Raw genomic sequence first — 57671 nt, forward strand, 5'->3', positions numbered from 1 at the left:
ATGGTCGTGGATTCCCTGCCCAGCTGGCTGCCCTTATCAGGGCTGATGCTCCACCCGCTGTTCCGGCCTGCCGGCGTCCAGTGGGCGGCCAGGGTCAGGTCCTTGCTGACGGGCCTGCTGAAATCGTAGGCGACTTCGCCCACGAACCATCCGTCGAACAGGAAGCCTTGGCGCGTCGGGTCGGGGGAGGGGCGCTTCACCCTCCCATACGGAGTAGGGAATTGCTGGTCTGCTGGTTCTGGTTTTCCTCCGCCCGTGTCGAAGTGGACCGTGAGCGTGGATCTTGGTGCGGTGTCTCGTGTCAGGGTCTGGTCGACCGTGTAGTTGAGGCTCCTGGTGAAAGTCCGGCCATCCTGCCTGCCGGCGATGAGGATGACGGCTGGCCCCGGCTTATGGGTGGGCATGTCCGCCTGCCATGAATCGTTGTTCCTGCTGAGCGTCAATGCTTGGCCGTCCAGGCTGGCTGATTCCAGGGTGGGCGCTGTAGCGGTCTCGAGTCTGGTTGGCTTGCCGGGCTGGCCCTGCCCGTCCAGGCTCCACCTGAACATGCCGCCCTGCCTGCTGATGGCGGTGATCCTGCTGCCGGTGCTTGCGGCCTGCACGTACTGTTGGTTTCCGTTGTCCGCCCGGGTGGGCTTGCTGCCCGGTTTCCAGGCCCAGACATAGCCGTCCGTGCCGGTGATCATGGCCTGGTTCTTGTTGGCGGTGATCCTGCTGGATCTCATTCTTTCCGGCAGGCTGACCTGGATCATGGCGGTGGTGCTGTCGGCCAGGTACCAGGCCTGCCCGTCCGCGTCCAGCAGGAGGGACCCCTGGAAGAGAGCCTGGGCTTGAATGATGCGCATGCCCGGGTCTTGCTTGATGCTTGTGGGTTTGGCTTTTCCGGTGTTGCTCGTATCCCAGGTCCAGGCTTGCCCGTCCGCGTCCACGATGAGAGTCTGGCTGCCGGAAGCGACGGCGAGGACGGCCTGCGCCTGCCCAGGCAGGCTGGTTGCGGCCTGCTTTGTGAATTTCAGGTTCAGACCCTGACTGTCGGCATCGCTGGCCTGATAGGTGTGGATTCGTCCCTGCTGGTTCACGGCAAGCAGCCGGTCATCGTTCATGCTGATGCTGGTAAATCGGATGTTCCCATCGGCGTTAAGGATGGTGGGTGTGGGCTGTTGGCTGTTCCAAGCGTAGATCTTCTGGTCGGATCCGAGCGCCGCCTGCCATCGGCTGCCGGATGCGGCCTGCAGGTAGTGGAACCCGTCGGGAGCCTGGGCGGGGGTGGGAACCTGCCTGGGTGTGCTGTCCTGCGTCCATGTGTAGATGCGGCCGTCGCCGGTCAAGCCAACAATTTGATTTCCTGAAGTTTGGATGCTGGCGAACTTAGGCTCCCGCCTTTCGGGCGGGCTGATGGTCAGCCGGGCTCCGGTGGCGGGTCCGTGGTTCGGGTTCAGCGTCCAGTCCGCGGTCTTGGTCCATTGGGCTTTCAGGGTCGTGTCTTGGAGAGTAGGGGTCTGGAAGTCGAAAGGCTGACTGTCGAGTGTCCATCCGTCGAACTGGAAACCTTCGCGCACAGGGTTCTTTTCCGGAGGGTATGCGAGAGTGCCGGTTTTCACGGTTGACTGAGTTGGCTTGCTGCCATCGGCGGCGTCAAAGCGCACTATGTGCGAGGCTTGAGTATCTGTTTTTTCGTCTGATTTAGCCGGTGTAGAGTCCGCGCTGCCGTGTGATTTTGTTGTCGATGACGGGGTGCCCGGGCTTGGTGTTGCGGAACTTAATGGTGTGGTGGTTTGTATTGGTGAGGGTGTGGGCAGTGGTGTGCTGGTTGCGTTGCTGGGGAGGGTGCCGGGGGTTCCGTCAGCTACGCGAGGGGTCTGACGACCCCCCCCCCCCGGTGAGTATGGGAGCGTCCGCCTGGGCGGATGCGACGCCCAGGCCTGCCAGCAGGCTGATCAGGACGGTCATCATCGCCATGATGCGACGCAGACGGGAAACCAGATGCATGAAACCAAAACCCCTTCACCAAACACCAAGCGGTATCAACACCGCCTGCCTAATAAAGTTCTACCTGTCGGAAAACCACCCATTGCTCAATGTCAGTCCGTGCAACAGATTGCGTGAATCCTGACGGAAGCCAGCTGTCTTCTCGACATCCCCCGATTCTCACCCTACCACCCAGCCAGAAAACAACACACACGTGCCGGAGCTAGGCGCACGAATGCAAGGAGACCCAGCCTTCTGTTAAGCGTTGCTTCGCCAATCAGTGCTTCAACTTCCAGACTTCTATCTGTCTGGAAGCAAATCGGGCTGAATACTCAGACGAAGGAAAGAGAGGCATGACTGAGGGCACCAATCTGATCTGGCCGCCCTTCTCGGTGGCTTATCCCCTGTTTTGCGAGGATCAGAAGGGACAAGCCGCTAGTCAGAGATAAGGCCAATGCCGTTCTGGCAGAAGTATATGGGTGGCCCCTTTGTGTTGGGGGAGTTGGGGCCACCCGTGTGGTCCGGGAGTGTGTTGGGGATAGTGATAACCCGGACCTGCTTACACGAGGGAAGTCTTTATTGTTGTCGGCTGAGAGTTTCCAGCCTGTGGCGCCTGGCTGCTGCGGCGCATGCAAAGGCGAGCAGCCCGGCGATGAGCAGGGGGAGCAGGCCGCCTCCGCCGGCCCTGGGCAACACGCTGATGGAGTTGTACCGATACGTGTTGCTGGTGTCGGGGGTCTGGGCTGCTCCGTTCAGTCTCCATTCGATGGTGACGGTTGACGTGCCGGGCATGTGTGCCGGCGTGGTCACCGTCCAGGTGCCGTCGGAGTTCCTGGTCAGGTCGGAGGCTTCCACATTGTCGAACTGGACGTGTGTGGGGATGCCAGGCCTGGGGAAGGTGTCCTTGGCCGGGCTGGCGGCCTGAGTATCGGTGGTGTCGCGGCCGAGCTGGCCCTTGGCGTTGTCTCCCCAGCTGTAGAGGTTGCCGTCGGATCCCAGGGCCATGCAGTACGATGCTCCTGCGCTGGCCTGAGTGAAGGTGATCCCTGCCGGCGTATCCACCTTGTTGGGCCTGTCTGACGAGGTTTTGCCGCTGTCTCCCCAGGTGTAGAGGTTGCCGTCGGATCCCAAGGCGATGGAACGCGCGCCTCCTGTGCTGGCCTGGGTGAAGGTGACCCCTGCCGGGGTGGCGGCCTTGCCGGGCTTGTCTGCGGGGGTGCTGCTGGTGTCGCGGCCCAGGCGTCCGTTGGCGGCATTGCCCCAGGTGTAGATGCTGCCGTCGTCGCTTACGGCCACGGAGTGGCTTCCGCCTGCGCTGGCCTGGGTGAAGGTGATGCCTGCTGGGGTGTCGGCTTTGCCGGGCTTGTCTGCAGGGGTGCTAGTGGTGCTGCGACCGAGTTCGCCGTGGGTGTTGTCGCCCCAGGTGTAGACGTCGCCTTGCGTGTCCACAGCCACCGTGTGGCCCCAGCCTGCACTGACACTGGTGAAGATGACATCTGCCGGGGTATCGGCTTTGCCGGGTTTGTCTGCGGGGTTGTTGCTGGTGACGGTACGGCCCAGCTGCCCAGCGCTGTTGTCTCCCCAGGTGTAGATGTTGCCATCCGAGCTTAGGGCTACGACATGGGTTCCGCCTGCGCTTGCCTGGACGAAGGTGATGCCTGCCGGGGCCTCAACCTTGTGGGGCCTGTTGGCTGGGTTGTTGCTGGTGACGGTACGGCCCAGCTGGCCTCGGCTGTTGTCGCCCCAGCTGTAGAGGCTGCCATCCGAGGCCAGGGCCACGGAAAATCCGTAGCCTGCGCTGACATGGACAAAGTTGACGCCTGCAGGGGTATCCGCCTTGCTCGGATGGCTGTCCTGTTTGTCGGTGGTGTCGCGGCCCAGCTGGCCGTGGCTGTTGTCTCCCCAGGTGTAGAGGCTGCCGTCGGAGCCCACGGCTGCGGAATGGAGGTCTCCTCCGTCAGCCTGGCTGATACGGATGCCGCGTGCTGGCGGTGGAGTCAGCTTGACGGTCTGGCCGCCTGACTCGGGCCCGTTGTCCTTGTCGAGCTTCCACCTGTTGCTTTCAGCACTGCTCCAGTGGGCGGTCAGGGTCACCTTGTCGGTGACTGGCCTGCTGAAGTCATAGGCTGTTTCGCCGATGAACCAGCCGTCGAACAGGTGTTTATCCTTGGTTGGATCCTTGGCGGGGGGTTTCAGTCGGTTTCCCTCAGTGACGATTTGGAAACCGAACCCAGTGCCACCGTCGGGGTCGAAAACGATGAGATAATTGCCTAGGTACCTGTAGGACAAGTGTGCGTCTGGACGCTCGCCGTTCATCCTCCAGGTGATGACTGTATCTACTCTGCCATGGTCATGTGGGGGCGTGGTGACGCTCCAGGTGCCGTCCGAGTTGGGGTCGAGGTTGGTTCCGGGTGTACCGCTGAAACTCACGTCAACGGGCTTGGGATCCTCGGGGAATGCGACCCTGCCGGGGCTGCTGTCGTACTTGCCGCTGGTGGGGCGTCCCAGTTCGCCATACTTGTTTTGTCCCCAGCTGTACAGGTTACCGTCGGAGCCGATGGCCAGGGAGTGGGAATAGCCGGCGCTGACCTCGGTGAATTGTGCGACACCTGCTGGTGTAGGCACTTTGCCCGGCTTGACGTCGTATTTGGCTGACCCGGTGTCGCGGCCCAGCTGTTTGCAATCGTTTAGTCCCCAGCTGTAGAGGTTGCCATCCGAACCCAAAGCCAGGGAATGCCTGTGTTCTGCGCTGACCTTGGTGAACTTCGTGACGCCTGCCGGCATGGTCACCTTGCGCGGTGTGCGGTCTTGTCTCGCCGGGGCGGTGTTGCGTCCTAGCTGGCCATATTCGTTCCATCCCCAGCTGTAGAGACTGCCGTCTGAGCTGGTGGCCAGGGATGTCCACTCTCCAGCCTTGATCCAGGTGAATTTCTTGACGCCTGCCGGCATGGTCATCTTGCGCGGTGAACGGTCACGGAAGGGATATCCGCCGGCGTAGCGTCCCAGCTCGTCATAAGTGTTGTCGCCCCAGCTGTAAAGGTCACCGTCCGAGTCCAGAGCCATGGAGTAGAAGGTTCCTGCGCTGATTTGAGTGATTTTTGTGATGCCCTTCGGCAAGTTCACCTTGCCTGGCTTGACGTCGTATATGGCAGAACCCGTGTCACGTCCAAGTTCGCCGTACTTGTTTTCTCCCCAACTGTAGAGGTTGCCGTCCGATCCCAGTGCAAGGGAATGCCATTTTCCTGCACATGCTTGGGTGAAGTGGACGCCGGCCGGTGGAGTGACCAGCTTCGGCTGATTGTCTATCTGGGGGTTGTCTTTTGGTGTTGTGCTGACAGTTTCGCGTCCCAGTTCTCCGTCGGCATTGTTCCCCCAGCTGTAGAGATTGCCGTCTGAACCGATGGCCAGGAAATGGGTGTAGCCTGTGCTGACCTGGGTGAAGTGGACGCCGGTCGGCGGGTTGACCAGGCTTGGCGTGCGCTTTTCGTCTTCAGGAGTCTCCAATTTGTAGTTGTTGTCTCCCCACCTGTAGAGGTTGCCGTCCGAGGCTATGGCCTGGGAGCCTTCTTCTTTTGCTGGGACGATGTGGCTGAAGCGTATGTCTGGTGTGGTGGGCGGGGTCAGGGTGATCCTGGTGTATTCTGTGGCTTTCCCTGAGGTGGGGGAGAGGCTCCAGGCGCTGGTGCCCTTGGTCCAGTGGGCGGTCAGGGTGAGGTCTGTGGTGACGGGCTGGGTGAAGTCGTAAGCGACCTTGGAGTCGCCCTTGGCGTCTTTGGTGAACCAGCCGTCGAACAGGTAGCCGTCCCTGGTCGGGTCTTGCGCGGGTCGATTGGCCTGGGTGCCTTCGGCAATGGTTTGTGAGTCGACACTGCTGCCGTTGTCGCTGTCGAAGACGACCTGGTGCGATGTCGGGCCTGCCTGAGCTCGACCGGCTACTGTGCTGACGGATGCGTCTGTTTGCTGGGCCGGGCTGATAGGTTTCGCTATGGCGTCGGCTGCAGTGAGGCCGCCGATGATCATGCTGGCTGGAAGAATGACGATAACCTTCAAAAGGTCTACAACAATGGCTGACCGGGAAGACGCGTCCGGATGGCACATGATCGCTACAAACCCCTTTCCCAAGGTAAGGCGGTCCGATGATGAAAACCCCAAGTTTTTTCATCGGCTGCATGCCGGGCACGTTCCCGGTTGCTAAAAAGTACGCTAGCATGCAGGTTCGGGTCTGAAGGGGAGCAACACTCGGATAAAACGAGTAAAAAATATTATGTCAAGTTGAGATACGGATATTTTCCTCTAGGCGCAGAGATGAAAATGAAAATGGGTGGCTCCCTGATGTTGGGGGGTGCGGAGCCACCCATTATGGCCGGGCCGTTCTTGGGATGCGGCCCGACCATTTACTCGAGCGAAGTGAATTCGTGCCTGTGGCGTCCGGCTGCCAGAGCACCGGCGGCGGCAAGCAGGCCTGAGGCGAGCAGAAGGAGTACCCCCGTGTTGCCTGTGAGGGGGAGGATGCCTTTGAAGGTGTAGCTGAGGTGGGTCGGGGTCTGGTTGGCGCTGCCCAGGGACCAGTCCACGATCACGTCAGACAGTCCCGGATTGTGGGCTGGCGTGGTCAGGGTGACCGACCCGTCCGCGTTCTGCTGCAGGCTGCCGGCGGGTGTCTGGTCGAACCTGACGCCGGTAATCAGCGGCGGCGGATATAGCGCCACCAGCGTCGGCGTAATGATCTTCGTGCCGTTGTTGCTGCCGGTGCCGAGTTGCCCACGGTAGTTGTATCCCCAGCTGTAGCTCTTGCCGTCCTGACCGATGGCCATGGAACAAGCCGATCCTGCGCTGATCCGCGCGACCGTGAACCCCTTGCCTGCGTTGCCCTGGCCTGCGGGGGGTGACACTTGTGAGGGGACGAGCAGCTCGGAGGTGCCCTGGTTGCTGCCCAGCTGATCAAAGGTGTTTTCTCCCCATCCCCAGGCTGTGCCGCTCTGGTCGATAGCCAGCGAATATGTGGCTCCGGCGATGATTTGGGCGGCCTGGAATCCCTGGCTGGCATCGGCAGGGTTTTTTACCTGCGTGGGTGTGGACCGGTCGGTCAGCGTGCCATCGCCGATCTGGCCATCCGCGTTCATTCCCCATGCCCAGGCTGTGCCGTCCTGACCGATGGCCAGTGCGTGGACTTCACCGCTGCTGATCATCCTGGCCTTAAAGGTCTTGCTGGCGTTCTTGGGATCGGGCACGGGGGCTGGGTCGGCAGCATATGCGGTGCTGTATTTTCCTGTGCTTTGGCCGTTGCCGAGCTGTCCGTGGTTGTTGTATCCCCAGGTGTATACGTTGCCGTCGGCGTCCAGGGCCATGAGGAAGCTGTATCTTGCGCTTACCTGGACCGCCTTCAGCCCATTGTCGGAGCCGCTGGGATCCTTGGCCAGGGCCGGCGTCAGTTTGGGCGCGCTATAGGTGTCCTGGTCCTTGGTTTCGCTGCCCCAGACGTAGACGCGCCCATTCAGGTCGATGGCTGCCGAGTCGGTGAATCCGGCGGTCACCTGGGTGGCCTTGAAGGGTTGTCCGTCTGGGCCCTTGACGGGCTGTGGCTTGGAGTGGTCTTGCCTGCTGCCGTCGCCAAGCTGGCCATATTGATTTTGTCCCCAGCTGTAGACGGTCTGGTCGGAGCCGATGGCCAGCACGTGAGTTCCGCCTGCGGCGACCTGCGTGTAGGTGAACCCGGTAGCTGCGCCGTCAGGCAGGGGGACCTTGGTCGGCGCATACTGTCTGGCCGTCGTACTCGGATCCTGGCCCAGCTGCCCGTAGTCGTTGCCGCCCCAGGCGTAGGCATTCCCATCGCTGGTCACCCCTACAGAAAAACCGGCAAAATTATCGCTGGCGCTTATCTGGTTGAAGCGGATGCCCCGGCCTATTTTGGGCGGGGTGATGGTCACCTGCTGGCCGCCCTGGGCATCGCCATTATTCGGGCTGATTGACCAGCTGCCGATGTCTGCAGGGCTCCAATGGGCGACCAGGGTGATGCTGCTGGTGACGGGCTGGCTGAAGTCGTAAGCCACCTTGGATTCGCCCTTTGAGTCCTTGAGGAACCAGCCGTCGAACAGGCAGCCGTCTTTGGTCGGGTCTGCGATCGGGCGTGTGGCCTGCCTGCCTTCGGTGACGGACTGGGGTCCGGGCATGCCCGAGGGTGCTGTAGGGGAGTCACTGTCGGAAGAGAAAGTGACATGGTAGGCGTTCATGTATTGGTAGGTCAGGTGGGTGTCGGGCTGCTGGCCGTTCATGCTCCAGATGATGGTGACATCGGTCTTGCCTGCTGCATGCTGGGGCGTGGTGACGCTCCAGGTGCCGTTCGACTCGGCGATGAGGTTGGTGCCGGGCGTCCCGCCGAAGCTGACGCTGACGGGTCTGGGATCCTCGGGGAATGTGACTGTGCCGGGGTCGGCGTCAGAATGACCAGTGGTCGTGCGTCCCAACTGGCTTCGGCTGTTGTCTCCCCAGCTGTAGAGGTTGCCGTCCGAGCCTAGGATCAGGGAGGAGGTATTTTCTGCGTTGATCTGGATGCAGCTGATGCCTGCCGGCAGGGATACTTTGCCCGGTGTGGCATTTCTCAAGCTGTTGGCGTCGCGTCCCAGCTGGCCGAATTTGTTGCTTCCCCAGCTGTAGAGGTTGCCGTCCGAGCCTACGGCCAGGGTGTGTTGGTTTCCTGCGCCGAACTGGGTGAATCTCGTGACGCCTGTGGGCAGTGTCACTTTGCCTGGATCGATGTTTTGTGTGGGTGTGTCGGTATCTCGTCCCATCTGGCCGTAGCTGTTGTAACCCCAGCTGTAGAGGTTGCCGTCTGAGCCCATGGCCAGAGAACACCATCCCTGTGCGGCAATCGCGGTGTATTTCGTAACGCCTGTCGGCAGGATCACTTTGTTCGGCAGGGTTCCTGGATTTTCGCTGTTGGTGTTGCGTCCGAGTTCGCCCTGAGTGTTGTCTCCCCAGCTGTAAATGTTGCCGTCCGAGCCAAGAGCCATGGAATAGAAGGTTCCCCCGCTGATCTGGGTGCAGGTGATGCCTGTCGGCATTGACACTCTGCCTGGCGTGGCGTCGTAGGTCGCTGATCCCGTGTCGCGTCCCAACTGGCCTCGGCTGTTGTCTCCCCAGCTGTAGAGGTTGCCGTCCGAGCCGATGGCCAGGGATTGCGAGTATCCGGCGGTGAACTGGGTGAAGTGGACGCCGGTCGGCGGGGTGACCAGGCCCGGTCTGTCAGCTGGCGTGCTGGTGGTGCTGCGTCCCAGCTGCCCGTTGTCGTTTAGTCCCCAGCTGTAGAGGTTGCCGTCCGAGCCCATGGCCAGGGAAAGGCTCATTCCTGCGCTGGTCTGGGTGAAGTGGACGCCGGTCGGCGGGGTGACCAGGCCTGGGGTGCCTTCTGGCGCCTTGCTCGGTGCGGTGGCTGGTATCTTATTGGTGTCGCGTCCCAGACTTGCTTTGTTTTGTCCCCAGCTGTAGAGGTTGCCGTCCGAGCCCGTGGCCAAGGTATGCCATAGACCCGAGCTGATGTGGCTGAATCGTATGCCGGGTTTGGCCGGTGGGACCAAGGTGATCTTGTCGCCTCCGGCGGCTGACCCGGAGGTGGGGGAGAGGCTCCAGGCACTGGTTCCCTTGGTCCAGTGGGCGGTCAGGGTGAGGTCTGCAGTGACGGGTTGGGTGAAGTCGTAGGCAAGATTGCCGGTGAACCAGCCGTCGAACAGGTAGCCGTCCCGGGTTGGGTCCTTGGCGGGCCGGCTGGCCAGTGCGCCGTCATCGACGTTTTGAGGGTCGATGCTGCTGCCGTCGGCGCTGTCGAAGGTGACGGTGTGCCTTGTTGAGCGTGCCTGGGGGCGGCTGTCAGGTGTTTGATCGTGTTCGGGTATGGTGTTCAGTGGCGAGGGTGTTGGTGTCAATGGGGACTGGGGTGTCGTCGGCGTGGCCTGCAGCGTTGGCTGGCTTGTGTCGGTGTTGGTGTTGGTGTCAGTGTCGGCTGTGGCGAGGCTGCCCATGATCAGACTTGCGATCAGGATGATGGCAAGCAGAAGGCTCACGGCAATGCATGGCCGGGCAGAAGCATCCCTATGGTGCATGATGGCTGCGAACCCCTTTCCCCAAACAGGTGGCTCGATGATGAAAATCCCCAAGTCGCTTCACGAGACGTGTGCCGGGGGCAATCCCGACAGCTGTATTGCAGTCTATCACGCGCGGACGGGCAAGAGTGGGAGCAGCACCAGGGTGAATAAGAAGGGTGGCTCCGCTGTGTTGGGGGATTGCGGGCCACCCTGTTTAGCCGGGCCATCTTGGGGTATGGTCCGGCTGCTTACTCGTGTGAAGTCTTCAGGCTTGCAGTCTGCGGGATTCGCGCCTGTGGCGCCCGGCTGCTGTGGCGCCCGCTGCGGCCAGCAGCCCGGCGGCCAGCAGGATCATGGTCCCGCTGCTGCCGGCGTTGGGCAGCATGCCTTCGTAGGTGTAAGTCAGATGTGTCTGGGGCTGGCTGGTCCCGCCCAGGGTCCAATCCACGATCACATCGGCCTGTCCAGGATTGTGGGCCGGTGTGGTCAGGGTGACGGAGCCGTCAGAGTTCTGTTGCAGGGTGTCTACGGCCGTCTGGTCAAATCTGACACCGGTGATCATCAGCACCGGGTTGAATGCCACCAGAGTCGGCGTGCGGCTCTGCGTCATGCTTTGCTCGGATCCAAGCTGGCTGTAGCGGTTGTCGCCCCAGGCGTAGGCCTTGCCGTCCTGGCCGATCGCTACGGAATGGCTCCATCCCGCGCTGATCCGCACGGACGCGAATCCGGTGTCGGCGTTGCTCTGACCTTTCGGAGGTGAGACGGGCCGAGGCGTGGTCCGTTTGCTGGTGGTGCCGTCGCCCAGCTGGCCGTTGGCATTGTTGCCCCATCCCCAGGCTGTGCCATCCTGGCTAATGGCCAAGGAATTCCATGTGCTTGCGCTGACCTGCTGGGCTTTGACATTGGGCACCTGCTTGGGCAACGACTGATAGTCGGTACTGAAGCCGAGCTGGCCGTTGTTGTCCATTCCCCATGCCCAGACCGTGCCGTCCTGGCCTATGGCCAAGGCGTGCCACGCGCCTGCGCTGATCCTGGTGGCGTGCAGTCCTTTGCTGGTGTCCGTGGGATCGAGCACCAGCGTGGGGATGGAGGAGTAAGCGGTCCAAGTGCTGTGGGTTGATGACCCGTTGCCGAACTGCCCCCAGTTGTTGTATCCCCATGCGTATATGTCGCCATCCGCGTTCAAGGCCATGATGAAGCTCCAGTTGGCGCTGACTTGGACTGCATGCAAAACCTGGTCGTTGCTACTCGGGTCGGCGACCACAGTGGGCTTCGGTTTGGCATCGGAGTTTACGGTGTTGACATTGTCGCCCAGGGTCGTAGTTTCGCTTCCCCAGCTGTAGACCTGGCCCTTGGCGTCGATAGCGACCGAGTCGCAGGCACCAGCACTGACCTGGGTGGCCTGGAATGGCTGGCCCGTGCTGGGATTGATGACGGCTACCGGCTTGGCGTGGATGTTTGTGTCCGTGCTGCCGTTGCCTAGCTGGCCGAAATCGTTATGCCCCCAGCTGTAGAGGATGCCGTCGGAGCCGATGGCTAGGGTGTGCGCGCCCCCTGCCGAAATCTGCGTGTAGGTGAAGCTTTCCTTTACGCCGTCTGGTTTGAGGACCTCGGTTGGTTTGTCCTGCTGCTTATTGTCGCCGGTGCCCAGCTGTCCGTACCTGTTGTTGCCCCAGGCGTAGGCGTTGCCGTCGCTGGCCACGCCCACTGAAAAGCCGCGCATCTCCCTGTTTTGGGAGCCGCCGGCGCTGATCTGGTTGAAGCGGATGCCCCGGCTGGTCTTGGGTGGCGTGATGGTTACCTGCTGGCCGCCCATCAAGCTGCCCTTGATCGGGTTGATCGACCATTTGCCGTTGTCGGCGGGGCTCCAGTGGGCGACCAGCGTGATGTCCGCGGTGACCGGCTGGCTGAAGTCATAGGCGACCTTGGAATCGCCATCGGCATCCTTGATGAACCAACCATCAAACAGGCAGCTGTCCGCCTTCGGATCGGGGTACGGGCGCATGGTCTGCTCTCCCTCAGTGACGGACTGGTTTTGGGGCATGTCGGAAGATGCCGGGCAGGAGTTGTCTTCGTTGCTGAAGGAGACGGTGTATTTTGGTCCGTCGTACCGATAGGTCAAATGCACATCCGGCTGTGACGCCCCATTTATGGTCCATTGAACAGTCACGTCCGCCTTCCCCTTTGCATGTGGCGGGGCAGTGGCGCTCCAGGTGTCCTCATTCGTGTTCTTCGACAGATCTGTAATGGTTGTTTCGTCGAACTTCATGCCAGTGAGGTTGGGTGTGCCGAGTGCCGACACCACTCCGCGCTCTTCGTCGTTGACGGCCCCGTGTCCGAGTTCACCGTAATAGTTGAAGCCCCAGGTATACAGGTTGCCGTCTGAGCCGAGCCCCATGGTGTAGCCATTGTTTATGCTGGCCTGCTTCCAGGTGAAGTCATCCTGATTGCTGTCAGGCTTGGACACAATTCCCGGGCCGTTTACTGGTGTAGCTTGCCCAAGCTCGCCGTCACCGTCGGTTCCCCAGCTGTAGAGGTTGCCGTCTGAGCCGACCCCTATGGAGTGGTAGTCAGTCGTCATGCAGTCAATGTAATTGACGTTGGCAGGTTTATAGACAGCTGCCGGACGGTTGGCGACTTTGAGGCTCAGATCGCGTCCCAGCATAATTTCTTGCTCATCCGATCCCCAGGTGTAAATGTTCCCATCTGAGCCAAGGGCCATGGAATTGTAATGGGCTGATCCTGTCTGGAGCCACGTGAAGTCGCTGGGAACACCTGCAGGTTTGTCGATTTTGCCGGGAATGGGATTGTTCGTCGCATCGGTGGTGTCGCGGCCCAGTTGATCGAAGTCGTTGTTTCCCCAGCTGTAGAGGTTGCCGTCTGAACCGATTGCCACTGTATCGTAGAACCCTCCGCTTGCCTCAATCCAAGTGAAATTGGATGAAGCGTTTGCAGGTTTGTCAACTTTGGTTGGTTCTTTGACTTCTTGAGTTCCCCCATCATGACCCAGTTGCCCATACTCGTTCCATCCCCAGCTGTAGAGATTTCCAAGGGAATCAAATGCCATAGCGTGGTTTGCTGCTGCCTTGATGCGGGTGAATTTGATGGTCTCCTGCTTGTCTACAGGCCTCGGCGTCCGATCACCGCCGAAGATATTGAAAACCCCGTCCCGCCCAAGCTGACGGAATTCGTTGGAACCCCAACTATAGAGAATGCCATCCGAACCGAGAGCCAGGGCAAAAGTGTCTCCTGCGCTGACCTGAACCCAAGTGAAGTCGGATGATACGTTTGCGGGTTTGTCAACTTTACCTGGTGTGGGATTTGGATCGTATAGGCTACTGCTGGCTATACGTCCCAGCTGGCCTTCCTGGTTGAATCCCCAGCTGTACAGGTTGCCGTCTGATCCCAAGGCCACGGCAAAATTATCTCCGGCGCTGAATTGACTGAACCGAATATTAGGTATGACGGGTGGGGTAAGAGTGACCTTGGTGTTGCCGCTCGCTGGTCCATGGACGGGATCAAGGCTCCAGGTACTGGAGCCTTTTGTCCAGTGGGCTGTCAGGGTGATGTCGCTGGTGACCGGCTGACTGAAATCGTAGGCCACGGGCGTATCACCTATGAGCCATCCGACGAATATATAGCCGATTCTTGAGGGATTGGCAGGTCGGCTTACGCGATTTCCATCCGTGATTTTTTGTTCTGTGCTGGTTTGCTGTTCAGGGTCGTTGAAGGTGACGGTATGTTGAGCGGATGAGCGTGGTTGTGATCGGCCGTTTACATGTTCATCGGCAACGATTCTTTTATTAGGCTCTGGGATGGTGGGTGACGGCAGCTGCGCTGTGTTGAGCGGGGAGGATGTAGCTAGGGGTGATGGTGTAGATAGGGGTGTGGTTGGAGTTGGAAGCGTTGTCTTGCTAGAGGAAATGCCGGAATTTTGCTTAGCTACGCGAGGGGTCTGACGACCCCCCCCCCCCGGTGCCTCCTGCTGTGGCAGGCGCGCTCGCGCCGGACACAGCAGGCTCGCTGGTCTCAGTGCTGGCATCGGCGCTGGTGCCGGCAAGCAGGCCTAGAGGCAGGATGACAGCCAGCAGTGTGCTGATGGCCATAGCCGGTCCGATAGACGTGTGCTGATGCTGACGCATGATAAGCATGATCCCCTTCCCCAGGAACTGCGGCTACATGCCCGGAACTCCCCAGTCCGGATTCCCCGCCGCATGCCGGGCACATTCCCGGCCTCATCTGCAACAACTTTATCACTCTGGTGGACATGCCTATTCAAAGCTTCATCGAGGTTCTGGCAAGTTCAGGGAGATTGATCTTGTACCGCCGGAGGAGTTTTGTTCTATCTGGTTCTTCTGTCTGGCTTATTGATTCTTCCGTCCGAGCGGAAGCAAAAGAGAAAATGGGTGGCTCCGTTGTGTTGGGGGAGCGCGGGGCCACCCTGTTTGGCCGGGCCACCTTGGGGTATGGTCTGGCTGCTTACTCGTGTGAAGTCTTCAGGCTTGCAGGCTGCGTGCCTCCCGCCGGTGGCGTCCGGCCGCGACGGCGCCGGCCGCGGCGAGCAGTCCGGCGGCAAGCAGGAGGATCATGGTGCCATTGCTACCGGCGTGGGGGAGCATGCCTTCGTAGGTGTAGGCCAGATGCGCCTGGGGCTGGACGATCCCGCCCAGGGTCCAGTCGACGATGACATCAGTCCTTCCTGGATTGTGGGCGGGGGTGGTCAGGGTGACGGATCTGTCAGAGTTCTGTTGCAGGGTGTCCACGCCCGTCTGGTCGAAGCTGACGCCGGTGATCAGCAGGACCGGGTTGAATGCGACCAAGGCTGGGGTGCTGCCCTGTGTTGTGCTCCCATTGCCGAGTTGGCTGTATGTGTTGTCGCCCCAGGCGTAGGCGTTGCCATCCTGACCGATGGCCAGGGAGTGGTTTCGTCCTGCGCTGGCGCGTGCTGCTGAGAGCCCGCTGCCGGCCTTGCCTTGGCCGGCGGGCGGTGATATGCGCGTGGGTGTTAGCTGGTCGTTGGTGGTGTTGGTACCGAGCTGGCCGTCGGTGTTCCATCCCCATGCCCAGGATGCGCCGTTCTGGTCGATGGCCAGAGAGTGATGCACGCCGGCGCTGATCCATGCTGCCTGCAATCCTTGGCTGGAGTTTGTGGGGCTTGGCACCTGCCTGGGGGAGGGCCGGCTGGTTGTCGTCCCGTCGCCCAGCTGCCCGTGGTCGTTGTATCCCCATGCCCAGGTAGCGCCATACTGGTTGATGGCCAGGGCGTGGTTGGCTCCTGCGCTGATCTGCGAGGCTTTGAAAGTCCTGCTGGCGTTCCCAGGGTCAGGCACGGGTGCCGGGTCGGCGGCGTATGTGGTGCTGTATTCTCCTGTGGCCGCGCCGTTTCCGAGCTGCCCGTAGTTGTCGTATCCCCAGGTGTATAGGCTGCCGTCCGTGTCCATGGCCATGATGAAGCTCCAGCCGAGGCTGACCTGGGCCGCGTGCAGTCCTTGGCTTGAGCCGTTGGGGTCCTTGGCTAGTGTCGGCGCCAGTTTAGACGTGCTGTATGCGGTGTAGTTGTTGTTTTCACTGCCCCAGGTGTAGACGCGCCCCTGCTGGTCGATGGCGGCCGAGTCGTAGGCGCCGGCGCTCACCTGGACGGCTTTGAAGGGCTGGCTTTTGTCAGATGGGTCAGGCATGGGCTGCGGCTTGGAATGGCTGGCGGTGGTGCCGTCGCCCAGCTGCCCGTGGTCGTTGGCCCCCCAGCTGTAGACGATGCCGTCGCTGCCGACAGCCAGCACGTGGTAGCCGCCAGCTGCAACCTGCGTGTAGGTAAAGCCGGCGGCCACGCCGTCGGGCAAGGGAACCTTGACCGGCGTTTTCTGCGTGGTGCTGTTGGCGGTGCCTTGGCCAAGCTGGCCGTGCTGATTGCTGCCCCAGGCGTAGGCGTTCCCGTCGCTGGCCACGCCCACGGAGAATCCGTGGAAGTCACCGGCCTGGTAGCCGCCGGCGCTGACCTGGTTGAAGCGGATGCCTCGGCTTATCTTGGGCGGCGTGATGGTTGCCTGCTGGCCGCCCATCGAGCTGCCCTTGACCGGGTTGATCGCCCAGTCGCCGGTATTGGCTGGGCTCCAGTGCGCGACCAGCGTGATGTCTGCGGTTACCGGCTGGCTGAAATCATAAGCCACATTGGAATTACCTTCGGCATCCTTGAGGAACCAGCCATCAAACAGACAACCGTCTACTTTTGGTTCTGGATAGGGACGCTTTACCTGTCCGCCCTCTGTGATGGACTGGTTCGCTGGCATGTCTGAAGGCATCGGACAGGCAGCGTCCGTGGATGTGAATCCGACGTTGTATTTGGGCCCGGTGTAAGTGTAGGACAGATATGCGTCCGGCTGAGGTCCGTTCATGCTCCAAGTGATGGTGACATTCACCCATCCCTTGCTGTGCGGCGGAGTGGTGACGCTCCAGGTGCCGTCCGCGTTGGCAGCTAGCCCTGTGCCTGGTGTCCCGCCGAATTTGACGCTGGTGATTGCGGCATGGTTGGTCAGGGGAATCGTACCTGGCTGATAAGAATCCCGTTTCTTAGTGTCTCGTCCCAGTTGGCCATTGGAGTTGCGTCCCCAGCTGTAGAGGTTGCCGTCGGAGCCGATTGCCACAGCATGATCGCCACCTCCGATAACCTGGGTGTAGTTGACGTTCTTCGCTGGCGGGTCGATTTTAGTTGGTTGGGGATCTGTCGCATTCCAATATGGCCTTGCTAGTTGTGCATGGCTGTTGTTTCCCCACGTATATAGGATCCCTTTGTCGTCCAAGGCGAAGCCATTCCAGTCTCCCGCGCTGATCTGGATTATGTGTGTCTTTGTAGGTACGTTGACCTTGCCTCGTGGGTTGATCCTTGTGCTGCCGGTGTATCGTCCCAGCTGGCTGAAATTGTTGTATCCCCAGCTGTAGAGCACCCCATTCGAATCCAAGGCCAGGCAGTGCATGCCTTTGGCGATTACTTGTGTGTAGCGGACTCCGGCAGCAGGCGTATCCACTTTCCCTGGACTGCCGGTCGGTGTAGTGCTGGCGTCGCGGCCCAGCTGACCATGGCCATTGCCTCCCCAGCTGTATAAGTTTCCATCAGTGTCGAAAGCCATGCAGTAGTCATATCCAGAGGTGATCTGGGTGAAACGGATTCCTGTCGGGGTGTCCACTTTGCCTGGCCTGGTGGTCGGCGTGGTGATGGTCCCGCGTCCCAGTTCGCCGTCGCTGTTGTACCCCCAGCTGTAGATGCTGCCGTCCGAGGCTAATGCTTCTGAGTGGTACTTTCCTGCGCTGACCTGGGTGAAACGAATTCCTGCAGGGGCGTCCACTTTTCCAGGAGTATCGGCTGGTGTGGTGTTGGTGTTACGCCCAAGCTGACCATAACTGCTGCTGCCCCAGCTGTACAGCTTCCCTTCTGAATCAAGGGCTAGGGAGTGATCGTAACCTGCGCTGACCTGAATGAAGCGAAGTCCGGCCGGGGTATCTTCCCTACTTGGTTGCCAGTTGTAGTCGGAGCCATACATTTCTCCCCAGTGGTAGATGCTGCCGTCTGATCCCACTGCCACTGAATATTGGTATCCTGCGCTGAACTGGCTGAAGCGGATGGTTCGAGCCGGAGGTGCAGTCAGGGTGATTAAAGTGTTGCCAGCTGTGGGTCCTTGAGTAGGTGAGAGGTCCCAGACATCACCGTTTTTGGTCCAACGGGCTTCCAGAGTCATGTCGCTGGTGACAGGCTGGCTGAAGTCGTAAGCGGTCAATGTGCCGTTGATGAACCAGCCATCAAACGAATAGTTGGGTCGGGCTGGGTCTGCAGGCCTCAGCGCTTGGGCGCCTTCATTGACGGTTTGATCAGGCGTGGTGGTTCCGCCCTCTGTATCAGTGAACTTGACGGTGTACTGCGCGGCTGAGCGGGCCTGGGGATTTTCGTTGTTCGTGCTTGGTGCGGCGGATGCAGTCGGTTGAATTGGTTCTAGGGGCGATGATGTCTTTAATGGCGATGGGGTAGCTAGTGGTGATTGGGGTGTTTCTGATGTGGCTGTTGGCGTTGCCTTGCTGGGGAAAATGCCGGAATTTTGCTTAGCTACGCGAGGGGTCTGACGACCCCCCCCCCCCCGGTGCCTCCTGTTGTGGCAGGCGCGCTCGCGCCGGACACAGCAGGCTCGCTGGCGGTGGTGCTGGCATCGGCGCTTGTGCCGGCAAGGAGTCCTAGAGGCAGGATGAAAGATAGCAGAAGACTGACGGCCGCGGCCGGTCTGATCGACATGTGCTGATGCTGACACCTATTAAGCATGATCCCCTTCCCCAAAGGCTGACCCACCGGCCCCTACCGGTTGAAATACCCTTGGAGGCTTCTCTGACGTTGTGTATATCCCCATCCCTCTGTGCGAGGGTACAAGCAGGAAGCCTTGCGTCTTTCAACTATACTACGTGCCGATAAGGTTCTCTCAGGTGGAATGTCGGGTAAGCAATTCTGAGTCGGACTTCAACGTTGATCGGTGCATGACTAGGAATGATCCATTGGCCACTGATCAGGCAGGCCAACCGGCAATCAGGGCGTGCAGGCCCTTGCGGTAGCTGGTCTCCATAAGTGCACCTATTCCGTCGTCCGTAGAGGCGAAGAGCGTCTTCAGGTCATCGAATCCTTGGGTATCCTCGGCCAGTCTTTTGGCCAGATCCGTATTGGTCTGGCCGCCCGCACCGCCGACCGGGGGAGAGGCCTGGGCGATGGCGCTGCCAAGGGTCAGTCCTGCCAGACTGTTGAGCAGGTGGATGGTGTCTGAATCGACCTTGAGTCCGTGGGCGGTCAGCTGGTTCAGCCAGGTGTTGACCATGTGGAAGGACTGATCCGTGTTGATGGGGTGCGTGGCCATGAGCGGGAGCGCCCGGGGATGTGAAAGCAGCGTTCGGTGAACCTGTAGCATGACATCTTCAAGGGCTTGCCGCCATCCCATGCCCTTGGGTATGGAGTCCAGGTCGGTGGCTGACTGCCAGATGAGCTCGACGATCCCATCAAGCAGGGCGGCCTTGCTGGGTACATGACGGTAGATGGCTGGTCCTGACACCCCCATTTGCTTGCCCAAAGCGCGGATGTTCAGGGCCTCCAGTCCGTGCTCGTCGACGAAATATAGGGCAGAGCGCAGAATGTAGTCTCGGTTCAGCGTCGTCTTGACGGGTGCCTTGGGTGGGTCAGCCATGCTTCCTCACTCCTTCCGCTGTACTCCTCTCTTGAATAGTACCGTTGTCAGGAGAGCCAGGGCGAGCAGGAAGGCCAGCAGGATACGCAGGTCAGGCCATACATCCGCCATTCCGGCATGGTCGAAATTGATTTTTCCTACGGCATCCATGGCCCAGTAGACGGGGCTGCCCTTGGCCAGCTTCTGCGCCCAGTCCGGGAATCCGGAGACAGGGCTGAGGGCTCCGCCCATGCCAGCCAGGAGCATGCCAAGAATGTTGTTGAAGGACATGGCCATGTTTTGCGAGGACGAGAAGATGTAGAGCAACAGGCCGAAGAGGGTCAGCACAATCGAAATGAGCAGGCAGACCGCGGCCAGGGCCAGGACTGATCCATTGGGCCGATAGTGGTAGAGCGCCGTCCCGATCAGCATGACTAGAGAGACCTGGACCACCTGCACCATGAAGGACACGCTCAGTTTGGCCATGACCAGGTCGAGGAGGGAGACCGCCGACACCCGCATCCTGTCCCAGGTGTGCCATTCATGCTCCTGAAAGAAGAGTTGGAGGACCAGCTGTAGGGAAAACATGGCAAAAAGGATGGCGAACCCAGGAAGCGCCTGCTCGGATCCATTGGCGCCCAGATGCCCCTGGGCCCTCAGCGAGTCCCGGTAGGAGGGCAGCATGAAGGGGATGATGATCAGTGGAATGGCCACGATGACCGCCTGCAGCCAGATGCTTCGCAGCTCGATTTTGAAATTGAGGCGGAATGTCGCTAAATATCCGTTGAAATGCACGGCGTTCACCTGTCTTCCCATGCTCGTGACCCGGCAGGGTCGCTTGAGGATGTGCCCATGACGGTCATGTAAGCCGACTCGATGTCAGGCTGGACGATGGTGATAGATGCCAGACGGGCACTTTTCATGACCGGCTCCTGCAAGAGGCGGGCCAACTCCTGCTCTGGACTGGACACCGGGTGATCGGGCTCCAGGAAGCCGTCTGCCGTCCGCCATCCCGGGACCTGGCCTGGGGCAGGGCCGACGAATGAGATACGCAGGGATGCCCGGGCATATTTATGGAGTACCTCCTGCAGGGAGCCCCGGACCTGGATCCGCCCGTCGATCAGAAAGGCCAGGTCCGCGCCCATTGCTTCCAGCTCCTTCAGGTAGTGGGTGGTGTAGATGATGGTGGTGCCCTGCCGACTCATGGCCTTGACCATGTCCAGTATTCTGGCGCGCGCCTCCACGTCCGCTCCGACCGTCGGCTCGTCCAGGAAGAGCACCGGGGGATTGTGGACCATGGCCATGGCGGTGTGAAGGCGTCGTTTCTGCCCTCCCGATAGATTCTCGGCTGCTGTTCCTGACTGGGATCCCAATCCCATGAGCTCTATCAGCTCGTCGGCCCTTCTGCTGCTCTGCTTGGTATTCAGCCCTTGCAGGCCGGCCATGCCACGTAGGTTGTCTCGGACACTGAGATGGGGATAGATGCCCAGATCCTGGGGAGCAAGTCCGATGACCCGGCCGAAGATGCGCGAGGGGGTTCGATAAGGGTTGCGCCCCTCGACTGTGATGTGGCCTGAGTCCGGCTCGCCCAGCCCGGTCAAGGCCGAGATCAGGGTTGACTTGCCTGCCCCGTTCCTGCCCAGCAGGCCCAGGATGCTGCCGCGCCTGACCTGAAGATCCACACCCTTGAGCACCTGCCTGCTCCCGAATGATTTGCGCACCTGGCGACAGGACAGGGCGTATTCCCCTGAGTTGTTTTTTGCAGGTTGCAAGGTATACCTCCTGACGATTGTTGCTGATTAACAATGTAAACTATAATAACATTGTTAACTACTCAGTCTCACCATGATTCTGTGGGCTGCGCCAGCTCTCGGATATTCTGACGTGGCGAGGCCGGGATATACGCCTTGCATCGTCTTGGAAGTACTATGCTTTCCTTAGCAGTGTTGGGAATCCGATAATTACTCTTCAACGAAGAAGACTCGGGGGATTGTTCAAGTGCGAGCGGGACAGGATGCTGTCTATGCTGCTATGCCACTGCTATGCCTTGGTTGGCCGTAGCCCTGGCTTAGTGATTCCGCAGGCGCCAGCCTTCAGGGTCCCGGTGGGCGTGGCAATGGCTGGTGTATACAGTAGCTGGCCTATGACAGAAGAATGTTGGCCCTGCTTAAGAGGAAGCTCCAGTTGGGGAGCAAAGCAGAAGATTGAAAGAGATTAAAGAAATGGGGTGACCTCGCAATCTTGGGGGTTTGCGGGGCCACCCCGCTTACTCGGGCAAAGAGCTCAGTGGTGGCGGCTGCTGGTTTCCCGCTGGTGGGAGGCTGCTGCTGTGGCGCCTGCAGCGGCGAGCAGTCCTGTGGCGAGCAGGACAAGGAGGCCGGTGCTGCCTGCCATGGGCAGGATGCCTTCATAGGTGTAGCCCAGATGGGCGGTCGTCTGTGCGACTTGGTCGATGGTCCAATCGACGGCCACATCGACGTGTCCTGCGTCGTGGGGTGGGTTGGTGATGCTCCAGGTGCCGTCGTCGTTCCGGTACAGGCTGGTCCCGGGGATGCCGCCGAACTTGACGCCAGTGAGAACCAGAGGCGCCGGATCGAAAGCAACCGCCATGGGGGCCGTGCTTTTGACTTCCGTTTGATTGTTGCCCAGCTGTCCGTACTGGTTGTCGCCCCAGGCCCAGAGGTTGCCATCCTGCCTGATGGCCAGTGAATGGAGTTGACCCGCGCTGCTTCGAACGGCCTTGAATGCTTGGGCCTTGTTGGCGGGGTCCTTGATAAGCGCAGGTTTGTTCTGATTGACGGTGCTGCCAATGCCCAGCTGCCCGTTGCTGTTCCATCCCCATGCCCAGAGGCTGCCGTCCTGGCCGACCGCAAGGGAGTGATTCACGCCCGCACTGATCTGGGCGGCTTTAAGGCTTTGGCTGGCATTAGTGGGGTTCTGCACGGTTTGAGGCTTGTATTTATCACTGGTGCTACCATCGCCCAGCTGGCCGTACCCGTTGTATCCCCAGGTCCAGGTGTTCCCCTCCGTGTCGATGGCCAAGGCGTTCCAGCTTCCTGCGCTGATCTGGGTGGCCTGGAAGGACTGGTTGGGCAGTCGGGCCGGATTGGATGCGTAATTGGTGCTGTTACTGGTGTTGTTGCCGAGCTGGCCATTAGTGTTGTACCCCCAGGTGTACACGTTGCCATCGGCGTCCAGGGCCATGGCGAAGCTCCAGTTGAGGCTGACCTGGACCGCATGCAAGGTCTGTCCGGGATTGCCCGGGTCAGCGGCCGGTGTCGGGTTCTTCCTGGTTGTGCTGTATATAGGTGCCTGCCCCTTGCCTGTGCTTTCGCTGCCCCAGGTGTAGACGCGGCTTTCAGAGTCGATGGCGGCCGAGTCGGCGACGCCGGCGCTGACCTGTACGGCTTTGAATGGCTGGCCGCTGGTGTCTTTGACGGGCTGGGGCTGGTATCGGTCCGTAGTGGTGCCGTCACCCAGCTGCCCGTGATCGTTGCGTCCCCAGCTGTAGAGGATGCCGTTGGATCCGATGGCCAGGACGTGCGAGTCGCCGGCTGCAACCTGGGTATAGGTAAAGCTGGAATCCGCTCCGTCGGGCAGGGGGACTCTGACAGGGGCCTTCTGCATGCTGGCATCGGCCGGTTTCTGAGCCAGCTGTCCGTACTTGTTGCTTCCCCATGCATAGGCGTTTCCGTCGCTGGCGACTCCTATGGAGAAACTGCTGGCGCTCGCGGTCTGGTAGCCTCCGGCGCTGATCTGGTTGAAGCGGATGCCTCGGTTGATTGTGGGCGGGGTGATGGTCACATGTTGTCCGCCGAGCACATTGCCTTTTTCGGGGTTCAGGGCCCAGTGGGTGTCCATCTTGGTCCAGTGGGCGGCCAGGGTGATGTTGCCGGTGACGGTCTGGCTGAAGTCGTAGGCGATCTTGGAGTCGTTGTTGGTGTCTTTGATGAACCATCCGTCGAATAGGCAGCCGTTTGCTTTCGGGTCGGGGGAGGGACGTTTGGCCTGTTTGTTCTCGGCGAGGGTCTGGTTTTGAGGCATCCCGGAGGGTGCAGGGCAGGAGGTGTCCGCACTAGTAAAGGTGACTGTGTAGGAGTCCAGGTACCTGTAGGGGAAGTGAGCGTCCGGCTGTTGGCCGTTCAAAGTCCATGTGACTGCCGTGTCGACTTTTCCTCGCGCATGCGCGGGCGTGTTGACACTCCACGTGCCGTCCGCGTTCTTGGCTATGTTTGTGCCTGCTGACCCGCCGAAGCTGACAGCAGTGATTTTGGTAGTCCCAGGTATGTTTACCCGCACGGGGATATACCGCTCTGTGGTAGTGTTGTCACCCAATTGGCCATCGTCGTTGCTGCCCCATGAGTAGAGGTTCCCATCTGAAGCCAAGCCGAAGGAGGTGTTGTCCCATCCCGAGCTAGCCTGAATCCAGGTCAATCCGGTTGGTGCGTTTTGCGGCGCAGAAACCCGGACAGGAGTGTTTCGTTGCTCAGTGGTGCCGTCGCCTAGCTGGCCGTTTTCATTGCCACCCCAAGAGTACAGGTTCCCGTCATTTCCTATGCCTAGTGATGTTTGGGATCGGTTACTTACCTGTTTCCAAGAGAATTGTGGAGATACCCCGTAGGGTTTGGTTGTCCGAGTTGGACCGTATGAATCTTTAGCAAGCCCATCGCCAAGACATCCGTTGGGGCCAGCTCCCCATCCATATGCGTTGCCATCAGATCCGATGGCTATAGAAGAGTAGTCCCCCATTTGGAATTGTCTCCAGGTGAAATTGGAGGGAACCCCTTGCGGTGTGGCAATTCGGACAGCGGTGAGTATGTCGCTAGATATTGATCCGGTACCCACTTCACCGCGGGTATTTGTGCCCCAGCTGTAGAGCAAGTTATCCGATCCCAATGCCAGAGAATGCCATCCCCAGCCGTTCATTTGCTGCCATGTGAATCCGGAAGGCACTCCTTTTGGTAACTTCACTTGGACGGGGGTATGCCGTTCGGTGGTGGTGCCGTCTCCCAGGAATCCATGTATATTGCTACCCCAGCTGTAGAGATTGCCGTCAGATCCTAGGCCAAGAGTATGCAGGCTACCTGCTGCTGCCTGCTTCCATGTGAACCCAGATGGGACATTCGGGGGCGTGTTAACAGGTTCGGGGGTGTGATGCTCGGTTGTAGTGTTGTTCCCCAACTGGCCATAGGTGTTGTCGCCCCAACAGTAAATTTGACCATTTGATCCTAGGGCCACGGAGAACATGTATCCGGCTGAGGCTTGGACCCAGCTGAAATCCTGAGATACGCCCTGTGGTTTTTTCACTTTAGTCGGCTCGTGACGTTCAGTGGTGGTCCCGTCGCCTAGCTGGCCATGCTCATTGCGTCCCCAGCTGTAGATGTTGCCGTCTGAGGCGACTGCAACGTTGTGTCCTCTGCCGGCGCTAATCTGGCTGAAGCGTACTCCCGGTCCGGGAGGGGTTAGGGTGACTTTCGTGCCACCGGCTACCGGCCCCTGCACAGGGCTCATGCTCCAATTATTGGTCCAATGGGCGGTGAGTTTCAGATCTCCGGTGACGGGCTGGCTGAAATCGTAGGCGACGGGTGTTGAGCCGATGAACCAGCCGTTGAAGAAGTAACCGTCTCGGGTTGGATCCGCTGGGCGCTTCGCACGCTCTCCGTCCATTACTGTTTGTGTCGTGTCGGTGCCTTGGGGACTGCTGAAGGTGACGGTGTGCGGTGTGGAGGCGCGTGCCTGTAGCTTGGCGTTGTCTTTGTCTAGCGAGGGAGCGATGGAGGGGGTCGGCTGTGTGGGATTCAGCGGGGAAGATGTAGCGAGGGGGAATGGCGAAGTAGGAGTTGTTGCTGTATCTGTTGGCTGGGTGGCTGTTGGCTGGGTGGTGATATCGGGAGAGTTACTGGATTGTTGTTGAGCTTCACGATCCGCCTCCTCCCCGCTATTTGCTTGTGTGGTCGGTGCTACCGTGTGGGTTGCGCTGGACTCGTTTGCGGTGTTGTCTGCCGTGGCATAGGTGCAGACTAGGAGACTTGCGGGCAAGATGATGGCCAGCAGGATGCTGATCAACAAGGCCGGTCGAGCCGCTATATTCGAGTGCTGACGAGGCATAAATGGATCCCCTTCCCCAGGAATCGCAGCCGCGTTGTCATGAATCCCCAACATTCGGCGAGTCACGCGCCGAAGACAACCTTGGCTACTTATACAAATTTACCATATATGTGAAAGCAAAGTGAAAATGAAACATGGAAAAATTTCGCCAGTCATATGGTGTATGACTGTATTTTTGCCTCTTATGTGTAAATGAATACGTGATTTCAAGTTGTTAGCGATTATGGATCCATCCTATTGGTCGGACCACTTACTTGATGTAGCCGCGGGCTGTTGCAACAGTCACGGAGAGAAGCCCCAAAAGGAGCTGAAGAAGGATTCCGATGCTGTCCGTATGGCCCGTTGCCCTCCTAGGCATAAGGCTAATTGGGCTGGAGCATGATTGCAAAGCGCTTGAAGCCTACACAACCGTTCCGATGTTAAATGGACCTACATCAGCCCTGCCGCTGATTTCCAAGCCGATGGAAAACGACCGGTTCATACGGGTGCAGGCGAAGAATTGACGACAAATGCCAAGGGGGAGAGTTTCATCAGCTATGCCGATTATGCAATTGCTGTGGTGGATGAGGCCGAGTCAGGCAAACATGTGGGTGAACGCATTTCCGTTTATGCCAAGTAGCTGCATCGAGTTGAAGCCCTTCACTTGAGAAACCGGTATTAATCTGCTTCTTTTCCGACAGCGCCGATTCCGTCGTGAGAAGTTGAAGGAGATGCCTATACCAAGATGTCTCCCAGATGTATCCCATTAGTGCGGTCGTCTGTAAGGCTCGGTCTAAGGTTCAGTCGATGGTCATGTCGACAGATCCTGCGTCGCGAGGCGGGTCGGTGATGCTCCGGGTACCGTCGGTGTTTCGGTAAAGGCCGGTACCAGATATGCCGCCGAACTTGATACTAGTGAGAACCTCAGGTGTCATTTCGAATATCGCTTGGGTGGACATAAGGCTGTTCGCTGCATTCCCGATTCCAAATTGCCTGTACTAGTTGTCAACACAGGCCCAGATTGTAAGCCTCCTACGCTGATAATGGCTGCTGGGAACTAGTTGACTGGCGGAGGGGGGGGGGTACTCCTCTTCAGACACTGATGTATCCCTCATCCTTTTGATGCCTAGTTGGTTACGATAGACAACTTCTCACACGCTGTTTTTGCTGATGCATCCTCTCGAAAAGTTCTGGGGTGTTGTTTGCTTGGTACCCTCGGTGCTGTCCTGGTTGAAGTGGATAAAGGATAGATTGCGCGCGTGGTGGCGTTCAATGTGTGTCCGCGTTTTAGCTGTGTCCATGCCTGCCGATCTGCCGAGTCCGGTGGACTTTGAATCACCATTTTGCGCAAGATCTGACTCTTGAGAACAACATCTGTCCGTTAATATGTTTTGTCTATTTCCAAATAATTGATCAACGTATCGTAAGCGTATGGATAGAAAGATAGTACGAAGCAGAAAAGCTCGAAGAAGGGCTGCACGAAAATGGGGAGCACGCAGGACGATCGTACCGAGCGTACAAGGACGAGTGCTTGATCGATTCAGGGATAGCGTGAAGTTGAAAGGGAAGAGTCGTTCGAAGAAAGCAGAGGCGATAAGCTTTATCAACGATATTGTGATCGCCGTTCTGGCAGGTATTTTGATCGTATTGATGTTTATCTTGCAAGCTAGCTTGGTCTCGCATCTGAGTTACCGTCTCATGATCGCAATAACCTATATTTTACCGCTAGTTCTTCTAGTTTGTCTTTTTCTAACCCTCATAACGCCTATGGACGTGACTGTCGATTTGTCTTTTGCTGCCCACAGCCTCTATGCTTTTTGCCTTACAATTTCTGAAATTGATTTTGTTAATCTATTTGCTGACAAGCTAGTAAAATTGAATCATCAAAAAGGAATCTGCAGCTTTGCTGAATCTACTGGCGCCTTGTATGTGTTTTACGTTTATGGAGTCGGTCGAAATAGTTGCCTTATTTTGCTATTTATATGATGTCGTTCATGGTCGAGTTGGGCGGTCTTGGGCCAGATGGTGGATTCGTACTGCTGCTTAACCCCTTCTGGGTATAGTACTCTTAGTTGTCTTCTGGACAGTGGTGAAGGATATTGGCGAAGCCAGCATTTATAGTTCGAATATCTGCTCTGCATGCATTCCTTCACTTGTTGTCGGCTATCTACTACAGATCATCAACCAACGCCTTGCTTTTAAAGAGGATGCATTCAAGCAGAAACAGATCCACCTGCTCTCTATTCGTTAACCATTGAGATAACGCGGGCTCATTCTTGACTTAAGGTTGGTCAGAATGTTGCTTCACAGACTGATTGTTTGTCTGGAATTCAAGAGTAGAGAATGACTAGAAGCCTTGACGCTCTTTGACGATGGATATTCTTTTCCTACGAGGGTTTCGGGACTCAGCTCAAGGACTATGGTCTTTTCCTGATGGCAGCGAATGATATCGGTAGGTCAGTACGTTACCGGGGTGCATTTCATCGCTGAGGACTTGAATCACAAGGCATCTTCAATAATGCTGGAACCAATACCTACGAGGGTGAAACCAGGGGTTACCAGCATCTTGGCTGAATAGTAATAGCCAACGGTATGAGCAATTTCAGCATAAGATATCACTTTCCCAAAGGAACTCTCAATAATGTCCCGGGTTAAATGGTGTTCTACAGCATGGATCCAGATCTGGATGATGCAAACATCTAGTTCGAAGTGCACAGAGATTCCCGCCCAACAGTCACTACCGAGACGTTGCCCAAGGAGCTTCAACGCGTGCAAAAGGTGACTAATCAGGTCACTTCTGGCATCAATGCCACCGCCGGGGACGAGTGGGTGACCGACCTGCGGATCTCCGTCGCGGCCAAAGTTGGGGCAGTGGTGAAGACTTACAGGCGCGGTTGCCGTTCTTGTGATTCATGGTGGTGGGGAGGCTGGCGGCTGCCTAGCTGGGCGGGCGCGGGTGTAATCCAGGCTGGTCCTTGTCGTCCTGGTCGGACCCCCAGTCGTTGTCGATCTCGGCCATGACGAGCAGATCCTGATCGTCGTCCGTGCCGGTATCCTGCCGCGGATCAACGTCCGACTGAGAATCTTGCTCCTGCATCCAGTCAAGGTCGTCGTTTTCGAGGAACTGCTCCCAGGGAGCTTCGTCTTTCTTTCAGATCAGCTCCGGATCCTTTCCAGTTCTATGATCTTTGCCTCGTCCTAAATCAGCGCTGTTAGATGGCTGCTCGGCAGACCCCTGCTTTCTTTGACCTGGATGAGCCCAAACTTGTTTCAACGGGTCCTGGTGAGGTCCCGATCGTTGCGTTACGAGGATTGTAGAGGGGATAACTGCTCTCTTCTGTCTGCGTTGCGGCCAACCGACAGAGGCAGAACCAGAGCAAAATAAGTTTTTGACACTGTATAAAACAACTAATATAATAAGTGCTGGAGGCGATAAAAATGAAAGAAACAGCTATCAAATCAGTGGAAGAGTCGAGGGGAAACCTTGATGAGGCTATGAAGCGGGCCTATGAAGAGCAGGCGACCATCAAGACTATTTCCGATGCTGCTGGTCTGTCAAAAGCTGAGGTGGAACGAGTGGTCAAAGATATGGACCTGTCCTGGAAAAACGTATCGCTGGTCGTGAAAGCGCTAGCTTGTCAAAAGCCTCTTCGGCTGACTACATACTATGTAGTCGCCAAGGCGCTGGGCAGAAAGGGGCAAGGGGCGATTGCCGTCGGGCGAGCCCTGGCTACCAAAGGTAAGGTGACTCCTCTAGAAGGGGCTATTGTGCTTACTTCCAACTGGAGGAATCCTGACTACGGCGGATACATAGTCCCATTCGAGGAGCCAGGCTGGGACATTGTCCGTGGTTCTAGTTGTTCACGCTACAAGGTGCTTACTGACCACGGCGTCGACGTGCGCGAAGGGCCGGACTCCGACCACTACCTGATCCCTGATGATCTGGTTATCACCATACCTAACGAGTTGCGCAAGATCGCTAAATTGGATTAAAACCGGTAGATTTTGGCGCATTCCTGCCGATCATATGATGGATGCGGGATGGCTGATCTGTCCGTCGTAGTCTATTTCTTACGTGCGTGATGAACAGACTGATCAGCCATCCCGCATTTATATGATCGGCAAAAATCATGATTTACCGATTCTGAAACGGGGCAGGGGTTGATGGCAAGAAGGAGTGTTTATGGCGTATCAGGGAGAGGATGGCGGAGAACCTTCGGGTGGGGGGCATCATCCGAAGTGGATGGTTCCGCTGATTGTCACTGTCGTGGTAGCCGTTGTGGTTGTGGCTGGTCTTGTGGGCTGGCGCGTGTTTGAGTCCCGTCGGCATGATGCGGCGCTGGACTCCTGCAGTGGGGCTGTCAAAGCCCTGCAGGGAAAGACCGGCCCGGCCCGGATGGCCGTTTACCTCGAAGCATCCGGAGTGAGAGAGAATCAGGTCAAGGAAGCTCAGGCCGTCAGGGCCTTGGCCAGCAGCGTGAAGGCAGCCGGTGGGCTCAGGCCGCAGACTGTGCAATGCAAGGCTTCCATGTCCACGGATGCTTTGAACGCTGTCGCCGGCAAGGCGCGCCAGGAGAGCGGCGCATATGCTGCTGTGGGCAGGGATGCCAGGGCGGTTTTGGCTTCCCGGAATGCGAAGGTCCTGGATGCTGCGAAGGCGACCTTGAATGCGAAGAAAGGCGAGGCGGCCAAGCTGCTGGATGATTCGGAGGGGAAGGTCGCTGACAATGCGACTCGTGACGGCTTGCAGAAGGCTATAGACCGGGCCGGCCAGGTCAAGGGGGCTGAGGCGAAGACCTACCAGGATGCTGTGAACGACTTGCAGGTGGCCATCGACCAGGTGAACGCCTCCGTGCAAGCCAAGAGCCAGGCTGACCAGCTGGAAGCCCAGCAGGCGGCATCCTCCAATAACAGCAGTCGAAGCGGCTACACGCCCTCCTACCGGCCGTCGTCCTACGGGCGGGGCGGCAGTTGGTCAGCCCCAGCACCGGCCCAGCAACCAGCACCCTCAACACCGAACGGAGGGGGGTATAATCCTGGGGTCGAAGACTGGATGAATAGTGTTGGGCATTCTGTCTGCCAACAAGGCCAAGCCTGTGGCATTGGGTGATTGATTAAGAATGTGTCAGCTGGACTGGTTGCTTAGGTAGGTCTCCTATCCCGCTGGAGCTATTTGGGTTGGCCAAATTGATCGGTCATCCCCTTTATAGTGCCTGGAGGGAAACATCAATAGTGACACTAGGAAAGATCGGATGTTGGGCCGGACGGCTCCCGCGCCTGGGAACCGGATAGGTCGGCGGGGCGGTGGCTTTTGATGCCGCCGGGGTCAAGCAGATGCTAAGGTGCTAGTGTATTCTTTCGCAGTAGGATTTCAGCCATTGTTTGCTGTACTTGTCCGAGAATGCAATCTGGTTCGAATTAGGTCTGGATGTTGTAGGTGTGTATCCTTTCGCTTGACTGGACCTACAGATCCTATCTTGTTTTTACCTCAAGCCGTAATCCAGGAAGGCCTAGTCAAGGCAAACTGATCGGCCTATGAATCAGTAAAGACCGAATGGTTAGACGATTCATGAATATAGAGGCACTTACTGATAGGACTTGAGCGATTAAAGCCGGAATCGACGTGTCGTAACAGCGCGGAAAAGTAATAACCGGAATTATGCGGCTTGCTTTGGTAGGTTTCGAACGTGAGGATCAAGCAATGCAATCATTTCGACACCATCTGGCTGGTTGCATGAGAGCTTGTGCGAGTTGCCCTTTTTAATGTCGATTTGTGCAAATGGGAAGAAATTCTGCCCGTCGCCTGCAGGATAATTCAAGTTTGAAGAAGATCGCTGCATGGATTGCTCATTTACCTTGCATTGCTCGGGTTTTGCCTGCTTAAGGTCGGCCCGCCGTGCAAGTACATACAGGGTTCCTGATTTGTTTGCAGAGATGGTTTTGACGCTGCCATCACCAGAAACGTCGTACTTTGTCAAAGATGAAAAATAATCGGAGACCTGTTCCACTGACGGCTCTGACTGATTCGCCCCCTGGCAGCCGGAAAACAGTGCCACGCTCATCAATACTGCTATCAGGGCAATTATTTGTTTTTCCAAATAGCCGCAGCCGTCCTTGCTTCGCTATGGAATCGGGCTGGCAATGCCACCAACTGTCCCACGCGTCCATGGGAATCCCCCTGAGATGCCTCTGCCGGATCAAAGTCCGTCTGTCCAAAAGCCTTTGTCTTCTTCATCAGTTCTCCTTAGGCAGGTGAGGAGGGTTCACGACACTGTTAATTAGATTTAAGTTTCATAACCTAGAAGAGCGATTATTAGCTGAAACAGATTTAACTCTCTATTTAAAGTATACAAATATTTGCCGACTTGTATCATCAGTGGTCGAATGCTGGCTATGTTTGCGTGGTATTAGCATGACGCGTTCAATCTCCACCGTCTGCAGACCCGAAGTCACAGCGCCTGCTCAAGGGTCTGGCCGTCGGGTTGGTTCTGGCTGGCACAGGTCATCGCAGGCCTGGCGCTGACCAAGCATTTCAATCTGAATGCCATCATCAATGCCGTCATCACCTTCGCCTTCTTCACGCCGACCATGCCCGACCTGATTCTGGGTGGGAGCGGATCCTCCGGCTACTCCCTCTGGTTGATGCTTATCTACCATGCCTTCATGGATCTGTCCAACCAGCAGGTCTATCTCTTCCCCATCATGGCTGTGGCCTTGGTGGCCCTTGCACTGGCACTGAGTTTTCAGCCGTCGCCTAGAGAGGCAGATGGCGGCATGAGTCAGAAATTCAATATGAGCAGCTCTATCAATATCAGCCGGTCCCTTCGCAGATCATGCATGCATAATGACAGGTTGTGCCTGGACATTGATGGCTGTATGCGCGTCCGATAGTGTTGGCTGTTACAGACATAACTTTCGAAGTCTCCTGGCTATCTGTGTTGATGGCTTTGGGGCTGTGACATTGCCTTGGTCCGGCCGCATGGGAGCTTCATTTCAACGAGGAGGTTAAGCATGCTCCAGATAGCATGGTCTGACGTGGTGGGAGTCATAGATGCCATCAAATGGTATCTGGTGGTCTTCGCGCTCATCGTCATTGCCGCCATTATTGTTGCGGCGCTCGCACATCTTTGGTCCGTTCCGGTCCGCAAACTGGTCCGGTCCAATGCCATAGCCGTGCCCTTGGTGGCTCTGGTTGCTGTGGTCAGCATGATACTGACAGGGCCCATGTCCACGCTGTTGAATCTGTCCATGAACTCGGATGCTGCAGGGAAGGCGAAGATTTCGGATGCGACTACCGCCCAGGCTGGCAAGGTGGCTAGATCCATCGCGGGAGAAGGATTCGTGCTCCTGAAGAACGATGATGGCCTTCTGCCGCTCACCGACACCAAGAAGCTCAACCTCTTTGGCTGGGCCTCGGAGAATCCCGTTTACGGAGGCACAGGGTCGGGCGCCATCAACGCCAGCTATGACATCCAATCCCTCAAGGAGGGTCTGCATAAGGCCGGTTTTCAGACCAATGATGAGTTGAGCTCGCTTTATTCCAAACTGGGCAAACGGGATTCATCCAACAGCACCTTCAACAAAGGCTGGTCCCTTCCAGAGGTCACTGCCGACCGCTACACCGATGATGTCATGGCCAAGGCCAAGGCCTTCTCGGATACTGCAGTGATCACGCTGGCCAGGGTCGGCGGCGAGGGCTACAACGACATGCCCCAGGACATGAGTCAGCTGCCTGCCGACAAATACCGCAACAATTCCGACAAGTATGCAGACTTCCAACCAGGGGAATCGTATCTGCAGGCGTCGCGCACAGAGCGGGACATGATCGATCTGGTCTGCAAAAACTTCGACAAGGTCATCTTCCTCTACAACGGATCAAACCCCATGCAGTTGGGATTCCTCAGAGATCATCCTCAGATTCGTGCCGCCCTATGGGTTCCTGCGCCCGGCAATGTCGGATTCGATTCCTTGGGGGAAATCCTGTCCGGTCGCATCAATCCGTCTGGACGTACGACCGACACCTTCCTTTATGACATGCGCAAGGCGCCGTGGTGGAACAATGCCGCAGCCACGGACTATGAGAATCTCAAAAGCAAGGCCGTCAGCCTGCCGGTGGCTAAGGGCGTCACCTTCAAGCTCAAGCCGTCATACATCAACTACGTGGAGGGCATCTACGTCGGGTACAAGTATTACGAGACGGCCGCCTCCGAAGGTGCCATCGACTACGACTCCACGGTTCAGTTCCCATTCGGCTACGGCCTGAGCTACACCAGTTTCAGCCAGAAAATGTCCGATATCAAGGACGTGGGCGATTCGCTCGGGTTCGCCGTCACCGTCACCAATACCGGATCCGCTTCGGGCAAGGATACGGTCGAGGTGTACTCCAATCCGCCTTACACCAACGGTGGCCTGGAGAAAGCCACAGCCAACCTGATCGCATTGAAAAAGACCCGTCTGCTGGATCCCAAGCAGTCCCAGACCATCAAGGTGTCCATTCCCAAGGAACGGCTGGCCTCCTATGACTATCAGGGTCACAAGGCCTATGTGCTTGAACGCGGTGCTTACGAGATCTCCATCAAGTCCGACTCCCACCACGTGATCGACCACAAGGACTATACGGTCGATAAGGACGTGGTCTATGGAAAAGGCAATCCCAGGCCCAGCGACAAGACAGTGGCGACCAATCATATCGACGAAGTTGCCGGCGATGTCAACTATCTATCCCGCAAGGATCATTTCGCCAACTATGAGCAGGCGACTACTGCCCCTGCGCTGAAGGAACTGCCCAAGAAGTATGTCGACCAGTACCATACGAACGCTGACTTCGACAGGGCTACATACACCCGCAAGCAGGATGCCATGCCCACCACGGGTGCCAAGAACCATCTGAAGCTGGCTCAATTGCGCGGCGCGTCGGCTGATGACCCCCGCTGGGACAAGCTGCTTGATCAGATGTCAGTCAAGGACATGTCCGATCTCACCTCGATGGCTGGTTTCCAGACGGCGGCTGTCGACTCCATCGGCAAGGTGGCGACGACGGATGCGGATGGTCCTGCGGCCATCAACAACAACTTCACCAAGAAGGGTTCGCTCGGATTCCCGGTAGCAGTGGTTCTGGCCAATACTTGGAGTGCGGACCTGGCGCGGCAGTACGGCGAGATCATGGGGAAGATGGCACGTGAGATGGGCATCGTTGGCTGGTATGCGCCGGCGATGAACACTCATAGGACATCCATTGGCGGCCGAAACTTTGAGTACTTCTCAGAGGATGGCGAACTTGCCGGAGTCATTGGTGCCAATGCAGTGGCAGGGGCCAAATCCAAGGGTGTATACGCCTATATCAAGCATTTCGCCCTCTATGATTCGAATGCGATGATGGTCAGCATCTGGTCCAATGAGCAGGCAGCCAGAGAGGTCTATCTGCGGCCCTTCGAGATGTCCGTCAAACAAGGCAAGGCCGACGCGACCATGGTCGGCTGGGACTACGTAGGCACCAAGTGGTCCGGAGAACAGGGGTGGATCAACACGATCATGCGCAACGAATGGGGTTTCAAAGGCATGGCTCTTACGGACTCCTTCGGGGCTGACGGCCGTGGCTTCATGAATGCAGACAACGCTCTGCCCAATGGAGTTGATGCCATGCTTTCGACGTACGGGAATGGCCCCAATGTTGTCGACAATCCCAAGTCCCCGTCCTCGGTGAAGTATCTGCGTCAAGCCAGCAAGCACATCCTCTACACGGTGGTGAACAGCGGTGCCTATGACGACGGTGGAGCCAAGGCGAATGCCATGCCAGCATGGAAGAAGATGGTGATCGGCGTGGATGTCCTCACGGCCATACTCGCGATTGCCGCCGAGGTTCTATTCATTAGACGCTATCTGCGTCGGCGCTCGCAGGCTGACGCGGTCGTCACTGGTCGTGGTGACCTGACGGACCAGAATGGGCAGCAGGAATCCTGACGATTCGGGTCTCCAAGGCGGGGCAGGGGCATGATGGCTCCTGCCCCGCCTTAGTATTGATATCAGAATCGGAGGCTTAACCTTACTTGGCCTGCTTGTTTGGGATCGATGCCCGAGGGGCTCGGCTTTCCCTGGTCTGCACGACATGATTCGGGTATTGGACATTAATTCCACTGCGGTTTCTGAGAGCGGGGTGATGGAGACGACGACCAGCAGGTAGAGGGTGGTCATCCATTGCACGCTGGAGATCCTGATACTGAAATGGCTCATGAGGGCCGGGAAGGTGATGTTCATAGCCGTTTCCACGATCACGCCGCAGAAGGACATGATGCTAGTGGCTACCACTGCACCGATGACCCTGCGGGGGCTTGCCTGGGTTGCGCTCATGAGCGAGACTTCTTTCCGGCCAGGGAGGAATCATCGGAGTTCAGAGTGATGAAATAGGCCAGCATGCGGTCGAAGGCAGCCAGATCACGTTGGTCGAACCGGCGTTCCATGGCTGTTTGCTGCCCGGCTAGGCACCAGTGATCTGACATCTACTTGGGCCAAGGCAATGATGCTGAATCGGGATGGTTTAGGGGAGGGGGTCGCTGACCTTACCCTGATTATTCCTGACGCTGGCTGATGTCGATGACCGAGCCGCGCTGAATCAACTTTGCCGGAATAAGCGTCTTGGTGTTTGTAGGAACGTATTCTCCCTCGCACTGAAGCTTGACCTTGGCGAAGGCCTCGCGCCCGATGGTTTCGAAGTCCATGCGCATGGTGGTCAGGCTCAATCTGGGGACTGTCCCGGTCAGAGAATCGTCGACACCGATCACGCTGACATCCTCAGGTACTCTTTTGCCGGAATCCTTGAGGCCTTCAATGGCCCCATAAGCCATCTGGTCGTTGGCTGCATAGATGGCTGTGCAATCAGCTTCATGCGCCAAGGCTCGCCCTGCCTCATATCCGCTGTCTGCTTCCCAGTCGCCTATATAGGTCGGCGGCACTGGGATGCCATGAGCCTGAAGAACGTCTCTCCAGCCCTTGGCCCGGCTTTCTGCTGCCCGTGAAGTCGAGGGGCCTGAGATGTGGTAAACAGTGCGGTGGCCTTTGTTGAGCAGATATTCGACGGCCGAAGTCGAGCATCCATATTGATCGGCGTCGATAGTGGGGCAATGAGCGGAAGGCTTCTCGGTGATGAGCACGACGGGAAGCTCCTTGCTGGGTCTGAAACGATCAAAATCGCCGACTCTTTGTTCAAGCACCACGATGACGCCGTCCACAGGCAGCTGCTTCATTTGCTCTACGATGTCCGCCAAGGTAATCTCCGATGAGTGGTTCACGACGTGCACGGTCGCCGCATATCCGAATTCTGATGCGGCTTCCACAGCGCCGTCCAGGATGCGCGCATTGCCAAATGTGGTGATGTTGAACAGGACGATGCCAATATTGTTGAACCGGCCGTGTTTCAATGCCCTGGCGGCATAATTCGGTCGATAACCCAAGGCTTCCATGGCGTTCAGCACTTTTTGCCTGGTGTGGGGGCGCACAGCCGTGCTGTCATTGACGACTCGCGACACCGTTTGCGGCGATACCTCGGCAAACCGTGCGACGTCCTGTATCGATACCTGTTTCTTCCGTCCCATGCCTACCTGATCCAGCTCATGGGAGCTTGCCGTCCTTAGCGTCGGTTGCTCCTTGGTGGCAGACAATATGTTTGCGACACCATTTTTTATAAACACCAGTATATCAGAGATTAAGAGAATACTGGATTCTCTGATTCATGCTATTATGGTAACGAAAACATCCGGTGAACGTCCATTGCAGTTCGATATGGTCGGAGCTTGATTGTTTGTGTTGTTGCAGAGCTTCGAGGGAGAAGGTCAGATATGGCTGCTGTCACTAGCGGCGCTGCTACCCAATCGAGTAGTGCGCCCCGGGGCCACATGGGTTCTCGTTGGCGTGGTTGGTTGTTTATGGGGCCGTTTGCGGTGGTGTTTGTGGTGGTGTTTGTGGTGCCGGTGTTGTATGCGGTGTGGATTTCCTTGTTTCAGCATCGGATGGTCGGGGGGACGGTGTTTGTGGGGTTGGCGAATTATCGTCGTCTGCTGGCTGACGGGCAGTTCTGGTCGTCGGTGCGCCGGGTGGTGGTGTTCACGGTGGTGCAGGTGCCGATCATGCTGTGCCTGTCGGCGTTGATGGCCCTGGCTTTGGATTCGCTGCGTCTGCATGGGATGCGGTTCTTCCGTATTTCGACGTTTCTGCCGTATGCGGTGCCTGCGGTGGTGTCGGCTTTGGTGTGGGGGTTCATGTACGGGGCGAAGTACGGGCTGGTGGGCTCGTTGAACGCGTGGCTGGGCACGCATGTGGACGTGTTGCAGCCGTCGGTGCTGCTGGCGGCGATTGGGAACATCAATACGTGGGAGTTCACGGGGTATAACATGCTGATCTTCTATTCGTCGCTGTCGACGGTGCCGCGCTCCTTGTACGAGGCGGCGGCGATCGACGGGGCGAGCGAGTGGCAGGTGGTGCGCCGGGTGAAGCTGCCGGAGCTGCGGGGCTCGCTGGCGATCACGGTGATTTTCAGCATCATCGGCTCTTTCCAGCTGTTCAACGAGCCGAGCGTGATGCAGAACATGGTGCCGGGCAATGCGATCACGACGTATTACACGCCGAACATGTATGCGTATAATCTGAGTTTTTCGGGCAATCAGTCCAATTATGCGGCTGCGCTGGCCATTGTGATGGCGGCGTTGACGATGCTGGTGGCGTATGCGGTGCAGCTGCGGAGCATGAGGGAGCAGATGCGATGAGCGTGCTGGATGCTGGGGGCCGCCGGGTGCGGGCGGCGGAGCGTGCGCGGGCCAGGCGGGTGGCGGCGGACGAGCGGGCTGAGCGGCGTCGTGCGGCGTCGAGCGGGTTCTCGAACCCGTCGAATCCGCGCCGGTCGGTGTGGCTGACGCTGGCGTGCGGCGTGTTCGCCCTGTACTGCCTGTTCCCGTTCGCCTACCTGCTGGTGAACGCGACGAAGACGCAGGCGGATTTCACGAGCACGTTCGGCCTGGGGCCGGGCCGTTCGTTCGCCTTGTGGGACAACATCCGGGAGGTGTTCTCCTACCAGGACGGGATCTTCGCCCGCTGGCTGGCGAACACGCTCATGTACGTGGTGGTGGGCGCGGGCGGCGCCACGCTGCTGGCGGTGATGGGCGGGTACGCGCTGGCCAAGTTCCGGTTCCCGGGCCGCAAGGCGGTGTTCGCGGTGGTGCTGGGCGCGATCAGCGTGCCGGGCATCGCGCTGGCGGTGCCGCAGTTCCTGCTGTTCGCGAAGCTGGGGCTGACCAACACGCCCTGGGCCATGATCATCCCCAGCCTGATCAGCCCCTTCGGCCTGTACCTGATGTGGATCTTCTCGGACCAGGCCGTGCCCGGGGAGCTGCTGGAGGCGGCGCGCGTGGACGGCGCCTCGGAGTGGCGCACCTTCCGCACCATCAGCCTGCCCCTGCTGGCGCCGGGGATCGTGACCTGCGCCCTGTTCACGATCGTGGCGACCTGGAACAACTACTTCCTGCCCCTGATCATGCTCAAGGACGCGGACTGGTACCCGCTGACCATCGGATTGAACCAGTGGAAGGACCAGGCCAGCACCGCGGGCGGGCAGGCCATCCAGAACCTGGTCATCACCGGCAGCCTGATCACCATCATCCCCCTGGTCATCGCCTTCCTCCTCCTGCAGAAATACTGGCAATCCGGCCTCGCCGCAGGAGCCGTCAAAGAATAAACCAAAGAAACCAAAACCGTGCTATAGGCCTTGAGCCATAGGACAGTGAAAGATATCAGTAGTCATGCGTTGTTGCCAAGGACAACAGAAAAGGAGATAGGGACAATGAGGTTCGAAAAGATGACGAAGGTCATAGCCCTGACAGGTGCTGTGGCCATGGCGTTCGGACTCGCCGGCTGCGGCGGATCGGGCAGCGGTTCCTCTGCGTCGGGCAAGGGGGGGAAGACCGAAATCTTGGTCTGGTCCTGGGATTCGACTCTTCCTCGGACAGTCAAGGGATTCGAAGCCAAGAATCCCGACATCAAGGTGAAGGTCACCAATGTCGGCACCAACAAAAAAGAATACACGGCCTTGAACAATGCCCTGTCCGCCAACAAGGGCGCCCCTGACCTTGCACAGGTCGAGTATTATGCACTGCCCGAATATGCCACTCAGGACAAGCTGCAGGATCTGTCTGACATGGGCGCCTCCGGGTACAAGAGCTTCTACACGCCAGGCACTTGGGATTCAGTGAATTTGAATGGGGGCGTCTACGCGCTGCCTATGGATTCCGGCCCCATGGCTCTGTTCTACAACAAGGAAGTGTTCGACAAGGCCGGAGTGACCGAGGTTCCAACGACATGGGATGAGTATTACGAGGCAGCCAAGAAGATCAAGGCTGTTGGTTCCTACATCACCTCGGACTCAGGCGATGCAGGATTCTTCGATTCCATGACCTGGCAGGCCGGCGCCAAGCCCTTTGCGACCAGCAAGGACGGCAAGACCGTCACCATCAATCTGACCGGTGACCCCAAGGTCAAGAAGTGGGACGACTACTGGCAGAAGATGATCAACGAGGACTTGATCAACACGAAGATTCCCGGATGGTCGGACGACTGGAACAAGGGTCTCAATGACGGATCAATAGCTTCTTTGCTCACCGGCGCTTGGATGCCCTACAACCTGCTGTCCGGTGCTCCTGATGCCTCCGGCAAGTGGCGTGTGGCGCAGATGCCGACCTGGGAAAAGGGCGGAACAGAGAATTCTGAGAACGGCGGGTCTTCGCTGGCTATGATCAAGACCAAGGACGATTCCAAGAGCAAGGCTGCATATAAGTTCTTGGAATACGCTTGCCATAACGCCGAGGGCATTAAGACCCGTGTCGATGGCGGCGCTTTCCCGGCTGACAACAACACGCTGAAGTCCAACGAGTTCCTCTCTATGACCAGCTTGAAGGATGCCGACGGCAAGGACAACGCCTACTTCGGCGGCCAGAAGTTCAACGAGGTCCTGTCGCAGGCCGCCAAGAACGTTCTGCCTGGCTACAAGTTCCTGCCCTTTGAGGTCTACGCTCGTGGAATCTACGGTGACAAGATGACCGCTTTCACCTCCAAGTCGGCCACATTGGATCAGGGGATCGCTGCTTGGCAGAAGGATCTGCAGAACTACGCCAAGCAACAGGGCTACACGGTGAAGGAGTAGGTAGCTCTCATCGAGTCAGCGCTGTAGAGCAGGTTCCTTAATAAGGTATACCGGCCAGAGGGGTCCCGGGGTATTCCCTTGGCTTTCCCTGGCCGGTTTTTTCATGCACATCGTGGTGCTCTCCCCGCGGTCTTCTACAAGACGTAAAGCGGGTAAGACTTTTTAAGAATGATCAATACCAGAATGTTCCACATTAGCAGTGGTCATCTGTTCGATTGTTGTCGTGCAACGAAGAGGCAACGTCGGCAATTCCTTGTCTTCAATGTCTGAAGAAGGATAAGAGGCATACTTATGAAATTCATGCGAACTATGGCGGTTATCATAGCGGCAGCGGCAACTTCGACGGCTGTAGGCGGTCTCATGCCTGCCTATGCCGAGCCTTCCTCCCCAACAACAGCGACGGTGCGTCCTAACCCGTGGTATGCCAATGGTCCCTTCCAAGGTTGGGGCACTTCATTGGCCTGGTTTGCCAATGCCACAGGCCAATACGGTGAACCAGGGTCCATTACCCGCAGCAGCGGAAACTCCGTTACGGATGCCAAGGCACTGGAGTATGGCAAGCAGCTGCGGGAGAAGTTCTACACAAGTATTTTCGGTAAAGAAGGACTGGGGCTGAATAAGGCCCGTTTCAACATTGGCGGAGGCAACGCCTCAGACGTGGCTTATGGATACCCCTTTATGCGCCAGGGGGCGGCAGTTCCTGGATATTGGGCGGAAGATCCTGATGGAAGCAAGGGGCTGTATGGTGGCGTGACGACCAAACAGTCCGATGGGAATGCCTTGGATCAGGCCTTTGATCCTGCATCGGAGGATTCATATGTGTGGGGCCCCAAGTCTTCTAAGAGCGATGCCGCCGAGTCCGTTCAGGCGCAGGAATGGTGGCTGAAACGCGGGGTCAAGAACGGCGACATTACTCATCTGGAGGCTTTTGCCAATTCAGCCCCCTGGTTCATGACCGAAGATGGGTACGCCACTGGGGGTTTTCGATCCGGAGACAACAACCTCAAGGATCCTGAGAAGTTCGCCGCATACATGGCCAGCGTGGTAAGTCATCTGGATCAGTTGAAGGCTGACAACGGCAAGAAGGTAAAGATCAATACGGTCGAACCCTTGAACGAGTCGGAGACGGCCTACTGGGGGACGCCGGGCGGAAGGGCCTCGGACGCTTGGTCCAGGGATCAACAGACCCTGATCACACGTTATTGGGATCGATACTATGCGGATAAGGACAAGTCTGTCACGCCCTATTCAAATGCGGTGAAGAAGCCTCAGGAGGGGATGCATGTCGACAACGCCCAGGCTCAGCAAACTATGCTGGCCTTGGCCAAGGCGCTCAAGTCAGAAGGCTTAAAGGATGTCAAGGTCTCTGCGACGGATGCAACCGACTCCGGACAGTTTGTTGATTCCTATAATCAATATCCGCAGAATGTGCGTGATGCCATAGGGCAGTACAACACGCATTCATACGGCACCAATCGTCAACGTGTGGCCAGGGACATCGCCCAGGGGGACGGCAAGGTCATGTCCATGAGCGAGGTAGACGGCTCCTGGCAGAGCGGGGGATTCAACCCTTATGGCTTCGACAACGGCTTGGGCATGGCAGGCAAGATCAACAGTGATGTCTATGCACTGCAATCGCAGGATTTCACTTTCTGGCAGGTGGTCGAGGATCTGTACAATATGTCGACCGGGGACCAGGATGTCAATGGGCATCAAGCCAATCCCAGAGGGGAGAACACCAATTGGGGGACCGTCCTGATCGACTTTGACTGCACTGTTGCTGGCAGTGACGGAAAACTGTATTCCGAGCGTGCTGTGGACAACAATGGGGGTACGACCAGAGGCATCAAGCCTTGCTCCGTCGTAGTCAACTCCAAGTACAACGCGGTCCGGGCCTACACCCACTTTATCCACGAAGGGGATTCGATCCTAGCCAACGATGCCACCAAGGATAATATGACTGCTCGTTCGGCTGACGATAGGACGCAAACCATCATCCATCGCAATGACAGCGACAATAAACAGCGCTTAATCATTGACCTATCCAACTATGGAAACATTGACAAGAATGCCAGCGGCAAGCTCTTCCTGACCACTGCGCCTGAATCCAAAAGCGATCCTTACGAGGCCACCATGGATTACATGAACGGGTACTCCAACCAGGAGCGTCCGGGAGCAGTCCATATCGATACAGTCGCCAAGACGGCCACTGTTGAATTGCCGGCCCGTTCGATCGCCTCCATTCAGCTGTCTGGTGTGAGCGGCCAGTCTAATCAGGCAGGCGTGCAGGATGGTGAGAGCTACCAGCTTGTGGGGCAACAATCCGGACGTGCTCTTCAAACCGGGAGTGATGGCAGCCTGACCATTGAGAATCCGGCGGCAGATTCACAGAGTGGCCCAGCACAGACCTTCGTCTACCATCAGGTCAAAGCCTCGCGAGAACGTCCTGAACTCAAGCTGTTCATGATCACCGATCCCACCGGGAAAAAGGTATTGAACGATCAAGGCAGAATGGTCGCCGGCTCCATCGACACGACAAATCCAGATCCGCGGCAGTCTTGGATATTTAATACCGAGGATGGAACCACATGGAGTATGGTCAATGCAGCGAGTAAGAACGCACTTGAAGTGAGTGGGCAGGCCACTGCCGCTGGTTCGCCGGTCGGTCTTTATTCTTCCAATGGTGGTGAAAACCAGGCATGGACTCTGAGGTCTACCAAGCCTTCGGGCGTGCAGCAGGTCTATGTTCAGGCCCGAAAAGGCGGACATTTGACTATGCCGACGACGGTCACTCCCTACTATCCTTGGGGTCTCGGGTCTCCGGTCCCTGTTCAATGGGATACCAGTATGATCGACATCAGCAAAGAAGGTCGGTACCAGGTGACTGGGCAGGCCGTCGATGTGTTTGGCAATTCCATCGCATGCAAGGCTGAGGTTTACATCGGCGACTTTACAGTAACTGATCCGGTATCTGTCACCCTCATGGTTGGTGCAAGCCTTCAGCAGGTGGAGGATGCAATCAAAGCAGCCCCGGTTCATGCGCACGTTGGTGCCTCGGAGGCTATGGATGCAGACCGCACAGCTGTGAAGTGGGACTTTTCCCAACTGGATGGACAGCTTGCCGATGCGCACGCAGGCGACAGACTGACAGTCAAAGGACGCTTGGGGTCAGTCGGAGACGGCGGGCTGCCAGTGACAGCCTCGGTCTATCTGATGCAGGCCAAAGAGCAGAACATTGCTGACACCAGCAGCAACCTGACAGTCACTGATCAGCAAACCGAATACGGCAAGGCTGAACAGTGGAAAAAGCTGACAGACGGGGATACCTCCGCAGAGGCCTGGGTGACATGGAACTCCGCAGGCGATTACTCACACAAGCCCACTGCCACTCTAGATTTCGGCCAGGAGCGGGACTTAGGCTCACTGGTCATCACCTATGGTGACCACGCTCCAATCAGTGCGCTGGCTGAATACAGCTTGGACGGTCGCACCTGGCTTCCCTTGGGAGCAGCTGCGAGTCCAAAGCCGGGACAGACTGTGACATTCAAGGGCAATGCCCAGGTCAAGGCCAGGCAGGCTCGAATTGTCAATACGGTGCAGGGGGACTTCATGAACGCCTCCGAAATACAGGCTTGGGCCATTCCCAAGGCTGATCCGGTGCACAATATCGCTCCGTCCTCCAGCTCTCACTTCAAGGTGAATGTGCAGGAAGGTTCGACGGCTGCAAAGGCCATAGACGGCGACAGCGGTCACAAGGGCTGGTCCACTTGGAACCAGGCGGGGATTCCGGTTGCTACCTTCACCTTCGACAACCTCCAATCCATCAGCGAGGTCAAAACTACCTTCTTCAGAGACGGCCGTGCTTCCTGGCCTAAGTCCCAGACTTTGGAGTATCAGGACGACAAGGGTGTCTGGCAGAGGGTCGGCGTGAAGAGCGGCTGGTATGTCCAGCCAGGTTCCGGTGCGGATACATCTACGGATGAGGACACTCCTGTGGCTGACTTCCGCATGTCTACACCCATAGTTGCCAAGGCACTGCGTCTGACGAACACCCTGCAGGATACAGGCGTCTATATCAACGTCGCGGAAATCGAGGTTCTGGGAACTCAGGCGCAAGTCAAGGCTGAACCTATGCCCTCCACTGATAAGGCCTTGGGCGATTTGCGGTTGGATGGCAAGACCATAGACGGATTCCTTCCTGACAAGACTGATTACACGGTACAGCTCCCGGTCGGCGCGGAAAGCAATCCGAAGCTACAAGCCTTTGCCCGCGATACTGCCGCTACGGTGAAGGTCAGGCATGTCAATGCCGAGGAGTCCGTCAAACGTGACAGGAACGTTCTAGGCGGCAAGGATGTGATCACGGTAAAAGCGGCTGACGGCAGCGGGAGCTCCGAGTACACCGTCAACTACGTTTCTTCCGTTCTTCAGAAATTGTTGGTCACTCCACCCAGCAAAACCCGATATCTGCTCAATGAGCGACTCGACTTATCCGGCATGGTTGTCAAAGCTGTGTATTCAGTGCCGAATGAGGAACCTGTCAAGGTGGATATCAGCATCAACGACCCTGAATTGCTGGTGAGCGGTTTTGATTCAGCACAGCCAGGCAGGAAAAATGTGACCGTGACCTACCGCGGTGTCAGTGCGACCTTCCAGGTGGATGTGGTTGATGGCAATGTCGGCAACGCTGATTCACAGCCCGGCTCGGGTCGTGGTCCAGGAGCCCTCGCTCATGCCAAGCAAGAGGGCGGCTCAGATGGCAGCAGCGCCTTGAGTCAGACCGGCGCGAATGTGATGCCAACGATTCTAGCGATCGTAGTCTGCCTGCTATGCGCAGGATCAGCATTAGCGGCGGCTCGCCGTCATCTGGGATGATGCGGAGAAGAGGAAAGCGATGAAGCTCAATCGAAGAAATATATTGGGAATCGCCGCGGCAGTGGTCGCCTTGGCACTCCTATCGCCCGGATCTGCGGCTATGGCCGTACAGGACAAGACAGAGCAATCCGGTTCCGCCGGATTCAGCCGGCTGAAAACCGCTCAGGATGATGATCTCCGGACGATATTGGATACCACGAGGGTTGAGGATCTGCAGCCACTGGCTTCAGGTCATCGATCCGATGATCAGAGCACAGCGCCCTATGATCATGCAGAGCCTAACAAGGACGACGTGGACAGGTTGAAGCATGCTCGGTCTGTGGCCGAGGGAGTCCTAGGATCAGGCTCTGCCGATAGAGGCGAGAAGGATCAGGCCGGCAAGGACTTGAAGCAGGCCTTTGCCGCCGTGCGCTTCATCTATCATTACACTGCCGTGACAGGCACTAATGGCGACAGGATTTTTGACAACAAGGGTGATCTGCTGCAAGCGCATGGTGCCGGAATTCAACGGGTCAGTGCTGCTCTTCTTCCCGCTGCCGATCGGGGCTTGGATGCGGATGGAGACGGATATGTCTACGTCATGTGCGGCGAGGACAAAACTGATGGTCTGATAGCGCATGGCGTGCGGATATACTACTCCGACGATCTGTGCAACTGGGTAGATAAGGGGCTGGGCTTTCAGACCTACCAGGGCGACAAGGATCTGGCTGGTAAATTGGCGGGCTCTGATCGCGTCTACCAGCGTTATTACAATGTGGCCAACCTTGAATCCGATCCGGATTACGCGAACATCTACGGCCAGGATTTCAAGGCATTCTCCAAGGATACATCCAATGCCAACATCTCCGGCCCTCAGCAGGCCTTGGACTATCTGCTTTGGGATTTGAAGGCTCTGAAGGGCGACGGATCGGATCCGAAGAAGTCCAGCTGTGTCTTCGAGCGTCCCAAGATGGTCTATAACCCGACCACCAAACGCTGGGTGATCTGGTTCCATGCGGATGGGCCACGATATGGCAACGAGGCCACTGCAACGTATTCCAAGGCAAAGGCCGGAGTCGCCATTTCTGAGGGTTCCGATCCTGCTGGGCCATACAAGTACTTGGGATCCTTCCGCATGAGTCCCGGTGCCAATGCCGGTAACCCTGGCATGGCGCGTGACATGAACCTGTATGTGGACACCGGCAAGGATCAGAATCATGACGGTGTTGATGATGCCTATCTGGTGTATTCCAGCAACGAAAACCGCGATCTGACCATCTCGCTTCTGGACAAGACCTACACCAAGCTGGTTGAGCCAAACGCTCGACAGCAAAAGGGCGTCGATGTCTCCGCAGGCGACACCTACAACATCGTGGCCAGCAATAGCAAGGAGTCGCCGGCTCCGTTCAAGTGGAACGGCAGATATTACATCATCTATTCAGGCACTACCGGCTGGGCGCCCAATGAAAACAAGTATGCGGTCAGCCAGGGTGACGATTTTCTAGGGCCTTACTCGGAGGTAGGATCGCCTTTCGTCAAGGGGGAGGGGTGGAACCAGAACCCGGCCAATTCCTTCTCAACCCAATCCAGCTCGGTCATCCCCTATGACCCCGCGCACGGCGTTTTCCTTTATTGGGGCGACCGCTGGTTCAATCCTGACACCGGGAATGACATCAGCCAGTCCAGGTATGTGATGACACCGATGCAATTGGTGAACGGGCATGTCCAGGTGCTGCCGGCTGCGGACTGGAAACTGTCTGGTATGGACAAGTATCAGGCCATCGATGTGGTCAATGCCAATCTGCCGACTGAAAGCAGTTCGGTCAGTCGAATTGTTGCTGCGCTGCCCAAGAGCCTAGGCATCAGAGTGGGCGGTCAGACAGCCATCCGACAGGCCACGGTCAACTGGGAGCCCTACTTTGGCACGGACCGTCCATACGGGCAGGTGACGTTCAAGGGGAAGCTGCCTGAATACCAGAATGCGCCTATCAGCTTCACGGCTTCCATCTATCCGGAAAACTCCCGTCTGTTCATTGACGCGGGTTCGGCCCCTTCGAATGAATCGAGTTACTACCGGAAGCTGAAAACCAAGGCTCCACGACTGATGAATGCAGACCGCAGCGACCAGGAATACACTGCTCAAGGCAAGTGGGGTCTGAGCAGCCGCATAGGTGCCGATGTCGAAGCATACGAGACCAGCCAGAACGGTATCTACGAAACAGGCTACTGGGCAAAATCCGGCAAGGACATACGGTATCAGGCGGATTTGCCAGCAGGTACCTATACAGTGCAGGCGGGCTATCAGGAGTGGTGGAACAACAAGCGCCAAACTGAGTTCTCGGTCGTTTCCCATGACAAGACCATAGACAAGACGAATATTGTGCCTGTTCAGGCCGGGAATGCCACCGATCCGATCACTTTCACCTTGGAGCATGCCGACAGTGTGACCTTCCTGACAAGATCCACAGGCGGCGGCGATCCTCTGCTGAGTTGGATCGGGGTCTCTGCGCAGGATGACGACCAGGTGGTTTCAGTCCAACAGGTTCAAGGCATCAGAACATTCAAGCAGGGCAGTCAGCCCGGGCTTCCAGACAAGGTGAGTGTCAGCAAGGCGAATGGAAAAAGCGAGGAGCGGACCGTACATTGGCTAATTGATGCGTCGAGTTTGACCCTCTACGCGCCCACCGAGGTGCTGGGCACCGTTGAAGGCACGACACTGCCTGCCAGAGCCAGCATTCAGGAGGTGGAAGATGGGCTGTCCTATTTCATTGATGTCAATGGAGGGGAGTCCTCGCCCACCTACAAGGCGCTGACTACCTTGTTTGATGGCAAATTGGCCAATGGGTCTGCCGACCAGGGCTTTGATGATTTGTGGGGCAATACCTCCGGTAACTTTGGAAAACAGGCTGACGGCAATGCTGATCCCTATAAGTCAGGGATATATGCCGGCGCTAACGGCAAGAAAGATAAACTGTCTTACAGGGTCCTACTGGCACCTGGCGAACATCAGGTTTCCTTCGGTTTCCATGATTGGTGGAGCCAGAGCAGACCGACTGTGATCAGCTATTCCTATGACGGTCTTCCAACATCCCGTGCAGAGAATCGACTGACGACCGCGACCGTTGATGGCGGACGAACGATCGCCTCAGGAAAGATCAAGATTCCGCAGGGCTGGAACAAGGTAGTCACTTTCACCTTGGATTCCTCTACGGGCACTGGGCCGATACTTAATTGGATTTCCATAAAGGGTTCGCTTCCCCTAGGACCAGTGCCTGTGCAGCAGCGGCCCGTGATCTCGGGGGCCTCCAATGTGAAAATCGATCAGGGTTCCAACTTTGATCCTAAGGCCGGGGTCACTGCAGTGGATTCCTTGGAAGGTGATCTTACCGGGGCGATTCAAGTACAGGGGTCCGTGAATAGTGCCAAGGCCGGGCAATATGCGCTCGACTACACGGTTGCTAATTCAAGGGGCAAACAGGCCTCTGAAAAGCGGATAGTCACGGTCAGCCCCGTTGGCGGCAGCTCTTCCAACAAGCCTCGTGATCCGGCTGACAGCTCCGTCATCAAGCCCGGTAAGGGTGCCGGTGTAAAGCACAAGACTGGAACTCACAAGCGTTCTGAGGGTTCGAGGCTTTCAGAGACGGGGTCGAACACGGAATTCTTCCTAGTGATGGCAGCTCTAAGCATGCTGTCGGCCCTGGTTTGTTTCGGGCTGATTCCGCATACCCGTCGGCACAGGATGGAAGGTAAGGGATAGCGCTTCATCCCAGTACGATGTGAAATGCTGCTGCTCCTATCCTCAGGAATAGGGGCAGCAGCCAATCCGATGGACGAGCTGCCAGGCTAAGCCTGACCGTGTTCGTACTTGCTCGGTCAGGCTTCCTTTCTGGCTGTCATCGAGAAGGTCAGGGGGACCTGAGGTTGATTGTGTGTGATCCATCCCTTGAGATCAGGACTGTATTTAAGCATTGGCGGTGAGTGCCAGTCGTCCAAATTATGCTCGCCGATGGTCTCTATAGCCAGTCCGGCCAACAGGGCGCTGCTTATTTCCTGGAAGTAATGAGCCCAATTGTGATTGATGGTGTGCGTAATCTGAGGTTTTGTCCCATCTGCGAGCGAGCCGGATGCTGACGTGTAGGTTTGATTTGTCTTATAGGTCGTTTCCGTTCCGCCAAAATAAACTTGAACCATTGACATGCCCTCATTGTTCAAGGCGAAAAGCAGGGGATGGTTGTCGCGGATCATAAATATTCCACCGTCTGCTAGCAGGGAGGCGATTGAACGAGCCCTGTCCTGCAGTTCGGGAAGCCAGGTGATGGTGCTGGTGACGATTACATCAAATGAACCTTTCTACTCGGGCATGGCACTTGTAGCGTAGCGAGCATCACCTTGAACATAGGTTATGGATGCGTCGGCTCGTTCAGACAGATTCCTGGCATAATCCAGCGAGGTGGGAAAGAAATCCAGGCCATATACGTCTCGTGCACCCAAGCGCCACCAAGACAAGGTATCAGCGCCTATATGGCATTGCAGATGCAAAAGGCGTAACCCTTTAATGCTGTGCTCGGGCAGATGGGGCTTCAAAACTTCCAGATCGCGCAAGGTCACTGCCGACAGCGCTGATGGGTCATCCATAAAAGCGTCAAGGTTTCCATAACCACCGTTGGCGTGTACAACTGCCCTATCATTCCAGTTAAGGAGAATCCTGATCCTGGTGAGTTTTATGAGGGATGGCGCTGCTTTCGGATAGATGCCTATCGAGGTGATCGAACCAGGAAATGCTACAAGTGCTTTTTCAAGTGCAGATTTATCGGTCATGCACGAATATGCGACCCTGCTATATCCTGAATACCCGCTTCCTTGGTAAATACTGGGTGCCCCGGATGCGATTCGAACGTTTCTGTTTTGCTAGTCAGCGTTGGCTTTTCCTTTACCTCAAGCAGTCTGTTGCGTTACAGCTTTATTATTAGGAATTCTATTCGTAGTAGAGATATTTGATATATCCGTCCATGTTATTCGCTTGCATTTGATAAGAGTTTATTCAGAGGAGGAAAATCACGGGATGCGCGCGTTCTCAGCGTTTTCTCGATAGGTACACTTTAAGGTACACCCCCAAATTATTGACTCTTTTGCAATCTCGCGGTTCTCTCTTTCATGTCTTGTTCCGTAGAAGTGATGAGAATGAAAGGGGAGTTATGACCCGTACTCGCAGTACGTGGGGGAGTGTTTTTCCAAAGAAGGACAGGAACGGGCGCGTCACCGCCTGGCTTGCCAGGTATCCTAATCCACTTGACCACAGCAAGAAGGTCAGTAGGCAGTTCGGGCCGGAATACAGTACGGAAGCACATGCCTGGCTAGAACAAGAGCATTACCTGGTCATACTGCACAAGAAGGGAATACGAGCCTGGCAGCACCCATCAGAAAGAAACTCCAGGCCAAAGGAGGGCGGGCAGGTACTGTTCGAGGATTATCTGCAGGAGTGGTTGCGCCATCGGAAAAGGGATCTGCGTGGTTCGACGAAGAGGAACCTGAAAGCGGACATATCCCACTTCCTGCCGTACTTCAAGGGGAAGGCGATTGCGGGGATCACGACCGCTGACGTGCGGGCTTGGTACGAGGCTGACCATCCCGAGGGCCCTTGGGCGTTTTACGGGGCATGCCAGGTGTTGCACTCGGTCCTGGAGGAGGCCTCCAACTCTACCTACGGCCCTGCTCTGCTGGACAGCAACCCGTTCGTCCTGCCGATTAGGGAGCCCGCACCGTCCAAGCGACGTGAGCAGGAGCCGGTCACCCGGGAACAGGCCGGCAGTCTGGCCCGCGCCATGCCCGCGCGCACCAGGCTGAGCATTTGGTTGGGCCTCTTGGTGGGCGGACTGAGGATAGGGGAGGTGTGCGCCCTGCAGATCCGGGACATCGATCTGGACCATAGGCTCCTGCATGTGCGGCATTCGGTCTGCAGAGGGCCGGACGACGTCGGCCCCTGCAGGCTCGGCCCGACGAAAACCCTCTCCAGTATGCGGATCGTACCCATTCCCGCTGGACTCATCCAGGCCATCCGCGACCACATCGACCGATACTGCGTCGACGAGCCGGAGGCTATGCTCTTCCCGGCCGTCAAGTCACCCGGCGGGATTATGTCGCCGACCACGCTCAGCCAGCAGTTCCGGAAGGCTCGTGTGAAGGCGGGCAGGCCGGACATCACCTTCCACTCGCTGCGCGCCACACATGCGACCATGCTCATGATTGAGGGCGGCACCCTGCGGGAGGCCATGGACGAGCTCGGCCACATGTCGGAGAAAATCGCCGTCAGGCATTACCAGCGCATCGTACCCAAACACCGGATCCAAGTCGTCGAAAACCTCTCATACGCCTACCTGCCAGTATCAGCAACATCCCTGACCAGCCAGATAAAACAACTCAAGGAACAACGGGATAGGCTGAACAGCAAAATACTGGAGCTTGAACAGATCCAAATCAGGCAACGCGAGGAGGCAATCGAAACGAGAGGTCGTCTGCCCCACATCCTGGCGACCTGAATCAGGTCAATCATTGGCTGCCACACGTCTTCAGAGGCAAACCAACGTGACCCAAAGACGTCTTTCCATGAACTGATTCAGACTCGAAAGTGCGAGACAGGTATTTTGTCTATACCATGGAGCAATCCTGTTTATTCGTCCGCCATCTTGTGGAGGACCTTGCCCAGGCACTCATTGCTGGATTCGATCTCGACCTGGTCATTGCTGCCCGGCGCTTGAAGAGGTGTTGGGCAGACAGCCGATGTGTATTCCCAATAGTCGAGCAGGACCTTCTCGTATGATCCCGCAGGTTCGCCCTGGGTGCCTGGGTTCGACCATTGCCAGGTTCCCAGGGCCTTGTAGACGAAGGTGTCGATCACGATGCCATGCAGGGTATAGCTACTGAAGCAAGTGTTATGTACGTAGCGCATATGTCTGCAAGTGTCCACCAGCAGGTGGTTGGAATCGGCGTCCTTCTCTCTCATCGCGTCCTGCTCGACTTTCGGGTTGGTCGGCAGCCAGTTGCCTCCCATGTTCGCGTCCGGATAGACGTAGGTTGTTGGGCCGTACAGTGCTGGTCGCTCGAAGGCAGGCAAGATCTCGAACCGTATACCATCGCTGAAGTTAATCTTGACCACCTGCCCGTCCGCTTTGATGTCGCTAAGCGGGTATGGCACTTTGACGGCGTCTTTGACTGATTGCAGCAGGCGTGACTGTCCGTTGTTCCCGTACTGGTCATACCGTTTGTACTCGTCCTCCGGCAGGATCACCATGATGTCCAGGTCACTGGTGTCGATGGCTGTCCCTCTGCCGTAGGAGCCGACGTAGAGACTGTGCATCGTATTACTGCTGCTGTCGTAGAACTCGGTGTTCACTGCCTTCGTGACGACCTTGTATCGCTTGGAGATCAGTTCCCTAATGTTCTTGTTGATGCTGTGGTTGTTCCTCCTGACCGGTGAGCTCATCCGGGTTTCCTTTCCTTAGTAATGGGGGCAAGCCGTTGTCTATTTCTTCATTCGTGATGTTGTCGTCGTTCTTCGCCTTCAAGGCACGGCTGGCTCGGCGGACCGCTCTGTCGGTTGTCTGTGGTGCCTGGGCGTTAATGTAGTTGACGGACTCATTAAGCTGGGAAAACTCCTCTGCGAGCCGCTCAACGGGAACCGTCCGGAAACGGATTTTCATGAGCAGGTTTTGGAGCCGGTCCTTCACCGCCAGATAATCGACGGCCGCCTTTCTGTGTGTTTTGATACGGTCGGGCAGGTTCAGCTCCTTGGAAAGCCAGATGATGGCTGTCGATACGAAGGATGCCAATGTCGAAATCAGCTTCAGCCAGAACCGGTCCACGAATATGATTGAGAAAAGACCGACCGAAGTCGCCGCAGAGAGTGTGATGTTGGTCAAGGTCATCGCCAATGAATAGTGGGATTGGATGTCTGCCTGCTTCTCCTGGATCTTATGGGACCACATGACGCGGCCGAAGACGTTGCGTACGCAATCCTCCAGAACGTCGTATTTGGCTTCTCCATCCATCCTGAGCAACCCCTTCCTTGGCAACATCGTCGCAATATAACATGATACAACCTGTCATCTTTCTCTCATTTGAACTGTCTAATGCGAAATCGCAGCGCTGGGACTGAAAGAGCCCGGGAGCACACCATGGATGCGAAGTCTTGCAGCGCGGAACGTGAAGCGGGGCGCCTGCCCCGCACCCCGGCGACCTGAATCAGGTCGATCATATGCTGCCGCACGTCTTCAGAGGTAGACGCACCTCTGAAGGCGCTTGCCAATATGCATGAGATTTGATCGAGTAGGTTGTGTGCGTAGTTTGGTACCTGCCGGAGTTGGGCACAGAAAGAGCTGCAGGCTATGTGCTCGGATCTGCTTCGCTGATAATTACCAACGCGTGTCCTTCTTTATGCGGATCTAATTTCCGTCAGCAGATTCGAAAGCTGTGAGATTCTTTAACACGCACTTTCGCTTCTCAAAAAAGAGTATTGGGGCTGTAGCCATATTAGAGGATAAAGATTTCGCCTAATAACTTCTTTCTGCTTTGCCAGTATTACTTGTTGCAACAGGGATTCATGACGATGACTTTGGAAATAGAACAATACGGCACATTCCACATTACATATCGGTCAAGTAGTCTGAGAGCAAATTTAACCATAAATGCAGGTTCCGTGATGCGCCGTGTTGTATCAAGTTGCTTCGGTGGGTGATTTGTATACTGCTCTTACAATTAACGAGCAAGCAGATGAACGTAGACCGGGTGATTTGATAATTCGGTCTGCTTTGTTAAAATATGTATATCTATAAGTTTGGAATAGCGTAATTCCTTTCTGACTGTGATTTCATAAAGGACATGAAAATGGGAAGAACCAAGCGGTTACCTGACGAAGAAGTTGCATATAATTACTTTAAAGCAGTGCTAAAAGAGAATAATCAGGATTGCACAGGGCAAGAAGAAGACCAAGCTTTTGAGTCGTTTTCTGCTCATTTGGTACTTAAGGGGTTTTCTTTACCATATACGGATGTTGAAGACGGAATCGTCGGAGGTCATGAGGATGGGGGCATTGATTCTCTGTATGCATTGCTCAATGGTCAATTACTGTCCAATGGTTCCCTCGGCGAAATAGATACTCATTTTCTGTCTAAGCGGACGCCTCTTGATCTGTACTTTATTCAATCAAAGAACAGCTTTTCTTGGAGAGCCGACGTTTGGCCGAAAATGGGTTCCGCGTTGAAGTTAATGCTCAGTGACCTCTCGCAGAGCTCTAATCTGCATAAGCTAGAAAAGAGCGGATTTAGTGATGTCATAAAAAGGTTCGCAATCAATTTGAACGAGACGCGGCATGCCCTAGATGGCGTTATGCCTTTAATGCGAGTTCATTGTATTTATGTCTCATTTGCATCACGTAGCAAGCTTTCGGATCTGGCTCTCTCTAGAGGAGACATATTAAGAAATGCAGTTAAGAAGTTACTGCCAACAGATTCTGTAGTCGAAGTGGACTATTGGGATTGTATACAAATTGTCCGAGCTGGATCACAATCTGCTAATCACAAGGTTACGTTGCATATATACGACCAAGCCATAATAGAAAATGATCTAAAAGGAAATGGGAATGGGAAGAAACCCAAAAACTTTGTCGCTTTGGTTACGTTAGAGAACTATTTGAATTTCATTCAAAAAAAGGGCGGTAACGGAATCGATGATGATATGTTCGAAGAGAATGTTAGGGGTTATGCAGGTCATGCGGTTGATGTTAATAAAGCGATTCAGAAAACGCTGACAAGGGACAGCGATACACATTTTTGGTGGCTAAATAACGGAATCACTATTTTGGCAGATGAAACTTATGACAATACCAATACAGAGTGGGTTATAGAAAATCCTCTGATAGTTAATGGGTTGCAAACCTCTTATACCCTCTATGATGCGTTTGCTGAGAAAACGATAACTGCAAAACGACTCCAAGAATATTTATTAGTGCGAGTAATAACCAGCAAAGACGAAGGAATAAGACAAGATATCATAACAGGTACAAACAACCAGAACTCTATTCAAAAGCTGCAGCTTCATGCAAATGATGAGTTACAAATTCGAATCGAAAACTATTTGTCTGGTTATGGTTGGTATTATGAGCGGAGGAAATACCAATATAAGAATAGTCACAAGCCTCAACGTAGGATAAGGAATTTAACTGAGCTAAGTCAAGCTGTTATGGCTTACAGGCTTCTTGAACCTGATCAGGCAAGAGCTCGTCCTACGACTTTTCTGAATAAAAGTGGAGGTAAAGGTTGGGATTTGGTTTTCCCTGAGGATGTAGATATTACTTTGTATTTAAAAGCTCTGCAAGTGCAGGATAAGGTGGATACTTTCTTGAAAACTCCTGAAGCGCTGAATATATCATCTGATTCAACAAACGCCCGATTCTATTTGAATTCATGCTATTCTTTGCAGAGCTCGAATGTAAATAGTATAGATGCCTATAAGCGGTTACGGGTTTCATCTTTAAAAGATGATCCAACTGACAGTGTTCTTAAACAGCTGTTACAAAAATTTGTGAAAGTATCAAAGAATTTCGATTCTTCTACAATGAAAAACGATCAGCTTTACAAAAGTACCGAGTTTAGAGACAAACTCTTTGAAGAGATACTGAACGGTTAACTTGATGTTCTGCTATGTCGGCGTCCTTTATATCGCATATGGGGGCTGAAGGAACAGCGGGGGCATAGCACCCCCCATATTTGTAACTTCAGTACCAGTTGTGGGAAAGCCAGAAGCTCTTGGCGCCACAAGGATTGTTGTACCGACCCTGGATATAACCCAGCCCCCAGGTAATCTGAGTAGTCGCGTTCTCATGCCAGTCCGCACCAGCCGACGCCAGCTTGTTCGCCGGCAGCGCCTGCGGTATCCCATAAGCACCGGACGAAGGGTTCTCTGCATTCCACCGCCACCCCGACTCATGGTCCCACACCCACACCAGGCATTCGTACTGGTCATCACCCCAACCCTTGACCGGAAGCATCGACCTGGCGATCTGCTTCGCCTGCTCCGGGCTCGCATGCGTGCCGTCGGTCGACACTGCAATCGCCGAAGTCGTCGATGAGGACGCACACTGCCACATCATCCTGCCGCCCTTGCCCTGACTATTCGACCTGGCCGGCACCGTGGTGTTCATCGACCCCGTGTACCGATAGGCCTCCGTCATTCCCGGTGAGGTGGGCCCCACACCGATCTCCTCGTTGGCCCCTGAACCCTGATCTCCCGGCCGGCCATCCTCGATGCCGCTCGGGAACGCATGCCTGGCGCCCACGAAACTGCCACCGCCACGATAGATCTCAGTATGGGCCGCAGGGTTCACGACGATGTCCCCCCGTTGCAGAGACTTGGCCGCGTCGGCCATGTTCCCGCTCCAGGAGAAATGCGTGAACCCCATGCTCTCTAATATCGGCCCCATGTTGAACGTCGTGAACGGCCAGCCATCACCGACCGGGAAACCGGCATGCTTGATCGCAAACCAGTCCAGGCTCGAACAGTCGTAATCATGCTCCGAGTTGCGACGGGCCTGGCTGTACCCGTGAGACTGATCAGCTGCAATACTCTCCGCCCACGAGACATACGCCTCAATCGTTGGATTGGGTGAACGCCCCACATCCCCGGCCGCGACCACAGAAGCGCCTCCGGACTTCTTGCATCCCGCGAGGAAGTCCAACACATCCAAAGGGGAACACGCCGACAGGATCAGCAGGGTCAGGACAGAGACCAGCATCGCCACCGGCCTTCGGGCCGTCCGCCACCGTCGGCTCATTGCGCTGTCCCAGAGCTGCCGGAAACCAGCCAATACGGGTTCTGACCGGATACGGCGACATCAACGACGTAACAGGGCGTCTGCCTCGTCCCGTAGGGCAGCATCCCTGCACCCATCGGCGTGTACGGGTGACGCGCGTCATCGGGACCCTCGTTGCCCTCGCGATCCAGATGCACGCTCCTGACGCTGGCCGGGCAAAACGACGTCACCGCCCAAACGCCATCATCCATCGGCACATATAGGGTGTCGTACCCGACACGGACGATTGACTGAGGATCCGTCCGGGAATCGACCTGCATGCCCTCCGGCACCGGGAATGCCGTTTCGCCCAAGTATCCATTCGACAACACCATCGCATCACCCGCAGGCCGATCCCAGGTGTCCCCCTGGCAGGATGGGGCGGCCGTCGCCGAACCAGAAAGAGGCTGGTTGCATATCTTGGCCGGCGTGTACCGGCGCTGGGTCAGCCACCAGCGGGGCGCATCACCCGCAGG

At 56.7% G+C, this 57671-nt stretch carries 33 protein-coding genes (1 of these 33 running past the window's edge); 11 read left to right on the forward strand and 22 right to left on the reverse strand.

What is annotated here, in order from left to right; all coding sequences use genetic code 11:
- The 11 genes from QRX40_RS05070 to QRX40_RS05120 all read right to left on the reverse strand — a co-directional run.
- The coding region (locus QRX40_RS05070; protein ID WP_313836749.1) for an InlB B-repeat-containing protein at positions 1–1646 on the reverse strand (1646 nt) is incomplete at its 3' end.
- A 196-nt stretch (positions 1647–1842) separates the two neighbouring features.
- Positions 1843–1989: a hypothetical protein gene (locus tag QRX40_RS05075; protein ID WP_183129728.1), complete on the reverse strand. Its 147-nt coding sequence runs from the start codon at positions 1987–1989 to the stop codon at positions 1843–1845.
- Between the two features lie 555 nt (positions 1990–2544).
- A complete protein-coding gene (locus QRX40_RS05080; protein WP_313836752.1) occupies positions 2545–6066 on the reverse strand; it encodes an InlB B-repeat-containing protein in 3522 nt (1173 codons plus the stop codon).
- Between the two features lie 296 nt (positions 6067–6362).
- The gene (locus QRX40_RS05085; RefSeq protein ID WP_313836754.1) at positions 6363–10025 is read right to left on the reverse strand and encodes an InlB B-repeat-containing protein; all 3663 of its coding nucleotides are present in this window, start codon (positions 10023–10025) and stop codon (positions 6363–6365) included.
- Positions 10026–10311: 286 nt separating this feature from the next.
- Positions 10312–14079 carry an InlB B-repeat-containing protein gene (locus tag QRX40_RS05090; RefSeq protein ID WP_313837023.1) on the reverse strand — a complete coding sequence of 1256 codons (3768 nt, stop codon included), beginning with the start codon at positions 14077–14079 and terminating at the stop codon, positions 10312–10314.
- A complete protein-coding gene (locus QRX40_RS05095) occupies positions 13985–14188 on the reverse strand; it encodes a hypothetical protein (protein ID WP_313837048.1) in 204 nt (67 codons plus the stop codon). Before QRX40_RS05095 ends, QRX40_RS05090 begins: the two co-directional genes overlap by 95 nt.
- Positions 14189–14542: 354 nt before the next feature.
- Entirely contained in the window at positions 14543–18337 is a 3795-nt protein-coding gene (locus QRX40_RS05100; protein WP_313836756.1) for an InlB B-repeat-containing protein, read from the reverse strand.
- A gap of 249 nt (positions 18338–18586) precedes the next feature.
- The gene (locus QRX40_RS05105; RefSeq protein ID WP_313836758.1) at positions 18587–19252 is read right to left on the reverse strand and encodes a TetR family transcriptional regulator; all 666 of its coding nucleotides are present in this window, start codon (positions 19250–19252) and stop codon (positions 18587–18589) included.
- Positions 19253–19258: 6 nt separating this feature from the next.
- Positions 19259–20026, reverse strand: a complete 768-nt coding sequence (locus tag QRX40_RS05110) for an ABC transporter permease (RefSeq protein WP_313836760.1) — start codon at positions 20024–20026, stop codon at positions 19259–19261.
- Positions 20027–20031: 5 nt separating this feature from the next.
- On the reverse strand, positions 20032–21003 hold the full coding sequence (locus QRX40_RS05115; protein ID WP_313836762.1) for an ABC transporter ATP-binding protein: 972 nt from the start codon (positions 21001–21003) through the stop codon (positions 20032–20034).
- Between the two features lie 511 nt (positions 21004–21514).
- The gene (locus QRX40_RS05120; protein WP_313837024.1) at positions 21515–25393 is read right to left on the reverse strand and encodes an InlB B-repeat-containing protein; all 3879 of its coding nucleotides are present in this window, start codon (positions 25391–25393) and stop codon (positions 21515–21517) included.
- 1452 nt (positions 25394–26845) lie between these two features.
- Between QRX40_RS05120 and QRX40_RS05130 the strand changes: the two genes are divergently transcribed.
- Positions 26846–27304, forward strand: coding sequence for a hypothetical protein (locus tag QRX40_RS05130; protein ID WP_313836764.1), 459 nt, complete (start codon positions 26846–26848; stop codon positions 27302–27304).
- Between the two features lie 952 nt (positions 27305–28256).
- Here the strand turns inward: QRX40_RS05130 and QRX40_RS05135 are convergent.
- Positions 28257–28415 carry a hypothetical protein gene (locus QRX40_RS05135; RefSeq protein ID WP_313836766.1) on the reverse strand — a complete coding sequence of 53 codons (159 nt, stop codon included), beginning with the start codon at positions 28413–28415 and terminating at the stop codon, positions 28257–28259.
- 341 nt (positions 28416–28756) lie between these two features.
- Between QRX40_RS05135 and QRX40_RS05140 the strand changes: the two genes are divergently transcribed.
- Both QRX40_RS05140 and QRX40_RS05145 read left to right on the forward strand, forming a co-directional pair.
- Entirely contained in the window at positions 28757–29311 is a 555-nt protein-coding gene (locus QRX40_RS05140; RefSeq protein ID WP_313836767.1) for a hypothetical protein, read from the forward strand.
- A gap of 190 nt (positions 29312–29501) precedes the next feature.
- Positions 29502–30428: a hypothetical protein gene (locus QRX40_RS05145; RefSeq protein WP_313836769.1), complete on the forward strand. Its 927-nt coding sequence runs from the start codon at positions 29502–29504 to the stop codon at positions 30426–30428.
- Between the two features lie 547 nt (positions 30429–30975).
- On the opposite strand, the gene QRX40_RS05150 is transcribed toward QRX40_RS05145, so the two are convergent.
- The 3 genes from QRX40_RS05150 to QRX40_RS05160 all read right to left on the reverse strand — a co-directional run bounded on the left by QRX40_RS05150 (position 30976) and on the right by QRX40_RS05160 (position 31908).
- Complete coding sequence (locus tag QRX40_RS05150) at positions 30976–31380, reverse strand: hypothetical protein (RefSeq protein WP_313836771.1); 405 nt, start codon at positions 31378–31380, stop codon at positions 30976–30978.
- A gap of 20 nt (positions 31381–31400) precedes the next feature.
- Entirely contained in the window at positions 31401–31553 is a 153-nt protein-coding gene (locus QRX40_RS05155) for a hypothetical protein (protein WP_313836772.1), read from the reverse strand.
- A gap of 214 nt (positions 31554–31767) precedes the next feature.
- The gene (locus QRX40_RS05160) at positions 31768–31908 is read right to left on the reverse strand and encodes a hypothetical protein (protein WP_313836773.1); all 141 of its coding nucleotides are present in this window, start codon (positions 31906–31908) and stop codon (positions 31768–31770) included.
- Positions 31909–32329: 421 nt separating this feature from the next.
- Between QRX40_RS05160 and QRX40_RS05165 the strand changes: the two genes are divergently transcribed.
- Positions 32330–35278, forward strand: coding sequence for a glycoside hydrolase family 3 N-terminal domain-containing protein (locus QRX40_RS05165; RefSeq protein ID WP_313836774.1), 2949 nt, complete (start codon positions 32330–32332; stop codon positions 35276–35278).
- Positions 35279–35883: 605 nt separating this feature from the next.
- Here the strand turns inward: QRX40_RS05165 and QRX40_RS05170 are convergent.
- A complete protein-coding gene (locus QRX40_RS05170) occupies positions 35884–36906 on the reverse strand; it encodes a LacI family DNA-binding transcriptional regulator (protein WP_313836776.1) in 1023 nt (340 codons plus the stop codon).
- Between the two features lie 243 nt (positions 36907–37149).
- Between QRX40_RS05170 and QRX40_RS05175 the strand changes: the two genes are divergently transcribed.
- From QRX40_RS05175 to QRX40_RS05195, 5 genes are all read left to right on the forward strand, one after another.
- Positions 37150–38073 (forward strand): carbohydrate ABC transporter permease, encoded by a 924-nt coding sequence (locus tag QRX40_RS05175; RefSeq protein WP_396184353.1) that lies wholly within the window; start codon positions 37150–37152, stop codon positions 38071–38073.
- Positions 38070–39038: a carbohydrate ABC transporter permease gene (locus QRX40_RS05180; RefSeq protein ID WP_313836777.1), complete on the forward strand. Its 969-nt coding sequence runs from the start codon at positions 38070–38072 to the stop codon at positions 39036–39038. The genes QRX40_RS05175 and QRX40_RS05180 overlap by 4 nt, the downstream gene beginning before the upstream one ends.
- A 105-nt stretch (positions 39039–39143) precedes the next feature.
- Positions 39144–40499, forward strand: coding sequence for an extracellular solute-binding protein (locus tag QRX40_RS05185; protein WP_313836778.1), 1356 nt, complete (start codon positions 39144–39146; stop codon positions 40497–40499).
- 309 nt (positions 40500–40808) lie between these two features.
- Positions 40809–45374 (forward strand): discoidin domain-containing protein, encoded by a 4566-nt coding sequence (locus QRX40_RS05190; RefSeq protein WP_313836780.1) that lies wholly within the window; start codon positions 40809–40811, stop codon positions 45372–45374.
- Positions 45375–45666: 292 nt separating this feature from the next.
- Positions 45667–49110 (forward strand): immunoglobulin-like domain-containing protein, encoded by a 3444-nt coding sequence (locus QRX40_RS05195; protein ID WP_313836781.1) that lies wholly within the window; start codon positions 45667–45669, stop codon positions 49108–49110.
- A 116-nt stretch (positions 49111–49226) separates the two neighbouring features.
- Here QRX40_RS05195 and QRX40_RS05200 read toward each other — a convergent pair whose 3' ends face one another.
- Positions 49227–49598 carry a hypothetical protein gene (locus QRX40_RS05200; RefSeq protein ID WP_313836783.1) on the reverse strand — a complete coding sequence of 124 codons (372 nt, stop codon included), beginning with the start codon at positions 49596–49598 and terminating at the stop codon, positions 49227–49229.
- A 105-nt stretch (positions 49599–49703) separates the two neighbouring features.
- Positions 49704–50171, reverse strand: a complete 468-nt coding sequence (locus QRX40_RS05205) for a class I SAM-dependent methyltransferase (protein WP_313836785.1) — start codon at positions 50169–50171, stop codon at positions 49704–49706.
- Between the two features lie 563 nt (positions 50172–50734).
- Here QRX40_RS05205 and QRX40_RS05210 point away from each other — a divergent pair.
- The gene (locus QRX40_RS05210; RefSeq protein WP_396184415.1) at positions 50735–51889 is read left to right on the forward strand and encodes a tyrosine-type recombinase/integrase; all 1155 of its coding nucleotides are present in this window, start codon (positions 50735–50737) and stop codon (positions 51887–51889) included.
- A 131-nt stretch (positions 51890–52020) separates the two neighbouring features.
- Here the strand turns inward: QRX40_RS05210 and QRX40_RS05215 are convergent, their stop codons facing one another.
- Both QRX40_RS05215 and QRX40_RS05220 read right to left on the reverse strand, forming a co-directional pair.
- On the reverse strand, positions 52021–52833 hold the full coding sequence (locus QRX40_RS05215; protein WP_313836788.1) for an SMODS domain-containing nucleotidyltransferase: 813 nt from the start codon (positions 52831–52833) through the stop codon (positions 52021–52023).
- The gene (locus QRX40_RS05220; RefSeq protein WP_313836790.1) at positions 52784–53398 is read right to left on the reverse strand and encodes an SLATT domain-containing protein; all 615 of its coding nucleotides are present in this window, start codon (positions 53396–53398) and stop codon (positions 52784–52786) included. Before QRX40_RS05220 ends, QRX40_RS05215 begins: the two co-directional genes overlap by 50 nt.
- 835 nt (positions 53399–54233) lie before the next feature.
- Between QRX40_RS05220 and QRX40_RS05225 the strand changes: the two genes are divergently transcribed.
- A complete protein-coding gene (locus tag QRX40_RS05225; RefSeq protein WP_313836792.1) occupies positions 54234–56033 on the forward strand; it encodes an AIPR family protein in 1800 nt (599 codons plus the stop codon).
- An 88-nt stretch (positions 56034–56121) separates the two neighbouring features.
- Here QRX40_RS05225 and QRX40_RS05230 read toward each other — a convergent pair whose 3' ends face one another.
- Both QRX40_RS05230 and QRX40_RS05235 read right to left on the reverse strand, forming a co-directional pair.
- Entirely contained in the window at positions 56122–57138 is a 1017-nt protein-coding gene (locus QRX40_RS05230; protein WP_313836793.1) for a peptidoglycan amidohydrolase family protein, read from the reverse strand.
- A 35-nt stretch (positions 57139–57173) separates the two neighbouring features.
- Positions 57174–57671: the 3' portion of a hypothetical protein gene (locus QRX40_RS05235; RefSeq protein WP_313836794.1), read on the reverse strand. It continues 390 nt past the right edge of the window; 498 of the gene's 888 nt are visible here — the last part of the coding sequence; its start codon lies off the right edge, out of view — the gene reads right to left on this strand; it ends in the stop codon at positions 57174–57176.

The organism is Bifidobacterium sp. H6bp9 (genome assembly GCF_032193695.1).
GTDB classification, from domain to species: domain Bacteria; phylum Actinomycetota; class Actinomycetes; order Actinomycetales; family Bifidobacteriaceae; genus Bombiscardovia; species Bombiscardovia kimbladii.

What these genes read in the sequence shown, in the direction of transcription:
- QRX40_RS05175 (WP_396184353.1), top strand. Translation starts at nt 37,150, where the DNA reads ATGGCTGCTGTCACTAGCGGCGCTGCTACCCAATCGAGTAGTGCGCCC.
- QRX40_RS05220 (WP_313836790.1), bottom strand. Translation starts at nt 53,398, where the DNA reads ATGGATGGAGAAGCCAAATACGACGTTCTGGAGGATTGCGTACGCAAC.
- QRX40_RS05105 (WP_313836758.1), bottom strand. Translation starts at nt 19,252, where the DNA reads ATGGCTGACCCACCCAAGGCACCCGTCAAGACGACGCTGAACCGAGAC.
- QRX40_RS05075 (WP_183129728.1), bottom strand. Translation starts at nt 1,989, where the DNA reads ATGCATCTGGTTTCCCGTCTGCGTCGCATCATGGCGATGATGACCGTC.
- QRX40_RS05155 (WP_313836772.1), bottom strand. Translation starts at nt 31,553, where the DNA reads ATGAAGAAGACAAAGGCTTTTGGACAGACGGACTTTGATCCGGCAGAG.
- QRX40_RS05160 (WP_313836773.1), bottom strand. Translation starts at nt 31,908, where the DNA reads ATGGTCGGCGTGAAGAAGGCGAAGGTGATGACGGCATTGATGATGGCA.
- QRX40_RS05080 (WP_313836752.1), bottom strand. Translation starts at nt 6,066, where the DNA reads ATGTGCCATCCGGACGCGTCTTCCCGGTCAGCCATTGTTGTAGACCTT.
- QRX40_RS05185 (WP_313836778.1), top strand. Translation starts at nt 39,144, where the DNA reads ATGAGGTTCGAAAAGATGACGAAGGTCATAGCCCTGACAGGTGCTGTG.
- QRX40_RS05200 (WP_313836783.1), bottom strand. Translation starts at nt 49,598, where the DNA reads ATGATCCGCGACAACCATCCCCTGCTTTTCGCCTTGAACAATGAGGGC.
- QRX40_RS05095 (WP_313837048.1), bottom strand. Translation starts at nt 14,188, where the DNA reads ATGCGTCAGCATCAGCACACGTCTATCGGACCGGCTATGGCCATCAGC.
- QRX40_RS05170 (WP_313836776.1), bottom strand. Translation starts at nt 36,906, where the DNA reads ATGGGACGGAAGAAACAGGTATCGATACAGGACGTCGCACGGTTTGCC.
- QRX40_RS05145 (WP_313836769.1), top strand. Translation starts at nt 29,502, where the DNA reads ATGGCGTATCAGGGAGAGGATGGCGGAGAACCTTCGGGTGGGGGGCAT.
- QRX40_RS05135 (WP_313836766.1), bottom strand. Translation starts at nt 28,415, where the DNA reads ATGCAGGAGCAAGATTCTCAGTCGGACGTTGATCCGCGGCAGGATACC.
- QRX40_RS05230 (WP_313836793.1), bottom strand. Translation starts at nt 57,138, where the DNA reads ATGCTGGTCTCTGTCCTGACCCTGCTGATCCTGTCGGCGTGTTCCCCT.
- QRX40_RS05190 (WP_313836780.1), top strand. Translation starts at nt 40,809, where the DNA reads ATGGCGGTTATCATAGCGGCAGCGGCAACTTCGACGGCTGTAGGCGGT.
- QRX40_RS05215 (WP_313836788.1), bottom strand. Translation starts at nt 52,833, where the DNA reads ATGAGCTCACCGGTCAGGAGGAACAACCACAGCATCAACAAGAACATT.
- QRX40_RS05225 (WP_313836792.1), top strand. Translation starts at nt 54,234, where the DNA reads ATGGGAAGAACCAAGCGGTTACCTGACGAAGAAGTTGCATATAATTAC.
- QRX40_RS05140 (WP_313836767.1), top strand. Translation starts at nt 28,757, where the DNA reads ATGAAAGAAACAGCTATCAAATCAGTGGAAGAGTCGAGGGGAAACCTT.
- QRX40_RS05150 (WP_313836771.1), bottom strand. Translation starts at nt 31,380, where the DNA reads ATGAGCGTGGCACTGTTTTCCGGCTGCCAGGGGGCGAATCAGTCAGAG.
- QRX40_RS05180 (WP_313836777.1), top strand. Translation starts at nt 38,070, where the DNA reads ATGAGCGTGCTGGATGCTGGGGGCCGCCGGGTGCGGGCGGCGGAGCGT.
- QRX40_RS05165 (WP_313836774.1), top strand. Translation starts at nt 32,330, where the DNA reads ATGCTCCAGATAGCATGGTCTGACGTGGTGGGAGTCATAGATGCCATC.
- QRX40_RS05120 (WP_313837024.1), bottom strand. Translation starts at nt 25,393, where the DNA reads ATGTTGGGGATTCATGACAACGCGGCTGCGATTCCTGGGGAAGGGGAT.
- QRX40_RS05205 (WP_313836785.1), bottom strand. Translation starts at nt 50,171, where the DNA reads ATGACCGATAAATCTGCACTTGAAAAAGCACTTGTAGCATTTCCTGGT.